47 protein-coding genes and 1 riboswitch (2 of these 48 running past the window's edge) are annotated in these 56,943 nt (G+C 65.2%); of the genes, 21 read left to right on the top strand and 26 right to left on the bottom strand.

What is annotated here, in order from left to right:
• Both E5E96_RS10395 and E5E96_RS10390 read right to left on the bottom strand, forming a co-directional pair.
• Window positions 1-1,261: the 5' portion of a GntP family permease gene (locus E5E96_RS10395; protein ID WP_017409005.1), read on the bottom strand. It extends 2 nt beyond the left edge of the window; only the first 1,261 of its 1,263 coding nucleotides appear in the window; it begins with the start codon at window positions 1,259-1,261; only part of the stop codon is in view: it crosses the left edge, with 1 base visible at window position 1.
• A gap of 119 nt (window positions 1,262-1,380) precedes the next feature.
• The gene (locus E5E96_RS10390) at window positions 1,381-2,496 is read right to left on the bottom strand and encodes a sugar diacid recognition domain-containing protein (protein WP_016349398.1); all 1,116 of its coding nucleotides are present in this window, start codon (window positions 2,494-2,496) and stop codon (window positions 1,381-1,383) included.
• Window positions 2,497-2,814: 318 nt separating this feature from the next.
• Here E5E96_RS10390 and E5E96_RS10385 point away from each other — a divergent pair, with 318 nt between their 5' ends.
• The 6 genes from E5E96_RS10385 (at window position 2,815) to E5E96_RS10360 (ending at window position 8,648) form a co-directional block, all read left to right on the top strand.
• Entirely contained in the window at window positions 2,815-3,189 is a 375-nt protein-coding gene (locus E5E96_RS10385; protein WP_171282099.1) for a YacL family protein, read from the top strand.
• Between the two features lie 63 nt (window positions 3,190-3,252).
• Complete coding sequence (locus tag E5E96_RS10380) at window positions 3,253-3,543, top strand: hypothetical protein (protein ID WP_011704604.1); 291 nt, start codon at window positions 3,253-3,255, stop codon at window positions 3,541-3,543.
• 163 nt (window positions 3,544-3,706) lie between these two features.
• Entirely contained in the window at window positions 3,707-4,537 is an 831-nt protein-coding gene (locus E5E96_RS10375) for a CPBP family intramembrane glutamic endopeptidase (protein ID WP_171282098.1), read from the top strand.
• 241 nt (window positions 4,538-4,778) lie between these two features.
• Window positions 4,779-6,338 (top strand): PAS domain-containing methyl-accepting chemotaxis protein, encoded by a 1,560-nt coding sequence (locus tag E5E96_RS10370; protein ID WP_171282097.1) that lies wholly within the window; start codon window positions 4,779-4,781, stop codon window positions 6,336-6,338.
• Window positions 6,339-6,546: 208 nt separating this feature from the next.
• Complete coding sequence (locus E5E96_RS10365; protein WP_171282096.1) at window positions 6,547-7,863, top strand: sphingomyelin phosphodiesterase; 1,317 nt, start codon at window positions 6,547-6,549, stop codon at window positions 7,861-7,863.
• Window positions 7,860-8,648 carry a hypothetical protein gene (locus tag E5E96_RS10360; protein ID WP_171282095.1) on the top strand — a complete coding sequence of 263 codons (789 nt, stop codon included), beginning with the start codon at window positions 7,860-7,862 and terminating at the stop codon, window positions 8,646-8,648. Before E5E96_RS10365 ends, E5E96_RS10360 begins: the two co-directional genes overlap by 4 nt.
• A gap of 73 nt (window positions 8,649-8,721) precedes the next feature.
• Here the strand turns inward: E5E96_RS10360 and E5E96_RS10355 are convergent, their stop codons facing one another.
• Window positions 8,722-10,215 carry an alkaline phosphatase D family protein gene (locus E5E96_RS10355; protein ID WP_171282094.1) on the bottom strand — a complete coding sequence of 498 codons (1,494 nt, stop codon included), beginning with the start codon at window positions 10,213-10,215 and terminating at the stop codon, window positions 8,722-8,724.
• A 196-nt stretch (window positions 10,216-10,411) separates the two neighbouring features.
• Window positions 10,412-11,632: a DEAD/DEAH box helicase gene (locus E5E96_RS10350; protein ID WP_171282093.1), complete on the bottom strand. Its 1,221-nt coding sequence runs from the start codon at window positions 11,630-11,632 to the stop codon at window positions 10,412-10,414.
• 169 nt (window positions 11,633-11,801) lie between these two features.
• On the opposite strand from E5E96_RS10350, the gene E5E96_RS10345 reads away from it, so the two are divergent.
• Window positions 11,802-12,620: a transporter substrate-binding domain-containing protein gene (locus E5E96_RS10345; RefSeq protein ID WP_171282092.1), complete on the top strand. Its 819-nt coding sequence runs from the start codon at window positions 11,802-11,804 to the stop codon at window positions 12,618-12,620.
• A gap of 67 nt (window positions 12,621-12,687) precedes the next feature.
• On the opposite strand, the gene tpx is transcribed toward E5E96_RS10345, so the two are convergent.
• Window positions 12,688-13,188, bottom strand: a complete 501-nt coding sequence (gene tpx / locus E5E96_RS10340; RefSeq protein ID WP_016349389.1) for a thiol peroxidase — start codon at window positions 13,186-13,188, stop codon at window positions 12,688-12,690.
• Window positions 13,189-13,405: 217 nt separating this feature from the next.
• Between tpx and E5E96_RS10335 the strand changes: the two genes are divergently transcribed.
• Window positions 13,406-15,820 (top strand): zinc/cadmium/mercury/lead-transporting ATPase, encoded by a 2,415-nt coding sequence (locus tag E5E96_RS10335; RefSeq protein ID WP_171282091.1) that lies wholly within the window; start codon window positions 13,406-13,408, stop codon window positions 15,818-15,820.
• 191 nt (window positions 15,821-16,011) lie between these two features.
• On the opposite strand, the gene pulA is transcribed toward E5E96_RS10335, so the two are convergent.
• Window positions 16,012-20,049, bottom strand: coding sequence for a pullulanase-type alpha-1,6-glucosidase (pulA, locus tag E5E96_RS10330; protein ID WP_171282090.1), 4,038 nt, complete (start codon window positions 20,047-20,049; stop codon window positions 16,012-16,014).
• A 281-nt stretch (window positions 20,050-20,330) separates the two neighbouring features.
• On the opposite strand from pulA, the gene E5E96_RS10325 reads away from it, so the two are divergent.
• On the top strand, window positions 20,331-20,741 hold the full coding sequence (locus E5E96_RS10325) for a hypothetical protein (RefSeq protein ID WP_171282089.1): 411 nt from the start codon (window positions 20,331-20,333) through the stop codon (window positions 20,739-20,741).
• Between the two features lie 63 nt (window positions 20,742-20,804).
• Here E5E96_RS10325 and dmeF read toward each other — a convergent pair whose 3' ends face one another.
• Window positions 20,805-21,743, bottom strand: a complete 939-nt coding sequence (gene dmeF / locus E5E96_RS10320; protein ID WP_171282088.1) for a CDF family Co(II)/Ni(II) efflux transporter DmeF — start codon at window positions 21,741-21,743, stop codon at window positions 20,805-20,807.
• A 71-nt stretch (window positions 21,744-21,814) separates the two neighbouring features.
• Between dmeF and E5E96_RS10315 the strand changes: the two genes are divergently transcribed.
• The 3 genes from E5E96_RS10315 (at window position 21,815) to E5E96_RS10305 (ending at window position 24,440) form a co-directional block, all read left to right on the top strand.
• Entirely contained in the window at window positions 21,815-22,090 is a 276-nt protein-coding gene (locus E5E96_RS10315; RefSeq protein WP_005308614.1) for a metal/formaldehyde-sensitive transcriptional repressor, read from the top strand.
• Window positions 22,091-22,259: 169 nt separating this feature from the next.
• Window positions 22,260-23,456, top strand: a complete 1,197-nt coding sequence (locus E5E96_RS10310; protein ID WP_166464121.1) for an amino acid aminotransferase — start codon at window positions 22,260-22,262, stop codon at window positions 23,454-23,456.
• A 60-nt stretch (window positions 23,457-23,516) separates the two neighbouring features.
• The gene (locus E5E96_RS10305) at window positions 23,517-24,440 is read left to right on the top strand and encodes a LysR family transcriptional regulator (RefSeq protein WP_171282087.1); all 924 of its coding nucleotides are present in this window, start codon (window positions 23,517-23,519) and stop codon (window positions 24,438-24,440) included.
• A gap of 54 nt (window positions 24,441-24,494) precedes the next feature.
• Here E5E96_RS10305 and E5E96_RS10300 read toward each other — a convergent pair whose 3' ends face one another.
• The 6 genes from E5E96_RS10300 to E5E96_RS10275 all read right to left on the bottom strand — a co-directional run bounded on the left by E5E96_RS10300 (window position 24,495) and on the right by E5E96_RS10275 (window position 29,231).
• Window positions 24,495-24,818: a DUF1820 family protein gene (locus tag E5E96_RS10300; RefSeq protein WP_011704589.1), complete on the bottom strand. Its 324-nt coding sequence runs from the start codon at window positions 24,816-24,818 to the stop codon at window positions 24,495-24,497.
• Window positions 24,819-25,010: 192 nt separating this feature from the next.
• A complete protein-coding gene (locus E5E96_RS10295; protein ID WP_171283222.1) occupies window positions 25,011-25,862 on the bottom strand; it encodes a YjjW family glycine radical enzyme activase in 852 nt (283 codons plus the stop codon).
• A 37-nt stretch (window positions 25,863-25,899) separates the two neighbouring features.
• Window positions 25,900-27,426: a YjjI family glycine radical enzyme gene (locus E5E96_RS10290; RefSeq protein ID WP_171282086.1), complete on the bottom strand. Its 1,527-nt coding sequence runs from the start codon at window positions 27,424-27,426 to the stop codon at window positions 25,900-25,902.
• A 116-nt stretch (window positions 27,427-27,542) separates the two neighbouring features.
• The gene (locus tag E5E96_RS10285) at window positions 27,543-27,884 is read right to left on the bottom strand and encodes an AzlD domain-containing protein (protein ID WP_010635181.1); all 342 of its coding nucleotides are present in this window, start codon (window positions 27,882-27,884) and stop codon (window positions 27,543-27,545) included.
• A gap of 2 nt (window positions 27,885-27,886) precedes the next feature.
• On the bottom strand, window positions 27,887-28,606 hold the full coding sequence (locus E5E96_RS10280; RefSeq protein ID WP_011704586.1) for an AzlC family ABC transporter permease: 720 nt from the start codon (window positions 28,604-28,606) through the stop codon (window positions 27,887-27,889).
• Between the two features lie 148 nt (window positions 28,607-28,754).
• The gene (locus E5E96_RS10275) at window positions 28,755-29,231 is read right to left on the bottom strand and encodes a murein L,D-transpeptidase family protein (protein WP_024944607.1); all 477 of its coding nucleotides are present in this window, start codon (window positions 29,229-29,231) and stop codon (window positions 28,755-28,757) included.
• Between the two features lie 260 nt (window positions 29,232-29,491).
• Between E5E96_RS10275 and E5E96_RS10270 the strand changes: the two genes are divergently transcribed.
• Window positions 29,492-32,653: a S41 family peptidase gene (locus tag E5E96_RS10270; protein ID WP_171282085.1), complete on the top strand. Its 3,162-nt coding sequence runs from the start codon at window positions 29,492-29,494 to the stop codon at window positions 32,651-32,653.
• A 106-nt stretch (window positions 32,654-32,759) separates the two neighbouring features.
• Here the strand turns inward: E5E96_RS10270 and E5E96_RS10265 are convergent, their stop codons facing one another.
• Both E5E96_RS10265 and E5E96_RS10260 read right to left on the bottom strand, forming a co-directional pair.
• On the bottom strand, window positions 32,760-34,103 hold the full coding sequence (locus tag E5E96_RS10265) for a zinc-dependent metalloprotease (RefSeq protein WP_171282084.1): 1,344 nt from the start codon (window positions 34,101-34,103) through the stop codon (window positions 32,760-32,762).
• A 20-nt stretch (window positions 34,104-34,123) separates the two neighbouring features.
• Window positions 34,124-34,783 carry a hypothetical protein gene (locus E5E96_RS10260; RefSeq protein WP_171282083.1) on the bottom strand — a complete coding sequence of 220 codons (660 nt, stop codon included), beginning with the start codon at window positions 34,781-34,783 and terminating at the stop codon, window positions 34,124-34,126.
• A gap of 331 nt (window positions 34,784-35,114) precedes the next feature.
• On the opposite strand from E5E96_RS10260, the gene E5E96_RS10255 reads away from it, so the two are divergent.
• Window positions 35,115-37,310 (top strand): glycoside hydrolase, encoded by a 2,196-nt coding sequence (locus tag E5E96_RS10255; RefSeq protein WP_171282082.1) that lies wholly within the window; start codon window positions 35,115-35,117, stop codon window positions 37,308-37,310.
• A 13-nt stretch (window positions 37,311-37,323) separates the two neighbouring features.
• Here the strand turns inward: E5E96_RS10255 and E5E96_RS10250 are convergent, their stop codons facing one another.
• Window positions 37,324-38,115 carry an ABC transporter substrate-binding protein gene (locus tag E5E96_RS10250; RefSeq protein WP_171282081.1) on the bottom strand — a complete coding sequence of 264 codons (792 nt, stop codon included), beginning with the start codon at window positions 38,113-38,115 and terminating at the stop codon, window positions 37,324-37,326.
• A gap of 76 nt (window positions 38,116-38,191) precedes the next feature.
• A complete protein-coding gene (locus E5E96_RS10245) occupies window positions 38,192-40,039 on the bottom strand; it encodes a M3 family metallopeptidase (RefSeq protein WP_171282080.1) in 1,848 nt (615 codons plus the stop codon).
• Between the two features lie 295 nt (window positions 40,040-40,334).
• On the opposite strand from E5E96_RS10245, the gene E5E96_RS10240 reads away from it, so the two are divergent.
• Together E5E96_RS10240 and gbpA are read left to right on the top strand one after the other, a co-directional pair.
• A complete protein-coding gene (locus E5E96_RS10240) occupies window positions 40,335-42,032 on the top strand; it encodes a methyl-accepting chemotaxis protein (RefSeq protein WP_171282079.1) in 1,698 nt (565 codons plus the stop codon).
• Between the two features lie 265 nt (window positions 42,033-42,297).
• Window positions 42,298-42,383, top strand: a riboswitch (cyclic di-GMP riboswitch).
• Between the two features lie 62 nt (window positions 42,384-42,445).
• The gene (gene gbpA, locus E5E96_RS10235; RefSeq protein WP_171282078.1) at window positions 42,446-43,870 is read left to right on the top strand and encodes an N-acetylglucosamine-binding protein GbpA; all 1,425 of its coding nucleotides are present in this window, start codon (window positions 42,446-42,448) and stop codon (window positions 43,868-43,870) included.
• 72 nt (window positions 43,871-43,942) lie between these two features.
• Here gbpA and cbl read toward each other — a convergent pair whose 3' ends face one another.
• The 6 genes from cbl to E5E96_RS10205 all read right to left on the bottom strand — a co-directional run bounded on the left by cbl (window position 43,943) and on the right by E5E96_RS10205 (window position 49,798).
• A complete protein-coding gene (cbl, locus tag E5E96_RS10230; protein WP_011704576.1) occupies window positions 43,943-44,890 on the bottom strand; it encodes an HTH-type transcriptional regulator Cbl in 948 nt (315 codons plus the stop codon).
• A gap of 172 nt (window positions 44,891-45,062) precedes the next feature.
• The gene (locus tag E5E96_RS10225; protein WP_171282077.1) at window positions 45,063-46,130 is read right to left on the bottom strand and encodes a sulfate/molybdate ABC transporter ATP-binding protein; all 1,068 of its coding nucleotides are present in this window, start codon (window positions 46,128-46,130) and stop codon (window positions 45,063-45,065) included.
• Window positions 46,131-46,152: 22 nt separating this feature from the next.
• Window positions 46,153-47,049: a sulfate ABC transporter permease subunit CysW gene (cysW, locus tag E5E96_RS10220; protein WP_024944616.1), complete on the bottom strand. Its 897-nt coding sequence runs from the start codon at window positions 47,047-47,049 to the stop codon at window positions 46,153-46,155.
• Window positions 47,046-47,885 carry a sulfate ABC transporter permease subunit CysT gene (gene cysT, locus E5E96_RS10215; protein ID WP_005308571.1) on the bottom strand — a complete coding sequence of 280 codons (840 nt, stop codon included), beginning with the start codon at window positions 47,883-47,885 and terminating at the stop codon, window positions 47,046-47,048. Before cysT ends, cysW begins: the two co-directional genes overlap by 4 nt.
• A 279-nt stretch (window positions 47,886-48,164) precedes the next feature.
• Window positions 48,165-48,740 (bottom strand): alpha/beta hydrolase, encoded by a 576-nt coding sequence (locus E5E96_RS10210; RefSeq protein WP_011704572.1) that lies wholly within the window; start codon window positions 48,738-48,740, stop codon window positions 48,165-48,167.
• Between the two features lie 56 nt (window positions 48,741-48,796).
• Complete coding sequence (locus E5E96_RS10205) at window positions 48,797-49,798, bottom strand: sulfate ABC transporter substrate-binding protein (RefSeq protein WP_029304545.1); 1,002 nt, start codon at window positions 49,796-49,798, stop codon at window positions 48,797-48,799.
• Window positions 49,799-50,007: 209 nt separating this feature from the next.
• Here E5E96_RS10205 and E5E96_RS10200 point away from each other — a divergent pair, with 209 nt between their 5' ends.
• From E5E96_RS10200 to E5E96_RS10180, 5 genes are all read left to right on the top strand, one after another.
• Entirely contained in the window at window positions 50,008-51,270 is a 1,263-nt protein-coding gene (locus tag E5E96_RS10200) for an MgtC/SapB family protein (RefSeq protein ID WP_016349368.1), read from the top strand.
• 80 nt (window positions 51,271-51,350) lie between these two features.
• A complete protein-coding gene (locus E5E96_RS10195) occupies window positions 51,351-51,941 on the top strand; it encodes a sugar O-acetyltransferase (RefSeq protein ID WP_016349367.1) in 591 nt (196 codons plus the stop codon).
• Window positions 51,938-52,279, top strand: a complete 342-nt coding sequence (locus E5E96_RS10190) for a DUF1294 domain-containing protein (protein WP_049047944.1) — start codon at window positions 51,938-51,940, stop codon at window positions 52,277-52,279. The genes E5E96_RS10195 and E5E96_RS10190 overlap by 4 nt, the downstream gene beginning before the upstream one ends.
• Window positions 52,280-52,387: 108 nt before the next feature.
• The gene (locus tag E5E96_RS10185) at window positions 52,388-52,600 is read left to right on the top strand and encodes a hypothetical protein (protein ID WP_016349365.1); all 213 of its coding nucleotides are present in this window, start codon (window positions 52,388-52,390) and stop codon (window positions 52,598-52,600) included.
• 200 nt (window positions 52,601-52,800) lie between these two features.
• Window positions 52,801-53,262, top strand: a complete 462-nt coding sequence (locus E5E96_RS10180) for a hypothetical protein (RefSeq protein WP_171282076.1) — start codon at window positions 52,801-52,803, stop codon at window positions 53,260-53,262.
• A 450-nt stretch (window positions 53,263-53,712) separates the two neighbouring features.
• Here E5E96_RS10180 and argH read toward each other — a convergent pair whose 3' ends face one another.
• The 3 genes from argH to E5E96_RS10165 form a co-directional block, all read right to left on the bottom strand.
• Window positions 53,713-55,098 carry an argininosuccinate lyase gene (gene argH / locus E5E96_RS10175; RefSeq protein WP_171282075.1) on the bottom strand — a complete coding sequence of 462 codons (1,386 nt, stop codon included), beginning with the start codon at window positions 55,096-55,098 and terminating at the stop codon, window positions 53,713-53,715.
• Between the two features lie 454 nt (window positions 55,099-55,552).
• Window positions 55,553-56,788: an argininosuccinate synthase gene (locus E5E96_RS10170; protein WP_016349361.1), complete on the bottom strand. Its 1,236-nt coding sequence runs from the start codon at window positions 56,786-56,788 to the stop codon at window positions 55,553-55,555.
• Window positions 56,789-56,842: 54 nt separating this feature from the next.
• Window positions 56,843-56,943, bottom strand: partial view of an ornithine carbamoyltransferase gene (locus E5E96_RS10165; RefSeq protein WP_171282074.1) — the 3' portion only. It continues 811 nt past the right edge of the window; 101 of the gene's 912 nt are visible here — the last part of the coding sequence; the start codon falls outside the window, past its right edge; the stop codon is at window positions 56,843-56,845.

Below are 56,943 nucleotides of genomic sequence, written 5' to 3'. Positions count from 1 at the left end.
AGGCGAGGCCAAACACGCCGAACATCAGGGTGGAGACGGCGGCAATGGTCAGACCGACCGCGGTTTCGTAGGGGATGAGCTTGAGCCGCTCACCCACGCCCATGTGGACGCTGCCGCCGGTGGCATGGAAGAAGGAGCCGTGGGGCATGTGGTCGAACACGGTGGCACCGGCGTGGATCATGGCGGCCCCCGCCAGGCTGCTGATGCCGAGCTCGAGCAGGGTGGAGCTGAACACGTTGGAGGCCACCACGGTACCGGCGGTGGTCGAGGCGGTCGCCAGCGACATCAAGGCACCCGAGATGGGAGCCAGCAGGTAGGAGGGCAGGCCGGAGGCGGTCAGGCCGCTGATCAACACATCCTTGAGACCGGAGTTGGCGATGATCCCCGCCAGGGTACCGGTACCCAGCAGCATGATGGCCACCGGCGCCATGCGGGCCAAGCCCGAGACGGCAAACTGGTTCACCTTGCTGAACTTGCCCATCATCAGGGCGCCGACCAGGCCACCGAGGGGCAGTGCAATGAGCGGGTCAACCACGATGCCGGCGATGGGGCGCAGGGCCAGCAGCAGGATGGCCACCAGCGGCGCACTGATGGCGGCGGCAAAGCCCGGCAGCTTGCTGCCATTGAAGCTCACCACCTCGTCGGCGGCGACCTTGCTGCCCTTGTTGTTGAGGCGCTTGGCCAGCCAGTAGGCCATCACCAGCCCGAACAGGCCCGGGATGATGCCGGCCGCCATCACCGAGGTGAGCGGCAGGTGGAAGGCATCGGCTGCCGCGATGGCGTTGGGGTTGGGAGACATGACGTTGCCCGCCTTGCCGCCACCGATCATCGCCAGCAGGATGGCCGCCTTGGAGAGGTCGGCACGGCGGGCGATGGCCAGCGCGATGGGGGCGACCGTAATGACGGCCACGTCCACGAACACGCCGACCGCAGTCAGGATCAGGGTGGCCAGTGCCAGTGCCAGCAGGGCGCGGGTCTCGCCCAGCTTCTTGACGATGGTCTCGGCGATGGTGGTGGCGGCGCCCGATTCGATCAGCACGCCGGCCAGCACGCCCGCCGCCAGGATCCGCATCACCGCCGTGGTGATCCCCTGGGCACCGCCGATCATCAGGGCGACGGTCTGGGTCAGATCGGCGCCGCCGATCAGGCCGCCGGCCAGGGCGCCGACGATCATGCCGTAAGCAGGCGGTACCTTCTTCAGGATCAGGAAGATGGCGATGGAGAGCGCGGCGAGAGCGCCAAGCGCGGATACAGGGATCATGACGGGCACCTTTCAAATGAGTGAGTGGTGGCCATTATGGTGATCCGAGATCGGAATGCTTTGGTCAAAAAACCAAATATTAGCTTTGTAAAACGCAACTTTCTGTATGAATGAACAAATCAACTATCGAGGTTGAGCCCGAGATAGAGCAGAAACTTGTCATCTAACTTGTTGAAATTCAACCCGGTTATCTGCTCAATCCGGGTCAACCGGTAGCGCAGGGTATTGGGGTGGATGAACAGGGCTTCGGCGCAGGGATGCAGATCACAATCCTGCAAGAAATATTGGCGCAGCGTCTTCTGCAGCGTTCCCTTTGTGTCCTCCTGCGCCAGCTTGTGCAGCGGGGCCCGCAGCTGATCCGCCTGCCAGGAGTCCGCCAGACTGCCGAGCAGCACCGGCAGCCGGTAATCCTCGAAGAAATAGACCTGCTTGCGCGGCGCCTGCCGCATGCCACGGCGCAAGGTGTCCCGCGCCGTCTGGTAGGAACGCGCCAGCCCGCCGGTGCCGGCGAAGTAATCACCCACCCCGATGCGCACCCGAAAGTGGGGAATGCGGGCCAGCAGCTGCTTGATGCGGCTGCGCTCCTGCGCCGACTGCCAGATGCCGTCGCTGAGCTGGGCCGGCTTGAGCACCACTATCTCGTCCAGACCGTTGATGGCTACCAGGTTGTCCCGCTCCGGGTTTTCCAGCAGGTGCACCAGTTCCCGCAGCCGGGCCGGGTCGGCCTCCTCCAGCGCCAGCACCGCCACCACCCGCGGCTGGGCCAGATCCAGCCCGAGGAAACGGGCCGCCTGCTGCAGCTGATCTTCCCGCCCTTCACCACGGATCAGCTGCAGCACCAGCTCCTCCTTGTGGCGCTTGTCCCACTGCAGCTGCTCGGTGAGCGCCGCCTGCTCCAGAATGAGCTCGGCCGTCATGCGCACCAGCTCGGCGTAAGCACGAACTTCGTCCGGATCGCCCGAGATGCCGATGACCCCGAGCAGCTCCCCCTGATAGGCGATGGGCAGGTTGATGCCGGGGCGCACTCCCTTGAGCTCGCGGGCGGTCGCGTCGCTGATCTCAACCACCCGGTTCTCGGTCAGCGCCAGCACGGCCCCTTCGTGACGCTGATGGAGCCGCTCCGGGTTGCCGGACGCGATGATCAGGCCGTGCTCGTCCATCACGTTGACCGAAAAAGAGAGGATCTTCATCGCCCGGCTGACAATCTGCCGTGCGAGGGTGTCATTGAGCTGCATAGGTACTCCGCTGAACGAAACGGGAATAGCCTGCGATGATGAGTCGCAGTGGCTCGTCCATCACGTTGGCCCAAGAAGAGAGGATCTTCATCGCCCGACTGACTATCTGGCGTGCGAGGGTATCGTTTAGCTGCATCACATCTCCAAAGCGGGGGCCGGACCGGCCACAAAGCGCCGGTATCGGGGCAAAGATGCCACATCTTCAAGACAAGCGAGGGGGGGCTCGCTAGAATAGGCCACTTTACGCTATATGCGCCCCGCCATGGAGCAGGATTTGCCCTGCCCATGACGACTCACCCTTTCGCTATGGACTGAACTATGGATTATGAATTTCGCCGCGATCCGTTCGGCGGTTATCGCGCCCGGTTCTCCATGGGCCATGAGGCCATCGGCCAGTGGCTGATCGACGAAGTGGGCAAGGACGAGGAGAAACTCGACGAGCTGTTCGTCATCATCGATCAGCTCTCCAGCCGGACTCGCGTCGAATACAGGCTGCTTGGCGGAGACTACTCGCTGCTGCTGACCCACGAGGAAGCCGAGGTGAAAGCCAACGTCCTCAATATCGAGCAGGATGAGGATCTCGACGATCTCGCCTACTACGATGATGAACAGCTGGCCATGTGCGGGCTGGAAGATTTTGCCCAGGTGCTCGGCTCCTGGCGCGCCTTTATCCGCAACGAGGATATGGGCTGATCGACCCCTCTGAAAAACGACATCGGGCAACCATGCCCCATTGCCTAACCAACAGGATTGACTATGTCTATTTACGATTTTGATGACGAGCTGCCGGAAGACGAGCAGGAACAACCGAAAAAAGCCGCCCCTGCCAAGAAGAAAGGCAAGCAGGTGCTGAACACCCAGGTCAACCTGAGCCCGCGCGATGCCAGCCGTCTGAACGGTATGCACGTCGAAGCCATCGCCACCCTGGACGACGTCAGCCTGCCGAAGAACGTCATCTTCAAGGCCGGCCTCATCGCCCTGGGCGAGCTGGAAGCCAGCAAGCGTGCCGACATCATTGCCCGGGTGATCGCCGAATCCGGCCGCTGAGACGCCTTGTCACCCTTGCCAAAACCGGAGCCCAGCTCCGGTTTTTTTATGGCCGCGTGCCCTGGCAGCTACTCGAACACGGGATCCGACCAGCTTATTAAGCCTTGTCTCATGGGATGTCCCATTGTTAAGGTGCGGGACTTTCATCGGCCTTGGAGACTCAATGTTACCTCTACCTGATTCACTCATCTGGGGAGCACTGGCGCTGGCCGTCTTGCTCTGTCTGGCCCGGCAACGGCTGCCCGGCTTCATCATGCTGGCCGTCGCCCTGCTGGCGGCTCTCGGCCTCGGCCACCTGAGCCCAGTCGCCCTGCTGGCCAGCGCGGCGGGCCTGTTGCTGGCCTGGCGCACCCCCTCCCTGCCCCAGCCCTGGCGCGCCGTCGCCCTGAGCGCCGTGCTGCTGTGGGCGGTGGCGCTGATGCTGCACCTCATCCCCGGTTTCACCAACCTGAAGGTGCTGGATCAGGTGCAGGCCGGCCCCGCCAGCGTGCCGTTCAACATGTACCTCAACCTGGACAAGCCGCTGGTCTTCTTCGGCCTGCTGCTGGCCTGGCCCGCCCTGCTGGGCCCGGGCGGCGCCATTCAGTGGCGCAGACTGGCACTGCTGCCGTTGCCGCTGGCGGCCCTGCTGATCGCTGCCTGGCAGCTGGGGGTCCTCAAGCCCGAGGTGGGCCTGCCCGGCTGGTGGTGGCTGTTTGCCCTCAACAACCTGCTGTTCACCTGCGTGGCGGAAGAGGCGCTGTTTCGCGGCTTCCTGCAGCAGGGGATCGCCGCACACAGCCGGCGCTGGCTTGGGGTGCTGGTGGCCAGCCTGCTGTTCGGCGCCGCCCACCTGGCCGGCGGCCCGCTGCTGGTGCTGTTCGCCGCACTGGCAGGCGCCTGCTATGGCCTGGCGTTCCTGCTGAGCGGGCGCCTTAGCGTCGCCATCGCGATCCACTTCCTGTTCAACTTCGCCCACCTGGCCCTCTTTACCTACCCGCTGGCCAGCCGCTGATCCCGGGCGCCCCCTGCGGGGCGCCTGCAACCTCCGCTCCCCCCCTTGGTGTACGCCAATCCTCCCTTTCCCATCCGCCTGCACAGATGCACCTTTCATTTGCACTATTTAGCTAAGCGAGAGTGGCGATTAATTGACCCAAGCCAAGATAGCGCGCTTGCTGCCCCCTAGAATGGGCCGGTAACAATCACAAAAAATAAAAATAAATCTATCAGTTACTTGGCTCAATCAGGATGCACTCATGACCACAACCCAACGGGAGGGGGAGATACGTTTCCCCGACCACCTGTCACTGATCTCGACGACCGACCCCGCCAGCCACATCACCTACGCCAACCAGCACTTCTGTGACGTGGCCGGTTATCACCCTGCCGAAATGGAGGGGGTACCCCACAATCTGGTACGCCACCCCGACATGCCCAAGGCCGCTTTTGCCGACATGTGGCAGCGACTGCGCCAGGGCAAAAGCTGGATGGGGCTGGTGAAGAACCGCGCCAAGAGCGGCAAGTTCTACTGGGTCAACGCCTATGTCACCCCCATCCTCAACGAACAGCGACAGATCATCGAGTACCAGTCGGTGCGCACCCGCCCGAGCGAACACGACATCGCCTGGGCGGAGCAGCTCTACGCCCGTATCCGGGCCGGCAAGGCGCTGCCCTGGCTGAGCCGGCTCGCCCTCGAACCCGGTCTGCTCACCCTGCTGCTGTCGGGCGGCGCCCTGCTCACCCTGCTGATGGCCATCATCAGCGGCAATCCGCTGTGGGGGGCGCCAGGCGCACTGGCCCTGCTGGCCCAGATGCTGCACAGCTGGCGCCTGCAGCAGCGGCTCAACCGGCTGGCTCATACGGCTGGCGAAGAGATGGGCACCCCGCTTTGCCAGGTGCTCTACACCAGGCGGCGGGACACCCTGGCGGCCCTGGAGCTGGCACTGCGCATGAAGCGGGCCGAGCTCAAGGCGGTGGTGGGGCGCAGCGCCGACACCAACCAGCAGATCCTGCAGGCTGCCGAAGATGACAGGGGCAATATCCAGACCATCGATATCCACCTGCAGCAGCAGCGGGCCCAGAGCGAGCAGCTGGCCGCCGCCATCACCGAGCTCAGCCACTCCATTCGCGATGTGGCGAGCAACGCCCATCAGGCCAGCGAACTGGTGGGCGAGGTGCAGCAGGTATCCGCCGAAGGATTGCGGGCGCTCGCCACCACCCAGTCCTCGGTCGATCAGCTACATCACGAGCTCGATGCCAACCACGCCGTGCTGGCCAGGCTGACCGGCGACAGCCAGAAGATCAGCGGGATCCTGGAGGTGATCAGCCAGATCGCCGATCAGACCAACCTGCTCTCCCTCAATGCCGCCATCGAGGCGGCGCGGGCCGGCGAGCAGGGACGCGGTTTTGCGGTGGTGGCCGACGAGATCCGGGCGCTGGCCCAGAAGACCCGCAGCTCCACCGGCGAGATCAACGAGATGATCCAGGCGCTGCAGCAGACGACCCGTCAGCTGGCCGACGGCATGAGTCAGGGCGCCCAGACCTCGGACCGCTGCCAGCAGCACGTGGGGACCACCGCCGAGGTGCTCAACCAGATCAACCGCATGCTGGCCCGGGTCACCCATACCAGCGACGAGATTGCCCAGGCCGTCAGCCAGCAGGCGGATGTCACCAGCACCCTGGACAAGGGCATCCACCAGATCCACCAGCTGGCCAGCCACACCGCCGACAACAGCCGCCAGGCCCTCGACGGCATCACCCTGCTGGTGGAGCGGCTGCATGCCCTCTCCCGCCTGATCAACCAGTTCCAGCACTGACCGCCTTGCAGGGGCGTGCCGCCCGGCACGCCCGCTTCACCCAGTTTGTCCTGACTTCCCCCGTCCCTTTGGCCGTTGCCAACTCCATGGGTTAACACCTCCCCATATGGGGCCTTTCATTTATTTGTAACAAAAATGTAAATGAAATGACCTCTGTGCCCGCCATAACAGTCACTTTCCAGCGTGCCTCCACCAAAAGGACTTCATGATGCACAAACCCCTCAGTTATGCCGCCCTGCTGCTGGCCAGCCAGTTTCCGCTGCAGGCGCTGGCCGACACCGATGTCTACCTCACCAACAACAGCCCGGATCCAGTCCAGCTGGAGATCCGCCAGAGCGGCTCCGGCCAGCTGCAGGCCGGCAGCCAGTGGCTTCAGCACAGAACCGAGCTGGGCCCCTGGGAGAGCGCCATGGTGCTCAGCTTCAACCGCTACGAGGGGGTGAAGGCGGGCAAGAGCTATCTGTTCGAAACCCGGGTCACCACCCCCGGCGGAGACATCTATCGCCTCAACCAGAAAATGGAGGGCACCTGGTGGAACAGTACCCTGCAACACGGTGGCGAGACGCCGGCAGACAACTCCGGCTGGCAGAGCGATCGCGCCATCCACCGCCTGAGCGGGCCGCAGGAGCTGGCCTTTGCCGCCAAGTTCACCGGCCGCTATGACGATCTGCACTACATGCTGACCCCGCCCAGGCAGGTGGAGCAGCCCGAAGCTGACGAAGCCAGGTTGAAAGTCGCCAGCTACAACGTCTGGGCGCTGCCGGTGATCGCCTCCAGCATCGGCGAGCGGCTGGCGCTGCTGCCCGAATACCTCAAGGGCTATGACGCCCTGCTGTTGCAGGAGGTGTTCGACGGGCGCCGCGAGGGCTTCCTGCAGGCACTGGCCAAGGAGTACCCGTACCAGACCAGGGTGCTCGACAAGCCGGGGGTCAACATCCACGACGGCGGCGTGGTGATCGTCAGCCGCTACCCAATCGTGCGCGAGGCCCAGCTGGTCTATCCCCAGTGCACCGGCACCGACTGCTTCGCCGACAAGGGGGTGATGTATGCGGAGGTGATCAAGGGGGGCAAGGCCTGGCACCTGTTTGCCACCCACACCGCCAGCTTCGACACCGACGAGGCGCGCCGGCTGCGCCAGATCCAGTTTGGCCAGATCCGCACCCTGGCCGCCAGCCTGAAGATCCCCGCCAGCGACACCGTCATCTACGGCGGCGACTTCAACGTCAACAAGCGCAAGTTTGCCGACGACTACGCCGGCATGCTGGCCAACCTCAACGCCGATGAGCCCCGTTATGGCGGCTACACCGAGGCCACCTTCGATCCCAGGATCAACCCCTATGCCGGCGGTCCGCTCTCCGGCGGTGCCAACGTGGAGTACCTCGACTATCTGGTGGTGAGCCGGGAATACGGCGCCGTGCGCCACAACCTCAACAGCGTCTGGATCCCGCGCAGCAGCGATGGCAGCCTCTGGCCCGCCAGCAACCTCTCCGATCACTTCCCGGTCAAGGGAGAGATCAGCCGATGAAGCGCCGCTACGGCTTGCTGGCACTGGCGATGCTGGCCTTGTTGCTGCTCAACCTAAGCTGGCAGGAGGCGCCAACGCGGCCAGCACACACCGGCCAGAGCGCTCAGCCAGCCGCCGCAGAGGCGCCACAGACACAGCCGCCACTGGCCCCAGCTACCGGCCCGGTTGCCGCCACCACCGTGCCAGCCGGCCCAGCACCTGCGCCTGCCAGCTGGCGCGACTTGCCGGACGAGATGAACCGGCAGCTCGCCAGCGAGGTAAGCGACAGCGAGCAGCCGCTGGCCGAGCGGCTGGCCAATCTGGAGGCGATAGAGGCCCAATGGCTGAGCGAGGGGGAGAGCCTGTTTCGACTGCAGGGGCGCTACGCCCTGGCACTCGAGCAGCTGGCGCAGGAGCACGAGCAGCTGCCGCTGGCCGAGCGACTGGCCGCCCTCACCCGCTTGCAGGATGAGTGGGCGGCGGATCATCCGGATCTGGCGGCGGAGCTGTTCAACCCGGCTGCCCGCTTGCAGCAGGCGCGACAGCTGTGGGGGGACGAGGAGCTGGCGACCCTGGCTCGCCACTTCCTGCCAACCGGGCAGGCCGAAGCGACCGTGCAGTTTGCCGCCAGCCGACAACAGCAGCTGGCGCAGCGCAGCCACTACCAGCAGCAACTGACCGAGCTGGAACAGCAGCTGGCGGCCAGCCGGGGCAACATGGACGAGGCAAGCTGGCAGCAGCACAGGGAAGCGGCACTCGGCCAGTTTCGGCGCGATTTCTTTGCCCAGACGCCGGAGCAGCCCTGAACAGACTACGGCTCGGGGGATCTGACCCCGACAAGAAAAAGGGCCCGTCAGGGCCCTTCGCATTTTCCCGCCATCAGGCAAGCGGGTAACTGGCCGCCAGTCCGTTCTCGCAGTGCCAGTTGGCCCACAGCTTGTTGTCGGTGCCCATCAGCAGGGTGGCGAAGTTGCGGGTACGCAGGTAGACGGGAGCGCCGAACGGCTTGATAAGCTCGGCGCGGATCAGCCGGTTCTCGTCGAGGTATTCGGCATCGTCGTTGGTCATGGCGAGGATCCCCATCCACTGGAACTGGGTGGGACAGGGGTGGACGATACCGGAGGAGACCAGCTGGTGCACGTTGAGCACCCCGTCCCGCTTGTCCTGGATCACCCCGAGGCAGCCCACGTGCACGTCGCCGGAGAGGATCAGGGTCTTGCCGCCGGCATCCTGCTGGCGCCGGATCCTGGCGTTGTCCAGCAGCCGCATGATGAGCCGGGCCCGCTCCCCCTGATGATCCTTGGCCCGCCAATGATCCTTGAGATCGTCGGTCAGCTCCTCCTCCCAGGGGGTGGCATCCAGCGCCGCCTCGGTGAAGGAGAAGTCGCGATAGACCACGGGCACCCCCGCCAGCACCAGCAGGTGGCCCGCGTCGCAGGCGGCCAGCGCATCGTTGATCTGATCCCACTGGGACGGGCTCATCACCTGGGCGCGGGTCCGATTGGCCCGGTTGTCCAGCGCCAGGATCTGGTAGCCCCGAAAACTCAGCCGCCAGGAGTGGTGGCCCAGCTTGACCGGGTCCAGCAGGGAGACGTTGGCAACGGATCGCAGCTGGAACAGCCGGAAATAGCGGGACGCGGCGGCATAGATGACCCGGTAGACGTCACAGCCCTGCAGATTGGCTGGCGACTCGGGATAGCTGCCCCAGCCATCGAAGATGTCGTGGTCATCCCACATCATGGCGCTCGGGATCCGGGCCAGCAGGCGCGCCACCTCGGGCCGCCCCCACTGTTTGCAGTAGAGATCGCAGTAGAAGCGATCGAGCTGCTCCTCCATGGTGCGAGTGGCCTTGCGTTTGACCTTCTCCGCCATGTCCAGCTCGTTCCAGGCCTTGAGGCTGGGCACCGTGGTCCAGAGGGAGTCGGCATAGACCTGATCGCCCCCCATCAGCAGCAGCGAGAAGGGGTGCGTGGCGTGCTCGGCGGCCAGCTTGTCCCACATCACATAGGGCTGCGGGGTGGAGGTGAGCAGCTTGAAGTCGGAAAAACCGTTGCAGGAGGCGTACCCGATGCGCACCCGCTCCGCCGACCCAGGCAGATGAAACTGCCAGCGATCCCCACCGGCCAAGTCCCGGGCGGGCTCCCCATCCAGCAGGATCTGGTACTCCACGCTCGAACCCGCCTCGGCCGGTGTCGCCGTCCAGCTGACCCGCCAGAAGCCGCCCCTGGGGGTATCCGCCTGCTTGCCGGCAACCAGCAGGCTGCCGTTGATCCTGACCCCGGCGCCCTTGCAGTCAGGCCCCGCCAAAAAACAGATGCTGTATTGTGTCTCCGCTTCGAGCCCCAGCAGGGGCCCCATCACCAGACTCGCCATTGCCTATCCCTCCGTGGTTGAACCCATGGAGCATAGTGAAACGGGCGTCCTTTGGTACTGCCCAAGCGGGCAGTCCATCTTGGGTCAGGCTTGCCCTAGCCCTTGCTCTTGAACTGTTTCGCGCTGCGCTTGGCCTAGGTGCGGCGTTGTGATCACCTTGTTTGTCGCGAAACGGAGCAAGGCGGCAGCAATGACCTCAGCCCTTGCTCTTGAACTGTTTAGCGCTGCGTTTGGCCTGGGTGCGGCGATTGGCCTGCTTGTCACGGGGTGCGCGCTTGCCCTCTCCGCTGGCTGGCTGATCGGTGACCGGGAAGCCGGCGAGCTCCGCCAGCGGCAGCTCTCGGCCGGTGAGGGTGCGGATCGTCGCCAGGGTGTCGGCCTCGCCATGGCAGGTGAGCGAGATGGCAAGCCCGCTGCGTCCGGCCCGGGCGGTGCGGCCGATGCGGTGCACGTAGACGGGGGCGCTGGCGGGCAGATCCAGGTTGATCACCAGCGGCAGCGCCTCCACGTGAATGCCGCGCGCCATCAGATCGGTGGCCACCAGCACTCGCACCTTGCCCGCCTTGAAGTCGCCGAGCGCCTGTTCACGCACCGCTTGCTCCTTCTCGCCGTGCAGGGCCGCCACCGCAATGCCCGCCTTGGCCAGCTTGCGGGCCACCCCGTCGGCGTCGTCCCGCGCGCTGATGAAGACCAGCACCTGCGGCCACTCGTGGGCCTTGAGCAGGCTGATGAGCGCCGGCACCTTGCTGCTCTTGTTGACCAGATAGAGGCGCTCCTCGATGTCGTCGGCCACGCTGTTGCGGGGATCCGCCTCCACCCGCACCGGCTCGGTCAGCAGACCGGTCGCCAGCGCATCCAGCTCGGCCGGCAGGGTGGCCGAGAACAGCAGGGTCTGACGCTCGACCGGCATGGCATTCAGCAGCCACTGGATGTCGGGCCAGAAGCCCATCTCCAGCAGCCGATCCGCCTCGTCCAGCACCAGATGGCGCAGCTGGCTCAGACCCAGCAGTTGCTGGGCCAGCAGATCCCGCAATCGCCCCGGGGTCGCCACCAACAGTTGCGGCCCCAGCGCCAGTTCGGCCTGTTGCAGCTCCTGCGCCACCCCGCCGCACAAGGTCACCAGCCGCAGACCCAGCCCGGCGGCCGACCCCTGCAACGCCTCGCTCACCTGCACCGCCAGCTCGCGGGTCGGCACCAGCACCAGCCCCTGCACCCGATCGCAGGCCGGATCGAGCCGTTGCAGCAGCGGCAGGCCGAACGCCAGGGTCTTGCCGCTGCCGGTGCGGGCCAGCGCCAGCAGATCCCGACCCACCAGCGCGGCGGGAATGGCCAGTTGCTGTACCCGGGTCGGGCACTTGAGGTCGGCGGGCAGGGTCGCCAGCAGGGCGGGGGCGAGGGCAAGTTCATCAAAAGTCATGGGGCTACGCAGCTATCGACAGAATAGGGAGGTGGGGGCGAAGTCTAGTGAGCGGCAGACCATAAGTAAAATCCCATCCATCGCGGTCACGGGCCCACTCACGGCCCGCCATGCGCAAAGCGGGCCTGACTACACTACAGGGAACCTCCCCCGGGGACGTGACCAGACCATGACCAGACATCCCTCTCTGCTGCTGTTGTTGCTGCTTTGCCTGACGGGGCTGACCAGCCTAAGCCTCTCTCGCGCCGACACGGCTGCCGCTCCCGCCGCCAAACCGGTACGCATCCTCAACGCCCACCTCGGCGAGCTGCCGGGGCTCATCAACGCCGACAAGACCGGCCCCTTCGTCGATCTGGTGCGCGCCATCGATGATCTCTACCCCGAGGTGAGCATCCGGATCACCATCTACCCCCTCGCCCGGGCCATGGCCGGGGTGATCGCCGGCACCGCCGACTTCAGTCTGCCCGCCATCCGCAATCTGCAGGATGCCGACCTGCTGCCCTATCGCTTCAGCACCCGCAGCTTCGGCCAGGTCACCCACGTGCTCTACAGCAATACCGACCACCTCATCACCCCCGACATGGTCTACGGCATAGTGCCCACCAAGCGGGACCTGCTGATCGAGGCGACCCCCGGCTTTCTGCCCATTCCGCTGCAACGGTCGATGAGCATAGAGCAGTCCCTGCGCAAGCTGTCCCGCGGGCGCATCGACGCCTTCATCTGGGCTCAGGAAGAGGCCGACCTGATGCTGCGCCAGCTCAAGCTGACCAACATTCACCGGGAACACCTGGGGGATTTCGAGGATGTCTTCATCATCGCCAAGGGGCCTGCCGGGGATGAAACGGATCGTTTCCTCGGCGAGGCGATCGACCGGCTCGCCGCCTCCGGCAAGCTGGCAGAGATCTACTCAAGGCTGCACCGCCCCTATGTCGAGTGGCAACCCCACCCCGACCCCCTGCCGGCCGCTGATGGCAACAAGACGCCCTGACGGCGACCACCCATAAAAAAATCCCGCCGGGGCCATGCCCCGGCGGGATTGTTGTCAGTCTGCCTGCTTACAGTACGGCCAGGGCGGCAGCGTAGTTCGGCTCATCGGCGACTTCGGCCACCAGCTCGCTGTGCAGCACCTTGTTCTCTTCATCCAGCACCACGATGGCGCGGGCAGCCAGACCCACCAGCGGGCCGGAGGAGAAGGCCACGCCGTAGTCCTGCAGGAAGGCGGCACCACGCAGGGTGGAGAGGGTCACGACCTTGTCCAGCCCTTCGGCGCCGCAGAAGCGGGACTGGGCGAACGGCAGGTCGGCGGAGATGCACAGCACCACGGCGTTGTTCAGCGCGCTGGCCTGCTCGTTGAACTTGCGCACGGAAGTGGCGCAGGTCGGGGTATCGACGCTCGGGAAGATGTTCAGGATCTTGCGCTGACCGGCGAAGCTCGCCAGGGTCAGATCGGAGAGATCCTTGGCCACCAGGGAGAACGGCTTGGCCTGCTCGCCGGCAACCGGGAAGTGACCGGCGACGGAGACGGGGTTGCCTTGCAGGGTAACGGAATTGCTCATGTTATGTCCTTGATTATCGAGGGAGGATCAGGCCCTCCAGTATAGGCCCGCCGGGCGGGGACAAACACCCGCCAACCACAGGGATATCGCCTCTGCCGGCAGCCTGTTGCGAGGAGCGGGAGAAAGGGGCTTGACCTTGGACTTAACACCAAGGTTTACACTCGGCTCAGTTATCGAAGATCTCGCACCGGCGGGATCCATCCAAGAGGGACTCATCATGAGCAAATCCTGCTGCAGCCATCAACACGCCGCCGCCCCCATCAAGGCCGTCAGCAAGAGCGCGGCGCCCCAGGCCGAGCACCAGCACGACAGCCACTGCTGCGACCAGGCCGCACCGGTCAGCTGCTGCGCGAGTCAGGCCCCCCATGATCATCAGGATCATGCCGCCAGCGACGCTCCCGAAGGGGAAGAGCCCCCCAGAGGGGGTTGTTGCGCCACTCCGCCGCCCGCCCATAATCATGCCCATGACGGGGAGCACGACCACCATGAGCATGCCGTCGCGGCAGAACCTCCGCTGGACGCCCCCGAGCAGAACAGCCGCCGCCACAGCTGGCAGGTGCTGGGGATGGACTGCCCCAGCTGCGCCCGCAAGATAGAGACCGCCGTCAGCCGGGTGAGCGGCGTGCAACAGGCCCGCGTGCTGTTTGCCACCGAGAAGCTGGTGGTGGATCTGGCCCCCGGCCTCTCCCCCGATCCCGTTACCGCCGCCGTGCTGGCCGCCGGCTTCCAGCTCAAGGGCGAGCGCAGCGGCAAGCAGGAGCCTGGCCGCGAACGCGGCCCGCTGCAGACCCTGCTCGCCAAGTATTGGCAGCCGCTGTCGCTGGCCGGCCTGATGCTGGTGGCGGCCCTGCTGCCGAGCCAGGTCGGTCAGCCGCTGTTTACCCTGGCCACCCTGTGGGGGCTGTGGCCCATCTCCCGCAAGGCGTGGGCGCTGACCAAGAGCGGCTCCCCCTTCGCCATCGAGACCCTGATGACGGTCGCCGCCGTGGGGGCCCTGTTCCTCGGCGAAACCGCCGAAGCGGCCATGGTGCTGCTGCTGTTCATGCTGGGCGAACATCTGGAGGCCTACGCCGCCGGCCGCGCCCGCGCCGGGGTCACCGCCCTGATGGCACTGGTGCCCGACAAGGCGCTGCGCATCCGTACCACTGCCGAGGGCGAGGTGCGGGAAGAGGTGGCGGCAGACCAGCTGCGCCCCGGTGACATCATCGAAATCGCCCCGGGTGCCCGCCTGGCCGCCGATGCCCGCCTGCTCGACGCCCTCGGCGCCTTTGACGAGAGCGCCCTGACCGGCGAATCGATCCCGGTGGAGCGCCGCCAGGGTGACAAGGTCCCCGCCGGCAGCCTGGCGGCGGATCGGGTGCTGCGCCTCGAGGTAGTGTCCGAGCCCGGCAACAACGCCATCGACCGCATCCTGCATCTCATCGAGGAAGCCGAGACCCAGCGCGCCCCCATCGAGCGCTTCATCGACCGCTTCAGCCGCTGGTATACCCCGGCCATGATGCTGGTTGCCCTGCTGGTGGTGCTGGTACCGCCGCTCGCCTTCGGCCAGAGCTGGGACGAGTGGGTCTATCGCGGGCTGGCGCTGCTGCTGATCGGTTGCCCCTGCGCCCTGGTCATCTCCACCCCGGCGGCGGTCACCTCGGCGCTGGCGGCAGCCACCCGGCAGGGAGCCCTCATCAAGGGGGGCGCCGCGCTGGAGCGCCTCGCCCACATCGATACCGTGGCGTTTGACAAGACCGGCACCCTGACCCTGGGCAAGCCGCAGCTGACCGAACTGGTGAGCCTCAATGGCCAGCCGGAGGCCGAACTGCTGGCACTGGCGGCAGCCATCGAGCAGGGCTCCCACCACCCGCTTGCTCGCGCCGTGGTGACGGCGGCCAGCGAACGGGGCCTCAGCCTCGCCGCGGCCCAGGAGCTGCGTGCCCTGCCCGGCATGGGCGTGGAAGGTCGCATCGACGGTACCCTCTGGCAGCTGCTGGCGCCGAGCCGGGTCGCCACCCTGGATGCCGCGATGCAGGCCCGGGTCGCCACCCTGGAGCAGCAAGGCAAGACAGTGGTGGTGCTCGGTCAGCCTGACGCCGCCCCGGCCGCCCTGCTGGCCCTGCGCGACCAGATCCGGCCAGAAGCGGCGGCGGCGCTGCAAGAGCTCAACCAGCTCGGCCTGCAGAGCATCATGCTGACCGGCGACAACCCCCGCGCCGCCGAGGCAATCGCCGGTGAGCTCGGCATGGGCTGGCGCGCCGGCCTGCTGCCGGAAGGCAAGGTCGATGAAATCGCCAAGCTCGGCCTCAGCCAGAAAGTCGCGATGATTGGCGATGGCATCAACGACGCGCCGGCCATGAAGCGGGCCAGCATCGGCATCGCCATGGGAGGCGGCACCGACGTGGCGCTGGAGACCGCCGATGCGGCGCTGACCCACAACCAGCTCGGCGGGGTCGCCGCCATGATCCGGCTCTCCCGCGCGGCACTGGCCAACATCCACCAGAACATAGCGCTGGCGCTGGGGCTCAAGGCCATCTTCCTGGTCACCAGCCTGCTCGGCATCACCGGCCTGTGGATTGCGGTGCTGGCCGACACCGGCGCCACCGCCCTGGTCACCGCCAACGCCCTGCGCCTGCTGCGCAAGCGCTAAGCCGGCCATTGACGGCACAACCAACAGCCGCCCCCAGTGGGCGGCTTTTTATTGCCTCGCCCACAGCAAAGAAAAAGCGCGGCTGCCGGTCGGCAGTCGCGCTTTGCTTACTCTCTCGGAGTTATCCCACCCTTGGCGAGGTGGAATTCAACCCTGGGGTGCCGAGCCAGCCCCGGGCTCGATGGGAATGACTACCTGGCGCTGCACTCCTGGATCACAGCGGTACCGGCCTTGGTGCCGGCCGGGTCAACCTTCACCAGCACGCTCCACAGGCCCTGCGGCAAGGTGATGCTGTTGTTGGCGCTGCCCGGCTGGGAGAAGCCGATGGCATAACCCGTCTCCGCCGTCACCGCGCCGCCACCGTTGAGCAGGTACTCCTTGCTCCAGTCCTCGTTGGCCACCTTGAACTCGGTGCTGCCGGTGTAGTTGAAGGCCGCCTGATAGATGGCCAGATCGCCGTCCATCCCCTTGTAGCTCAACTGGTACTGGGGCTGAGCGGCCCAGCCGGAGAGCTCGCCCTTGACGAACAGGTTGTAGCCGAGCGGATTGCCCGCCACCGTGTCCAGCACCTTGCAGCTCTGCACCGGCTCGGTGAAGCTGACGCTCAGGGTGGGCTTGTCCTTGTTCATGGCGGTAAACACGAACTTGTAGCTACCCGCCTTGGCCAGATCGAGCCCGATGTTGCCGGTATCGCCGCCCTTGCAAAGGGTCAACGGAGTGCCGACCACCAGCTTGTCGCCCGCATTGCAGCTGCCGTAGTTGAGGGGACCCCAGCTGGCATCCGCGATCTTGACGTTGGTGGTGCCCAGCTTGTCGCTGCTCACCTCGGTGGTGAACTCGTACATGAAGTTGCTGCTGAAGGTCATCTGGTTGGTGTTGCCCCACTCATTGAGGAACCCCTTCAGATAGACGGCGGTGTCACCAAACGGCGGTACCGTGCTCAGATCAGTCTTCTTGCCGACCGGCAGGCCACTGCCCTGGGCACCGCTCTGCGGTTTGACGAACACCGCCGCCGACCAGGCACCCAGGGTCAGGGTACCGCCATTGACGGCCGCATCGCGGGCGATGCTCTCGCCGCCGTGGTGGGCCGGGCTCAGCTGCAGGCTGGTCAGGTCGATGGGCTGATCGTTGCCGTCACGGAAGTCGCTGATGCTCTGGGAAGCATTGGTGGCGTTGATCATCACCACCAGACCGTCGATGGCCGGATCCAGATCCGCCCCCGCATTGACGCCGTCATCCACCGTCATCACGATGAGGCCTGCCTCCTGATCCGGGCCGGTATTGCGGAAGTCGACCCGCTTGATCACCTCGGCACCGCTGCCCAGACGCAGCAGACGGGAGGATTGACGCAGCTCGGCCAGCTCCTGATAGAAGCCCATCATGGTCGCCATGTCGGCACCGCTCGGCTTGACGTGCTTGCCGAGTACTTTCTCGATCAGCGGATAGTTGTCGCCATCCTTGTCCTTGCGCGGCAGCCCCTTGTCGAAGTTGTTGTCGGCCAGGGTGTAGTCGACCCGGTTGTACCAGTCACCCGAGTCGTAGCTGTCCCGCTCCATGGACTTGGAGCGCAGCAGCTCGACACCGGCGTGGGTGAAGGGAATGCCCTGCCCCAGCATGGCGGTGGCGAGCGATACACCCTGCATCCGCACCAGATCGGCCCCTTGCGGCGCCTTGTAGATCAGGTTGTCGAACAGGGTCTGGTTGTCGTGCTTGTCGACGTAGTTCTGGATTTCGGTCGGATCCTGGGCATAGCCAGCCGGTTGACCGTTGTAGTCGATGTCGGAGCCCTTCTTCGGCATGCCGTCCTTGTCGGTCAGGATGAAGTCCTTGAGGTTGCCGGCCATGCCGAGGCGCACCAGGTCGGCCTGATGCAGGGCGGTAGCGCGATCGACGCCGTCCATCTCGTTGGCATCCACCAGAGCGCCGTTGCCAAAGCCCTGGGTCTTGCGAATGGTGTCGCCGCCGTCGAACGGACTGCCGCCGCGCACCGCATCCCGCAGCCGGTCGGAGAAGGAGCCGATGCCGGTGCCGGCCAGGTGTTTCTGGGTCGCCTGCACGAAGCGCTTGTCATCCTGCACCTCGCCGAAGTTCCAGCCCTCACCGTAGAAGTACATCTCGGGGTTGACCTGCTTCACCGCGGCCAGCGCCTGCACCATCTGATCTTTCGGATGGTGGCCCATCAGGTCGAAGCGGAAGGCGTCGATCTTGTAGTCGCGCGCCCAGGTGACCAGGGAGTCATCCATCAGCTTGGCGAACATGGCGTGTTCCGGCGCCGTGTTGGAGCAGCAGGTGGAGTTCTCCACCGAGCCGGTCTCCGGATTGAGGCGCTGATAGTACCAGGGCACTATCTTGTCGAGCACCGACTTGGGCCCCAGGCCCGCCTCGTTGGTGTGGTTGTAGACCACATCCATCACCACGTTCATGCCGATGTTCTGCTTGATGGCCTTGACCATTTCGCGGAACTCCAGGATGCGCTGGCTGCCCTCGGCGTTGGTGGCGTAGGAGCCTTCCGGGGTGGTGTAGTGGTAGGGGTCATAACCCCAGTTGAAGGAGTCGACACCGCGCAGATAGCCGTAGAGCTCCTGCACCTGCGGATTCTCCTTGCTGTCGCTCCCTTGCAGATCGCCGAGCACGGCCTCGATGGTCTGGCCGCTGCTGCAGTAGCCGGCGAACTTGGAGTTCTGCACCTCGGGGTTGACCTGGCACAACTTGCCAAAGTCGTCGCTGATGTTGGCGACCTTGGTCGGATCCTCGTTGACGGTGGCGATGTCGAACACCGGCAGCAGGTGCAGGTGGCTGACGCCGCTCTTGGCCAGCGCCTGCAGGTGCTTGACCGGCGCCGTGTCGGTATCGGTCAGGCCAAGGAACTTGCCGCGGTGCTCGGCCGGGGTGGAGTCGTCGTTGCCGGTCAGATCGCGGACATGGGCCTCATAGATGGTGATGTCGGCCGGGTTCTGCTGGCTGTGGGGCGCCTTGAGGCTGTCCCACCCTTCTGGCTTGAGGGCCGGATCGTTGAGATCCACCACCTGGCTGAACTCGGAGTTCATCGCCAGGCTCAGGGAGTAGGGGTCGGTCACCTGATAGGATTCCAGCTTGCGGCTGACCGGGTGATAGACCTGGATGTCGTAGCGGTAGAACTTGCCCACCAGCTCGCTGCCACCCTGCACGCTCCAGCTGCCGCTGGCCTCGTCCAGGGTCATGGTGCGCTCGCCGAGCGGCTTGTGCTGGCCGTCGAACAGCGCCAGCTTGACCGACTTGGCGGTCGGCGCCCACAGCCGGAAGGTGACATTGCCCCCCTCGACCACGGCGCCATAGGCCAGCTTGGCGGCGGCGTCGGCATAGAGGGCATCGAGGGCACCGGCGCTCTGCACCAGGGTCGCCCCCTGCAGAATGCCGTCGGCATCGGTGCCGATGGCCACCAGCTCACCCTTGAGCAGCGGCTTGAGGTCCTTGCCAGCCGGCAGGGCGAAGGCGGCGGCATCCTTCAGATGCGGATACTTGGCCTGCTGCTCGGCGGTCAGGCTGGTCGGAGCAAGGGTGATGTAGGGGAAGTCGAACACCCCTTCGGCATTGGCCTTGATGGTGCCGGACTCGGTGTAATAGAGGCGCACATGGGGCTTGTCCTTGCCCCCTTGCCAGATCAGGGTGTTGCCGTCGATCAGGTGGGCACTGGCGCCCGCCACGCCGAAGGCGGCGGTGAAGGCCTCGGCGCGGCTGCCGAAGATCTCGTTCTTGCCGGCGACAATGGCCACGGTCCGGTCCGGGTGATCGCTGAAGACCACCTTCATGTCGCTGCCGGTCAGGTTGGCCAGATCGCCGTTGCGGGCGATGAAGTTGATGCAGCCTTCCAGCTTGCTGAGGGGCACCACCCAGCTCGGACCGAAGCCGTCGGCCGCGGCCGGGGTGTTGACCTTGTCGTCCCAGCCTGCGTTGAGGCCGCTCTCGGCGGTGGCGCTGCAGGCGTCGTTGTTCCACAGGTGCAGGCTGTAGTTGGCGAAGGGGCCAGTGACCCCGCGGGCCGCACTGGTCTGAGTATCCACCAGGGCGATCACCGCCTGATCGGGCCCGGCCACCAGTTGCTCGGCAGGGGGTTGCACATTGGGCAGACGGGCGACGGGGCCGTCCGTGGGTTCAGGGGTGGAGGGGGAGGAGCTGTTGTCATTGCAGCCGGACAAAAGCGCGAGCAGTGAGGCTGTTACCAGCGCCACTTTGGTCTTTTTCATATCCATTTTTTTATAATTCCCGCTGTAGTTAGTCTCGATATCCGAGTACCCGGTCATTGCCGAGCGGTGCCATATTAATCAGCAGAAATCGTTTCAAATGTGAGCAGGGGGGCAAAAAAGTTAACCGCTTTCAACAAGATAACGTTTTCATAACGAAAATCGGATCGGGCTCACAGACCTGCCGCCCGATTCGGCACATACCTGCGGGCAGAGCCATGATGTCTGGAAAAATTGATTTCCGATCAAATGGATAAGTGGATACGGCAAGAGAGAGGGAGCCACGACAGATGAAGCGGATTGAGGAGCAGGCCAGGCGGCTGGACCAGGAGTATCAAGAGATTGCCCAGCTGTTTGACCAATTTTGTCAGCAGGCGGGGACGCTCGCCGAGCAGTACCACTTCTTCAACTGGCCGGATTATGAGGATACCCCGCCCCTCGCCCGAGCCTTCACCCTGCTGGGGGAGCCACGGGAGCTGCGGCTGCGCTGCCAGCCGGGGGAGCGCGGCAGTTTGAGCGGGCTGATCCAGGTGTGCGGCGAGGAGGGCACAATCCACGCCAGCCTCGGCGTTCGGGCCGACGGCCACCTGCTGCTGGAATCTGGCCGGCTGCTGGACAACCCGCCCGAGCTGCTGCTCAAGCTGCTGCTCGGCGCCATCTGGCAGCACAAACCGGAGGATGTGCAGGGCCAGCCGCACTGAGCCAGAAAAACAGGAAGGGGCCTTGGCCCCTTCCTGCTGTTGCGAGCGGTCAACCGGCCAGGATCAGGCGGCGCTCACCTCGATGGTGACGTGCACCAGCTCCTCGTGGATGGCGAGCCGGGCGCGGATCTCGCTGGCGGAGACCGGCGCCGCCATCAGCAGGGAGAGCACGCAGGCATACTGCTGCTGGCCCACCCGCCAGACGTGCAGATCGCGCACTTCGGCGTCCGGCAGCTCGGCGATCACCTCGCGGATCTCCGCCACCAGCGGTGCATCCATCTCGGCATCCAGCAGCACCCGGCCAGAGTCGCGCAGCAGACCCCAGGCCCACACCGCCACCAGCCCGGCCCCCACTATGCCCATCAGCGGATCCAGCCAGTCGGCCCCCCACAGCATGCCCCCCACCAGCGCCAGAATGGCCAGCACCGAGGTGGCCGCATCCGCCAGCACGTGGATGTAGGCGGCGCGCAGGTTGAGATCCTGATGACCGTGATGATCGTGTGAGTGATCGTGATGATCATGATGATGGTCGTGCCCATGGTGATGGCCGTGATCATCCTTGAGCAACCAGGCGCAGGCCAGGTTCACCAGCAGGCCGACGATGGCGATGGCGATGGCCTGCTGGTAGTGGATCGGGCTGGGATCCAGCAGCCGGAACACCGACTCGAACAGCATCATGCCGGCCACCCCCACCAGCAAGAGGGCGCTGGTAAAGCCCCCCAATACCTCGATCTTCCAGGTGCCGAAGCTGAATCTGTGGTCGCGGGCGAAGTGGCGGGCGGCGCGGTAGGCCAGCACCGACAGGCCGAGCGCCAGCGCGTGGGAGCTCATGTGCCAGCCGTCGGCCAGCAGCGCCATGGAGTTGTAGAACCAGCCGCCGCCGATCTCCGCCACCATCATGATGACGGTCAGCAGCACGGCCCAGCGGGTCTTCTGTTCGGCCAGCGGATTCCCTTCGTGGACGACGGGTTGGTGGCAGTGGGATGAGGCAAGGGATGACATGGATTTCTCCTGAGGACGACAATGCGATATACTATACCCCAGTATAGTTTTATTGATCGAGAGGATCCTGCATGTCACACACCATTCACGGCAAGAAGAAGCTGCTGGCGCGGGTGCGCCGCATCAAGGGGCAGGCAGGGGCACTGGAGAGCGCGCTGGAGCAGGAGAGCGACTGCGCCGCCATCTTGCAGCAGATCGCCGCCATTCGCGGCGCCGTCAACGGCCTGATGCTGGAGGTGCTGGAGGGCCACATGCGCGAGCATCTCGGCGCCGAAGAGGCGACCCCGGCCGAGCGGCTGGAGGATCTGGATCAGGTGGTGCGGGTATTGCGATCCTATCTGAAGTAAGACTGACCGATGGGGCCATGCGTAGACCCGCCTCATCCCGTTTACGGCGAGGCGGCGTCGGCCCGCCAACCCGCGCCCCTTTCAGACTTGAGCCCTCGCCGGCTTTACGCCATGATGACCGCCGATCATTGATCGCCATACCCTGGATTCCATTTCGCAAGGACCCCCCATGTTTGAACACGTCGATGCCTATGCTGGCGACCCCATCCTGACCCTGGTCGAGACCTTCCACAAAGACACCCGCGAGCAGAAGGTGAACCTGGGGATCGGCCTCTATTACGACGAGCAGGGCCGCATTCCGCTGCTGACCTCGGTACAGCAGGCCGAAGCCCAGCGCGCCGCCGCCCCGGCCCCGCGCCCCTACCAGCCGATGGAAGGCGCCGCCAACTACCGCACCGCGGTGCAGCACCTGCTGTTTGGTGCCGACCACGAAGCGGTCAAGGCGGGTCGCATCGCCACCATTCAGACCATCGGCGGCTCGGGCGCACTGAAGATCGGCGCCGATCTGCTCAAGCGCTACTTCCCGACCTCCGAGGTGTGGGTCAGCAATCCCACCTGGGACAACCACAAGGCGATGTTCGAGGGCGCCGGCATCAAGGTGCACGACTACCCCTACTACGATGCAGCCACCGGCGGCGTGCAGTTTGACGCCATGATCGACTGCCTGAGCAGCCTGCCGGCAAAGAGCATCGTGCTGCTGCACCCCTGCTGCCACAACCCGACCGGGGTGGATCTCTCTCGCGCCCAGTGGGACCAGGTGATCGCGCTGGTAGTCGAGAAGAATCTCATTCCTTTCATGGACATCGCCTATCAGGGCTTCGGCGACGGGCTGGAAGAGGATGCCTACGCCATTCGCGCCATGGTGGCCGCCGGCGTCAGCTTCTTCGTCAGCAACTCCTTCTCCAAGAACCTCTCCTTCTACGGCGAGCGCTGTGGCGGCCTGTCGGTCATCTGCCAGGATGCCGAAGAGGCGAGCCGGGTGCTGGGCCAGATGAAGGCCACCGTGCGCCGCAACTACTCCAGCCCCCCCACCCACGGTGGCCAGATCACTGCGGCCGTGATGAACGATGCCAGCCTGCATGCCATGTGGGTCGGTGAGGTGACCGAGATGCGCACCCGCATCAAGGCGATGCGCGAGAAGCTGTTCGAGGTGCTGAGCGCCAAGGTGCCGGGCCGTGACTTCAGCTACTTCATCAACCAGCGCGGCATGTTCAGCTACACCGGCTTCACCCCGGAGCAGGTGGACCGTCTGCGCGAGGAGTTCGCCGTCTACCTGGTGCGCTCCGGTCGCATGTGCGTGGCGGGCCTCAACAGCCGCAACGTCGACTACGTGGCCGACGCCATGGCCGCCGTGCTCAAGGGCTGATCCCCGCAAGCCCCGCTCAGGCGGGGCTTTTTGTTTGTCCCGTTTGCTCGTGGAACCGTTATGGATCTCATTGCCCTCTCCCGCCTCGGCGGTCGCCATCTGGTTACCCTGCACCTGCTGCTCGACAGCCAGAGCGTCACCCGCACCGCCGAGCGGCTCTGCACCACCCCCTCCACCGTCAGCAAGACCCTCAACCAGTTGCGGGACCTGCTCGGCGATCAGCTGCTCTACCGCCAGGGCAACCAGCTGTTGCTGACCCCGTTTGCCGAGCGGCTCGGCCCTACCCTGCACCGGCTGCTGAGCGAGCTGAACGGCCTCACCGGCCAGGGCGGGTTCGATCCCGCCAGCTGGCAGGGGCAGCTGAAATTCGCCCTGCGCGAGAGCGGCATGGTCTGGCCCATGGGGCCCATTCTGGCGCAGCTGATGCGCGAGGTGCCGGGCCTGGAGCCTGACATTCGCAACAAGGATGAGCAGGGGCTGGCGGCCCTGGCGGCGGGCAAGCTGGACTTCGTGATCCTGCCCCACGATCAGAGCCAGCCCCTGCCCCGCCAGCAAGGGCTGGTGTGGGAAACTCTGCGCGAGGACAAGCTGGTCTGCCTGCTGCGCGCGGATCACCCGGCGCTGGCGCGATCCTGGGATCTCGATGCCTACCTGAGCTGGCGCCATATCGCCATTCGCGATCAGGAGCTGGCCAATCCCTTCTTCGAACAGAGCCTGGCCCAGTTGCAGGTGCGCCGGCAGATTGCCGCCATCCTGCCGGATTTTGGCAGTGCGGCAGCCCTGCTGCGCCAGAGCGATCTGATCCTCACCGCCATCGGTGGCTGGGCGGAGCAGGCGGCCCCCCACGCTCTGGTGAGCAGGCCGGTCCCTTTCGACTACGGCGCCGTCACCCACAGCCTGGTGTGGTACGGCCCGGCCGGGGAAGAGCCGGCCCGGCGCTGGTTTCGCCAGCGCATCCTGCAACTGGCCCGCGAGCTGGGATAAGGACGACCATGCCCGGCACCATGCCCGGCACACGCCGGCCGGACATGGCGGGTATCAGGGTTTCTTGGTGTAGATGGGGCTGGGGAAGGGAGAGACGTTGTTGCCCAGTTCGGTGATGCGGGCAGCCCCCTGCTTGCGCACCTGATCAACCCGCAGCACGTGGTGCATGGGGATCATGGTGCGATTGACGTCGGCAAATTCACTCTTCAACTTCTCGTGGCTGGGGTCGACGATGAGCGCCGTGTGGTTGTCCCACACGAAGTTGGCGATCTCGATGAAGCCGAACAGCTGACCCTGGCTCACTTCCCTGACATAGACTTCGTAACGCTCGTTGTGACAAATGAACTGCACTCGATATAAGGCGTTGGATTCACTCATGTTCGTCTGTTGATGGTGGGCGATTGACCCATTCTAGCCGCCACCTCGCAGAGCTCAAATAGACAGCAATCACAGTTACGTCATCTCAAGACTCAGGCAGCAAAAAAGCCACGCCGAACCGCTCGGTTCGCCGTCCAATCTTGCCTTGTAGTATCAAATCCCTTTGCGATCAGCTGATTAGCATCCGGCTACTCAGAGCAGTGGCGGCAGGCTGACCGGGCCAAACCCGGCCACCGCCAGCGCAGCGGCCAGCTGCTCCAGCTCCTCTCGCGTCGCCTCTGGCCAGCCCTGCGCCGCCCCGCGCACGCCGTGATGGCGAAAGCCGTTGAGGCGGATGGGCACGGGCCCGAGGGCGCGCAAGAAGGCGGCGAGTCCGCCCTCCAGCGTGCCGTCGGCGGCGAGATAATCGCTCTGCCCCGGCACCTGCAGCAGGCGCACCTCCGCCAGTTTGCCCGCCTGCGCCAGCAATTGCAGCGACGCCAGCACCCGCTCGCGGCCATAGCCGGTCAACGTGTGATGCACAGAGTCGCCCCACCCCTTGAGATCGATCATGGCGCCGTCCAGCACCGGCAGCAGCCGCTGCCAGCCAACCTCGGCAAGCGAACCGTTGCTGTCGAGCAGGCAGCCGAGATGGGCCAGATCCGGCGCCTCCTTGATGGCGGTGAACAGCGCGATCACGAACGGCAGCTGGGTGGTGGCCTCACCGCCGGAGACGGTAATCCCGGTCAGCAGCGGGCCGTAGCGGCGCAACAGAGCCAGCACCTCGGCCACCGTCATGGTGGCGGTCTTGGGGCTGGCGCTGCGGGGGCAGGCATCGAGACAGGCATCGCAATCGGTACAGCGTGCCGCCTGCCAGCTCACCCGCCCCCCGTGCAGGGTCAGCGCCCCGCTCGGACAACCGGGCACGCAGTCACCGCAGTCATCGCAGAGGCCGATGGTGTGCGGGTTATGACAGCCGGGACAGGCGAAGTTGCAGCCCTGCAGAAACAGCACCAGCCGGTTGCCGGGGCCGTCCACGCAGGAGAAGGGCAGCCAGCGGCTCACCGTCGCGGTGCGCGCCGCCCCTGCCCGCCTGCCGCACTCAGTAGTCACACAGGGTTGCCTCGCGCCCCACCACCCGCGGCGCCCGCTGGCGGATCCCGGTCAGCTCGCTCGCCTCGGCGCCGAGGCAGGTGGTCTGCAGCCGCGAGCCCTCGGTCGCGAAGCGGGCCACGTCGCTCTTGCGGATCATGTAGCCGGTCACCCGCACCAGATCGCTGTCCGCCACGTTGGCGGTGAACTCGCGCATGCCGATGGCAAGCGCCCCCTTGCAGAGCTGCAGCAACGCCTGCGGGTTCTGGCGGATGGTGGGATCCAGGGTCAGGATCTCGCTGATCCCGGAGTGATAGAAGCCGTGGTGGGGCGCCAGCGCCAGCACGTGGCTGGCGGGATCCGGCTCCTCGCCATAGGGGATGCGCACCCCGGGGGTGACCCCGCGATCCACGCTGAGCCCACCCTGGGAGTGGAGCAGGGCGCGGCCGCCCCAGGCGTGCACTTGCGGCGTTTCGCTCACGTGGCGGGCGAGCTGGGCCGAGATGCGGTAGCCCAGCTGGTTCGCCTCTTCGTCACGGCCGTAGCGCTCCGGCAGATTCTCCTTGTCCATCAGGAGGTTGACCGCCTCGGCCATGCCGTAGATGCCGAACATGGGCACGAAGCGACCCTCTTCCAGCAGCCCCTCCTGCACCAGGAAGCTGTCGAAGAAGCCGGACTCCTGGTGCAGGAAGGCGGCACGCGCCTCGATCAGGCGGGAGGCGAGGCGGCAGTAGTGGGGCAGCAAGCAGCCCAGGAAGTCGTCGATGCCGTGGGCCTGCTCGGCCACCCGCTTGAGGGAGACCCGCACCAGGGTGTTGGCGCCGCCCGCCTGGGGCAGGGCGTTGTAACAGCTGACGATGCCGAAGCCGCGCTCATCGAAGGTGTTGCGATGGAGCGGGTAGTTGGCGATGTGGGGCTTGCTGCAGGCCGCGATGTTCTTCACCCCCTGCAGCAGCAGGCTGTCCGGGGTCTGCGCCGGATCGTGGAACAGAGTAAGGTTGGGGGCCACCTGCTTGAGTTCACCGTCGATGCGCAGGATCAGGCGGCAGAGCCGATTGTCATCCGGGCCTATGTTGACGTGCATGAAGGCATCCGGCAGCACCCGGTCCAGGTAGATCCAGAACCCCTTCAGCTTGCGATAGAGGGCCTCGTCATCCAGCTCACCGACGAAGGGCAGCAGCAGGTGGTCGAGCCGGCCCAGCCAGACCGGCATGCCGGTGACGGAGGGCACATGGTGGTAGAGGATGCGCAAGGCATCGAGCGCCTCGTCGAAATCCTGCGGCGGTGCCAGCTCCAGCCAGGCCGAGCCCTGGCGCAGAAACTTCTCGTAATCCGGCAGCACATAGCGCGGCTTGTAGGGGGCGTGCCCCTCGAACATGTCGCAGACAAAGCCCTTGGCCATCGCCTCGCTCACCTCGGCGGGCAGCTCGGGATAGGGCAGCGCATTCTCGGCGGCCAGCGCCAGGGCATGGCTCTTCTGGGCCGGTGACAGCAGGGGATCGCGCACGATGCGCTGGCAGGTTTCGGTGAAGGACATGGCTCGCTCCTCGACGGATGGGAGCTAAATCCTCACACTTGAGAGGTGTTTTTTGAAGTGACATTCATAACATGGCGGATATCCAATGAAGACATCCGCCATGCAAGATCACGGGCCTAGCCCAGCCAGGGCAGCAACTGGGCCACGCCCCCCTGCCAGCGCAGCAGGAAGAAGCCCCCCATGCCGACCACCACCACCAGCAGGGTCGGCAGCCGCAGCAGGGTCAGCGCCGTCACCAGCAGGGTGGCGACCAGGTAGTCCGGATCCCAACTCAGCCCAGTGCCAGGCTGATAGCTGAAGACGATGGGCAGCCAGATGGCGGTCAGCACCGACTGGGCCGAGAAGCTGAGGAAAGCCCCCATTTCGGCACCCGGCTGATAGCGGGTCAGCCGCGAGAAGAAGGCGAAACGGTTGAAGAAGGTGATCAGGGCCAGCAGGCCTATCATCAGCCAGCTCATGATTACCTCCTCATCCGGTGCAGCACATAACCCACCAGCATGCCGGAGAGCGCCGAGATGATGATGTAGACCTCCGCCAGCAGCGGCTTGGTGAGCAGCGCCATGGCACCGCTCACCAGGGTGGCCGCCACCATGGGCAGGTTCTTCATGGCGGGAATGGTCATGGCGATGAAGGTGGCGGCGATGGCGAAGTCCAGCCCCATCTGATCCAGTCCGTCGATGTACTGGCCGGCGGCGATGCCGAGCAGGGTCGCCGCATTCCAGAACAGATAGAAGACGAAGCCGGCGATCAGCGCGTAGGCCGGATCGAAACGGCCGCTGCGCTCCCGGTCTTTGAGCGCCACCGCGAACATCTCGTCGGTCAGGAAGAAGGCCAGACTGGCGCGCCAGCGCAGGGAGAGCGGCAGCACGTCGCGGCGAAAGGTGAAGCCGTAGAGCAGGTGCTGGGAGGTGATGACGAAGGTGGAGCCCATGATGGGCAGCAACGGCGTCCCCGCCCCGAACAGGGTGGTGGCCGAGAGCTGGGCGGCACCGGCATAGACCAGCAGCGACATCAGCTGGGCCTGCAGCGGGCTCAGCCCCACCTGCAGCGCCAAGGCGCCGCACAGGATCCCCCAGGGGATCACCGAGACGGAGAGCGGCAGAATATCGATGGAGGCGCGCCACCAGAGCGCGCGGGTACTCTCGGCCCCGACGGGCCGGGAGCAGGTTGCTGATGGCATGGGATCATCCTTGTTGCGTCCACGGCGAGCCGGAAAAACTAGCACAGCACGGGGACGGATACCAAGAGGCTGCGGGTTAAAGAGAGGGGCGACAGAACAGATAGAGCCAAAAAGAGAACGCCACCCGAAGGTGGCGCGCTGCAGAGAGTCAGGGCTGAATGACGATGGGAGTGCCGGGTTCGATGGCGTTCCACACTTCGTCCAGATCCTTGTTGAGCATGGCGATGCAGCCATTGGTCCAGTTGGACGGCTGCAGGCGGGTGTTGCCTATGCTGTTGCGCTGACCGTGGATCATGATCATGCCGCCCGGTCGCACACCCATCTCGTTGGCCGCCTTGATGTCGTCCAGATTCGGGTAGTTGATGTGGATGGCCTTGTAATAGTTGGAGTTGGTCTTCTTGTAGTCGAGGATGTAACGGCCTTCCGGCGTGCGCTGATCCCCTTCCCGCTGCTTGTGCCCCTTGGGAGCCGGACCCAGAGCGATCCAGTAGCGTTTGACCTCCTTGCCATCCTTCATCAGGGTCAGGCTATAACTCGATTTCTTCACCACCACCATATCGGCGGACAGGGTGGCAAAACTCAATGCGGGCCACAGCCCCAGCAAACACAGTAATACGGCTCTCATTCCATCCCTCGGCAAGCCTCTGGTAAGGGCTTTTCTGTTACCAAATCATCTGAACTGCACCGCCTCGAGTGGCGGGCGAGCGCCATCATATTGGATCGCCATCAATACTCAATATATCCAGAGAAACATATCCCGCGCCATCTTTTATAGATTGTTACAATTAACTGCCAAAACAACGGGATAACCCCCCTATCTCGGGATAGTCCCCAGCGGGACATTGGGGGAAGATAAGGCGCTTTTCACCTCTCAGGAACCTCACGATGCGATACCGACTCTCCCTGCTGCTCCTGCTGCTCTGCTCCTCCCTGCAGGCGGCCGAGCCGCTCTGGCTGCGCGAGCCCGCCCTCTCCCCCGACGGCAAGCAGCTTGCCTTCACCTGGCAGGGCCGCGTCTACCTGAGCGCGGGGGATGGCGGCCCCGCCGTGCCCCTCACCGACGGCAACTACCTGAGCCAGCGCCCGCTCTGGTCGCCGGATGGCAAGCTCATAGCCTTTGCCGCCAATATCTACGGCAACGAGGACGTGTTCGTGGTGCCGAGCCACGGCGGCGAGATGGTGCGGCTGACCCGCGATTCGCGCCCCGATCTCCCCCAGGCCTTCAGCGCCGACGGCAAGCAGCTGTTGCTGAGCAGCCAGCGCCTGACCGACCCCGGCGCCGATCACTTCGTGGCGGAAGGCTATCAGGCCAGCAACCTTTACTGGACGCCGGTTGCCGGCGGCCCGCTGACCCCGGCCCAGTCCCTGCCCGCCACCCTGGCCCGCCCCCACGGCAACCAGCTGGCCTACCAGATGCCGGGCATGGATCAGCCGTTTCGCAAGCACCAGCACTCGTTCGCAGTCTCCCGTCTGTGGTTGTTCGACGGCAAGCAGCATCGCCAGCTGACCGAAGACAGGGTGGCCGCCAGCGACCCGGTCTGGGACCAGCAGGGCAATCAGCTCTACTACCTGAGCGAGCGCAGCGGCGATTTCAACGTCTGGCAACGGGATCTGGCCAGCGGCCAGGATCGCCAGCTCACCCACTTCAAGGGCCACCCGGTGCGCGGCCTATCAGCCTCCCGCCAGGGGGATCTGGTCTGGTCCTGGCAGGGGGAGCTCTACCGCCTCGATGCCGGCAGCGACACCCCGCGCAAGCTCATCATCCAGCCGCTGTTCGCCAAGGTACCGGCCGAGCAGAGCTGGCAACCCGGCCCCGTCGACGAGGCCATCGCCCGCCAGGACGGGGAAGAGGTGATCCTGGTCAGCCAGGGGGATCTCTACGCGGTCGACACCCGGCGCGAGCGGGTACGCCAGCTCACCCGCCACCCCAGCGAGCAGTCGGCGCCGCGCTATCTGGATAAAGAGCAGGAGCTCATCTACCTCTCCGAGCAGGAGGGGCCGGCGGCGCTGTATCGCCTCAAGAAGGGGCAGCCGGACAAGCTGTTCAGCGACCCCGGCACCCTGACCGAGGAGAAACTGCTGGCCATCCCGGGCGCCGCCATCAGCGTGCCGACCCTCTCCCCCGACGGCAAACAGCTCGCCTTCGTGGTGGATGGCCAGGCCGTCCATCTGCTGGATCTGGCCAGCGGCAAGCAGCGCCAGCTGGTGGCCGCCGAGTTCAACCCCTCCCGCCACGCGGTGGAGCTGGCCTTTGCCCCCGATTCGCGCCACCTGGCGCTGACCATCCAGCCCGACTCCGCCCAGCAGGAGATCGCCGTCATCGATACCCAGGATGCCAAGGCCAAACCGGTCAACGTCAGCCTCAACGGCTATCGGGATGGCGAGCCTGCCTGGAGTCAGGACGGCGGCATCCTCTACTGGCAGTCCACCAAGTACGGGGTGCTGGGTGCCGATGGCGAGCCCCTCGGCGGCAGCCTGCTCGGCCTCTACAGCAGCCGCGCCGCCAAGAGCGACTTCATCGCCGAACAGGCGCCGCCCAAGGCCGGTTACAGCTTCGAGGCCGACCGGCTGGCACACCGGGAGGCGCTCCAGCTGCAGCCAGAGGGCCCCATCCTCGCCAGTCGCATCGTCGACGATCATCTGATCTATCTGGTGGAGGTGATGGACGCCAACGGCGAGAGCGAGATCAAGGGCTACGCCCAGGACCTGCGCAAGGGGGAAACCAAGCTGCTGTTTGCCGAGCAGCCGGGGCCGGCGCTGGCCAGCCTCAACCAGGATGCCAGCCTCGCCACCCTGGTGCGGGAGGGGGAAATCGCCCTCATCGATACCCGCTCCGGCGAGGCCAGCAGCCACCCCTTCAATCTGCTGATCACCGCCAGCTGGCAGGATCGGATGAGCGCCGCCTTCGACCAGATCACCCGCCTCACCCGGGACGAGTTCTACCGGGCCGACATGAACGGAGTGGACTGGGACGGCTATGTGGCCGCCTATCGCCGCCTGCTGCCCGGCATCAGCAACGATCGTGACTTCGGCAACCTGCTGGCGGAGCTGGCCGGCGAGCTCAATGTCTCCCACACCTGGGGCAGCGGTCCGGCCCCCTCCCTGCGCATGCCGGACGAGACCGCCAGCCTCGGCGGTTACTGGCGCGAGCGACAGGGGGCGGTCGAGCTCGACGCCCTGCTGGCCGGCGGCCCGCTGGAGCAAGAGACGGATCTCGCGCCGGGAGCCCGCCTGCTGGCCGTCAACGGCACCGAGCTGCACAGCCTCAACGAGCTGGATGCCCTGCTCAACCACCAGGCCGGCCAGCGGCTGGCGCTCACTGTGCTGCCCAAGGGAGCCAAGGAGCCCAGCCAGCTGGAAGTCACCGCCATCGACCTGCAGCAGGAGTATCAGTTGCAGCTCGACGGCTGGATCGCCAAGCGCCGCAGCCAGGTGGAGCAGTTGAGTCAGGGGCGGGTCGGCTATGTCTATCTGCCAGAGATGAGCAGCGCCGTCTATGAGGAGGTGGTAGCCGATGCCCTCGGCCGTCAGCGCAACCGCGAGGCGCTGATCGTCGACGTGCGCTTCAACAAGGGGGGCTACCTGGCCAACACCCTGGTGGAGTTCCTGACCGGCAGCGGCAGCGCCCAGGGCATGGCCCGCAGCTGGCCACGCCTGGGCAAGGGGGAGACGGACGCCGCCACCCGCCAATGGACCAAGCCCTCGGTGGTGCTGGTCAATGCGGGCAGCTACTCGGAAGGCTCGGCCTTTCCCCAGTACTACCGCACCCTCAAGGTGGGCCCCATCGTCGGTGAGCCGGTGCCGGGCACCGGCACCATGGTGTACGCCCACACCTCCAGGCTGATCCCGGGCCTTGCCTACGGCATCCCGACCCTGGGACTGCGCAACCCCGACGGCACCCTGTACGAGAACCAGGAGCTGATCCCCGACGTGCAGGTGGCGCTGACCCCGGCCGACATGCTGGCGGGACGCGATCCCCAGCTGGCAGCCGCGGTGCAGGCCGCCCTCGCCCAGTTGACCACGAATGCGAAACCCGCAGCCAAATAGGCTGACTGACGCCAGCCAGCAAAAAAAGAGCCGGCCGGGCTTGCCCGGTCGGCTCCTCTGACAGACATCAAGGGCGCGCCGCCTGTTGCGGGGCGCCCTTGTTGCATCAGGCCGGCTGCGTCTCGACCGGCTGGCGGGCCAGCGCCAGCTGATACCTGTGCTCGGCCAGCTCCAGCTCGCGGCGCGCCTCGTCCACCTTGCCGTCGGCGCTCTTCACCGCCGCCACCAGCTGGTTGTAGCGATCCCAGCTGCCGTTGTACTCGTTCACCTCGGCTTGGTAGCGCTGGCTGATCTCGTTGGACTGGCGAATGATGGCGTTGTTCTCATCGTGCAGCTGATCGATGCGGGCGCTCAGGTTCGCCTGGATGGCGCGGATCCGGCGATACTCTTCCGGGCCGTAGCTGCCGTTGTAGCTGTTGTGCTCGCGCACCAGCCGGTTGATCTCCTGCACCGTCTGCCGGTTGCGCTGGTTCAGCTGGCTCAGCTCGCGCTGGTAGCGATCAAAGTTGCCCTTGAGCGTCTGCTGGCGATCCTGCAGGGCAGTTCTGGCTGCCACCTGCTGGCTGTAGTGCTCCTGAGCCGCCGCCAAGTCCTGGCGCCGGGTCTCGAGGGAGCGCTCCAGCTCGCCCAGATCCGGCAACTCTTCCGTCACCATGGTGGGGTAGAAGGCGGCGATCTGTGGCGTCGTCACCTTCAGCGCCCGCACCGCATCGGCTCCGTTGGCCTGATCCCGGTAATCCACGCCGCACGGCTGCCCCTTGCAGATCAGGTCCGGGCTGGAGAACTTGTACTCGTGGCTGTAGACCCCGAAGCTGGAGGGATAAGCCATCACGGTGGCGAAGGAACCCCGCACCCCGTGCCCCAGCGCATAGTGATAAGTGCCCCCCGTGCCATCCTGCAGGCGGGAGTGGTTGAGCCCCATGTTGTGACCCAGCTCGTGCGCCAGCACCACGTCGCCACAGCCGGTGGCCGTGACATGGCTGAACATGCTGCCGGCATCCTGGGAGACATCCCCGTCGGCATACGCCTTGCGGCCATCGGTATAGGTCGCGGAACCGCCAACCCAGGCCAGCCCGCAGCTGCCATGGTCACCGGTCTGGGGGCGCATCAGCACCACCATGTCGGCGCCATAGCGGGTGCGCAGGGTCGGTACCTGCTTGAAGGCCGGATCCTGCTGGTAGGTCACCGCATTGAGCGCGGATTTGTCGGTGCCGCCATCCGGGTAATTGACCTGCTGGTCGTGCACGGCCCGCACCGTCAGATCCAGGCCGCTGGCAGCATAGATCTGGTTGGTGACGTTGATCATGTGCTGGATCCGGGTCTGGGCGTCCCCCTGATAGCGGGCCGCCAGCCCCGGACTGTGCAGCACCATCAGGTCGATGGTTTCCGCCAGCACCGGGGTCGCCCCGAGCAATCCCGCAATCATGATCCCCAAGGTGGTTTTCTGCATGTGATCTTCCTTTCCTGTTGTTATTGGTGAGTCGGGATCAGGGCGTCATCGCCGCCATGACCCAGATCCAGCGGCGGGTTCTTGTAAACCCAGCCCTTGCCTCCCAGGGTCTCGACGGAGTAACTGCCTTGCGGCGTGCCGATGAACCCGAAAGTCGCTTGCTTGCCGACGGTGAAATTGACCGGATAGCTGTCACCGTCGACCCGAATTTCCCCCTGCCAGTTGCGCTCCCCGCCCCGCTGCAGTTCAACCTTGGTCACCCTGGCCTGCAGGGTGCTGCCGTCCGGCAGCGGCAGGGCCACGCTGTCGCCCACCTGGGCCCGCTCCAGGTCGCTGCCCTGCAGGGCGATCGGCTGGGGTTGCTCGACCGCATCGCCGGGCTCCGCCAGCGGAAAGTCGGCATCCACCTCGGCCGCCTGCCAGGGGGTCTCCAGCTGCTGGCTGCCATCTTCCCGCAGCCGATCCGGCTTGGCGGGGGCCGCGACCGGCGCCGGCTTGAGCACGGGGGCAGGCATGGCGGCGAGCGGCGTGAGCTCCGCCAGCGGGCCGCTATCCGCCACGCCCTCCTCACCCCCTGCCGCCTGACCGGGCGCCACCGCTTGCGGCCACAGGTACCAGCCGATCACCCCGACCAAGAGGGCGCACAACCCCAGCCAAGGCTTCCATTTCGCTCTCTTCATACTGATACTCCAGTCAAAAACAATCCTTATAAAACAATGAATTGCGTTCAAAGTGAGCAGGCATGCTAGAAACCGTCGAGCAGGCTGGCACCCCCCTATATGGGGCGTCGAAAAAATGGGCGCGGGAGGTTCACACCCGCAGGATGAGTCGCGCAAGTCAGTGCTGGCGGGGCTGAGAGAGGGTTCGAATGATGCTTTTTTGCCGCATGAAAATGACTCCAAAAAGGGCTGGAATGAGGCCATTCACCCCATATGGGTTAAGCAGATTTGGCTGTACCGGGGGGCGGGCGTCGGCGTACCCTGATGGCATCAATCAGGTCAAGGATGTTGCATGAACGGTTTGCCGATACGGGCGCCAGCACTGGGCTGGCTGTTGATTTCACTGCTGGCGGCGCCGCTGGCCGCCGCCCCCCTGACGCTGCAGGGCGAGACCCAGCGTTACCGCATCGATCCCGATACCCTGGCCATCTCGGTCAACCAGATCCCGGTCAGCGCGGGCCAGCCCGCTCGCCAGGTCGATCAGTTGCAACAAGGGGAGCAGCAGGCCAGCTGGCACTGGCCCGCCCAGGACGCCAGGGTGGAGGTCAAGCTGGATGGCGACGACCTCTTGCTGACGCTGGTCAGCGACAGTCCCCGTCAGCTGGCCTGGTTCAGCCTGCCGAAAAACCAGACCCACCTCTCCCTGGCCTTCGGCGAGGGCAGCCGCTTCTCGGTGCGCGACAGCGACTGGCTCGGCTATGTCGGCGACGAGCTGGCCGAGCTCAACACCCACTACGACCTCAAGCTGCCGCTCTGGAGCCAGGATGCCGGCAAGCAGACCTACAGCTGGATCCTACAGACCCCCTACGACAACCGGCTTCGCTTCAGCCGCCAGGGAGGCCGGCTGCAACTGAGCGCCAGCCATGAATTCAGCAGCTTCAACCAGCAGGCGCCTATGGTGGTGCGGCTGAGCGTGGGGGATGACTGGCTGGCCGGCGCCCGCCGCTACCGGGCGTGGCTGCAGAGCGAGGGGGCCTGGCAGTCTCTGGCCGACAAGGTCGCCCGCATTCCCGCCGGGCGGCGGCTGATCGGCGCCAGCCATGTCTACCTGTGGGGCGATGATCTGCTCGATCGGCAAGATGTGACCGATTGGCCCGCGCTGCAGGCCAAGCTCCGGCAAAAGCCGGAGTGGCTGCAAGGCTTCAACAGTGAAGAGCAGGAGGCGCTGGCCGCCAAGGCGCCAGAGCCTTGGCAGCAGGCGCTGATCATGGCGGGTCTCAACCGGCTGATTGCCGACCAGCTGCCGCTGCCTGCCCAGCAGGGCCCGCAGGCCCAGAGCAAGGTGCTGGCCCTGCGCCAGCAGTGGGTCAGGAGCCAGTTCGGCGAGCAACTGGTGGCGCAGGAGCGCTGGGGCCAGGGGCTGTCGCTGCCGGTGATCGAGGCGCTGCAGCAGGCGGGACTGCGCAAGCTGTGGCTCGGCACCCCGCAGTGGACGGCAGCCCTGCAGCAGGGCTATGCCCTCACCGCCACCCAGCGCCAGGGCTATCTGGTGGGCAGCTATGACTCCTACGATACCGCCATCGCGCCCGGCACCAACGACAGCTGGCTCACCGCCCAGCTGCCGCCGGAGATCGGCAAGCGCTGCGCCATCGTCGAGGCCAGCGGCAAGCCCAAGCCCGGCTTTGGTGGCGAGGGGGTCTATCTCAACCCCGGCTGCACCCTGCCGTTTGCCAAGAGCCGCATGAGCGAGCTGGCCAAGGCCAGCGGCATCAACAGCCTGTTCCTCGACGTGGACGGCACCGCCATGGCCTCCAACGATTACAACCCGGCCCACCAGCAGGGCAGCCAGGCGATGATCGCCGACCGCAACGCCCGTATGAGCTGGGTGGGAGAGCGGCTCGGGCTGGTGCTCGGCTCGGAGGATGGCAACGCCCTCACCAGCAAGCCGCTGCTGTTTGCCCACGGCATCCAGAGCTGGGGGTTTGGCTGGACCGATGCCGCCATGCGCAAGCAGGCCAAGTCCCCCTACTACCTCGGCAAGTGGTGGCCGGACGAGGCGCCGCAGGTCTTCTTTCAGCCCGCCCGGCTCAAGCCGCGCTACCTGAAGACGGTGTTCAACCCGGCGGATCGGCTGCCCCTCTATCAGGCGGTGTTCCACGACTCCGTGCTCAACAGCCACCACTGGCTGCTGGACAACCTGAAATTCCCGGGCATCAAGGAGGAGCGCGCCCTGCTCGGCCTGCTCTACAACACGCCGCCGCTGGTCAACCTGAGTCGCAGCACGCTGGCGAGCCGCCTGCCGGAGCTGGTGAGGCTCGACAGCCAGTTCGGCCCGCTGCACGAGGCGCTGTGGGACAAGGCGCTGGTGGGCTTTCGCTGGCGTGACGGGGTAGGCCGGGTGCAGGAGACCCGCTTCTCGGACGGCAGCCGGCTGGTGGCCAACTTCGGCCACAGCTCCATCATGATCGACGGCCACAAGCTGCCGGGCAGGCAACTGCTGGTGGCGCTCAAGGACAAACCGGTCAGCGTGCTGAAGATCCAGGGCTGAGCCGGGGCCGCCATCAGGAGGGGGTCGCCCCGCTGGCCGGGACGGGTGGCACTGCATGGAGGTTGAGCCAGCGCCGGCGCAGCACCTCCAGCGAGCCATCCTGGCGCATCTGGTCGAGGGCCCGCTGCAGGGCCTGCACCTTAGCCGGCTCCGTCGCCAGGTTGAGGGCGAAGTAGTACTGCTCGCCGTCGTCATAGACGAACAGCGGGGTAAGCGCCGCCAAGCCGTGGCCCAGCTGGTGCATGTGAAAGGCGGCCCCCAGATCCAGCGCCGTCACCAGATCCACCCGGCCGCGCAGCAGCATGCGAAACTTGTCCTCCTCGCTGTTGACGCTGACCGGCGCCAGCCCCTGGCGGATCAGCTGCTGGGCCGAGGCCGAATTGCGCACCACGGCGATCCGGTAGTGGCTCGCCTCCTGCAGGCTGCGGGGCTGGATGTCGGTGCGCGAGCTCAGTCGCCACACCCTGATGGTGCGCGGCCCGACCGGCCCCACCCACTGGAACTGCTGCTCCCGCTCCGGGGTGCGCGCCACCGAGAAGAGGATGCTGCCCGCCTGATAGCGGGCATTCTGATAGGCCCGCGCCCAGGGCTGCAGCTGGATGTCACCGCGCAGCGCCAGGCCGCTGCGCGTCAGCAGGGCATGCAGCAGATCCACCGAGAAACCGCTCACCGGCTGACCGGCCAGCTGATAGTTGTAAGGGGGCATCTGCTCGGTCAGCGCCTGCAGTGCCCGGGCCGGCTGCGCCAGCCCTCCCGTCAGCAGCAGCGTGGCCAGAAGCCACCGCCACCGCGCTGTTGTTCCCACCCTCGACTCCTTCCCATGAAAACAGACCCCTGCCGCGGCAGGGGTCTGACATAACGCATGTTCACCGGCTTGCGCCTCAGTGGCTGGTCACCGGCTCCTGGTAGTGGTCGCGGATCCAGCGCTCGAAGTCGGCCAGCATGGCCGCTTCGGAGCCGCTATTGTCGGCGATAAGCTGGTCGCCGTGAACCACCCGGATGCGGGCATTGAGCGGCTCACCCTCGCCGACCGGCGGACGCTGGCGGGCTGCCGCCATGCAGGCCTCTGCCTGCTGCCACGCCTCGGCCACGCTCTGGTTGCAGGCCCGGGCCAGCGGCCCTGCGCTGAAGCCCTTGCCGGTCAGGCTTTGCAGCGTCTCGTCATGGGTCATGCCGTTGCCCGGTCCCCAGTAGTGGGCGGCCAGATCCGGCCCGATACGCGGGTTGTCGGTGAGGTAGCCGTCGCGTTTCAAGAAGTAGGCGCGGGTCTGCTCCACCGCCATCAGCGCCAGCAGATAGCCGTGATAGGCGCAGGCCGACTCCTGGTTGAGCAGGTGCGGGATCGCCAGCAGCGGGCGCGGGCTCTCCACCCCCAGGATCTGGCGTTCCCAGCGGCGGGCCAGCGCCAGCACGGCGGCCGGGGTGCGCTCGGCCTCGTCCATGGCGTAGAGATCCCGCTCGAAGTAGGCCACCAGCGCGATCTGGCGCTCATTGAAGGCGCGAAACGGCTGGCGCGCCTCGATCATCGCCTTGATCAGCGCATCGGGGATCGGCTCCCCCGCTGCGTTTCTGGCGTAGCGCTTGAGCCAGTCCGCGTCGTCCAGCAGGCTGTCACAGAACATCGACTGGGTCTCGGCGTAGGCCATGGAGGTGGGCGGGAACTCCTGGGAGAAGCAGGGGGCGTTGCCGGTGACATTGGCAAAGTGCGCCGCGTGGCCCCCCTCGTGGAACAGGGTGTTGAGCCCGCTCCAGCCGCTGCCCACCTGGGCCGGGTTGGCCAGGCTGGTGAAGTTGACCACCGCCGGCACCCACTCCCCCTCCTGCCAGAAGCTCGGCACCGGGCCGTGGCAGAAGCCGTTCTCGTATTTCCCCTCCCGGGTCAGCAGATCCAGGGTGAGGGTGGCGCCGCGGTACTGGATGCCGAGCCGGCGAAAGCTCTCGACCCAGTCCTGCAGCGCCCGCGAGAAGGGCACGTAAGGGTCGAGCTGGCGGGTCACGTCGCCACTCACGCTGTAGCGCAGGTTGTGGGGCAGCAGGGCCGCCTCCCCCTTGGCCGCTTTCAGCTCTGCCAGGCTCTGGTGCAGCCGCTGCTCGGTGCCGGCGATGAAGTCGTCGAGAATGGCGAACAGTTGCGCCGGGCTCATCTGCTCGTTCTTGTGCACCTTGTAGTCGAAGTAGTCGCGATAACCCATGGCGCGGGCGAAGCGGTTGCGCAGCGCGACGATGGCCAGATAGCCATTGTCGACCACCCACTGCTCCAGGGTGTGGAACATGGCGAGCGCGCTTTGGCGCACCGCCTCGTCGCTGCTGGCGGCCAGCGCCGTGCTGGCGGCGGGCAGGCTGCCGGCCACCTGCCGGCCCTGCTCATCCAGCAAGGTCAGCTTCAGCTCCCGGCGGTGGGCAAACAGCGCCGCCTCGGCAGCCACCAGCTCGTCCATCAGGGCGGCGGCCTGAGGATCCTCGATGACGTTGCACTCGAAGAAGGCGATCCAGCCCCCCAGACCGCGCTTGAGCTCGGTCTCCTCGGCCTGGGCCTGCATCTGCCGCAGTATCGGCAGGCGCGCCGGATCGGCGCAGAACGCCTTGTAGGCCTGCTCGGCGGCGGTGAAGCCGGCCTGATCGTCGCTGGTGCCCATGTAGGTGGACCAGAACAGATCCTCCTTGCGCTTGTGTACCTGCAGGTAGTCGGCGTTGAGCTGGTTGAGATAATTCCTGGCAATGGAACTCATAACTTCCCTCTTGTTATGGGGCGGCCGCGAGGGCGCCCACTCCTTTTTGGTGAAATGCCAACTCATTCACATTTTCTGCAAATTGAGCAGACAAATAGTGCGCCGGGATGCGCGCCATCACGCTATCAAAAGCGAGGGTTTCTGTCTGCTGGCTATACTGATTGTCAAATTGCTCAATTGGCGTTTTATGGCCCCAAGCCATTGAAAGTTAATTAAATGTTAATAACAAAATAATCAGGGCCAGCCAACGGACTGGCCACCACCAGACCCGCACGGGAAAGTTAAGGAAGAGACTATGTTCAAGCTCGGTGATATTGCCGTGAGCCGCAAACTGATGCTGTTGCTCTCACTGGCGCTGATCGGTTTCATCGCACTGCTGCTCATCTCGGTCAGTGCCCTGCATCGCAACCTGATGAGTGAACGGGAAGCCAGGCTGCAGGCCGTACTGGATCTCGCCATGAGCCGGATCCAGACGCTGGCGACCACCCTGCCTGTCCCCCAGGCCCAGGCCGAAGCCAAGGCCATGCTCAACAGCATGCGCTTTGACGGCGACAACTACCTGTTCGTGCTGGACGAGAACCGCCGGATGGTGGTGCACCCCGTCAGGCCCGAGCTGGTCGGCCAGCAGATGGGCGAGAGCGGCACCGCTACCGCCGGCGTCCACTGGCAGCAGATGGTGGATCTCGGCAAGGGGGGCCACAGCGGCCGGCTGGAATACAAGTGGATCTCCCCCTCCGGCGAGGCTGCCCAGAAGATGTCGCTGGTGGCCGGTTATCAGCCCTGGGGCTGGATCCTCGGCTCCGGCGTACTGCTGCAGGACATCCAGGCCACCATCTGGTCCCAGTATCAGCTGATGGGGGGCGCTACCTTGCTGGTGACCCTGCTGATGGGGCTGCTGGGCTTTGCCATCAGCCGCTCCATCGTCAATCCGCTGGCCGAGATTAACCGGGCCATGCAACAGGTGGCCGCCGGCGATCTGGTGGTGAGCATCCCGGTACACGGCAAGGATGAGCTGGGGGCCGTCGCCAGCTGCACCAACCAGGGACTCGATGCCATTCGCCGCGCCCTGCTGGAGGCGAGCCAGGGGGCCCGCAACGTGGCGGATGCCGCCCTGCGCATCGCCGCCTCCGCCGAGCAGACCAACCAGGCGGTCAACAGCCAGCGGGATCAGCTGGCCCAGCTCGCCACCGCCATGAACGAGATGAGCGCCACCATCTCCGACGTGGCGGGCCACGCCGAGAACACCGCCCGCGATACTCAGGACGCCACCAGCGAAGCCGGTCTCGGCAACCGTGACGTGCACGCCAGCGTGCACGGCATCCAGGCGCTGGCCACCGAGGTGGAGCAGGCCACCCTGCAGGTCAACCAGCTTAAAGAGGGGGTGATGCAGATAAGCGAGGTGACGGCGGTCATCAGCGCCATCTCGGAGCAGACCAACCTGCTGGCCCTCAACGCCGCCATCGAGGCGGCCCGCGCCGGCGAGCAGGGCCGCGGGTTTGCCGTGGTGGCCGACGAGGTACGCCAGCTGGCCAGCCGTACCCGCCAGTCCACCGAGGAGATCCAGAGCACCATAGCCCAGTTGCAACAGCGGGCGGTGACCGCCGCCAGCGCCATGGACGCCAGCCGCAAGCTGGCGGAGAGCAGTGTCAGCCAGTCGGAGAAGGCGGGCCAGGATCTCTCCCTCATCGTCAACCATATCCAGCACGTCAGCGACATGGCGACCCAGATAGCGACCGCCGCGGAGCAGCAGAGCATGGTGGCGGAGGACATGAACCGCAACGTCAGCGGCATCAACGACTCGGCGCTGGAGATGTCACAGTCCGCTTCCCAGCTGGCCCAGGAGAGCGAACTGCTGGCCGGACTTTCGCGCAGCCTGGACGAGCGGCTGGCGGTATTCAAGCTCGGCAGCGCCATCGACCAGCAGCTGGAGCAGCGGCTCGCCCCTCTGCACCGGCAGGTGAGCCCGGCTGAACGCCCCCGCGTTCGCCACTGATCCGTCCTGCCCTGTCGCAGCGCACGCCCCCGTCAGCCCGGCTGACGGGGGCGTGCTTCATTGATGAAAAATGTGGATTTTTTGCATCTTGTCGACCTGTTCGACGACATTGATACGGCGACGTTCAGTTAACCACCATTTAAAAACAAACAGTTAAGTGTTTGCTCTACTCCGATGAGGTCAAGCTGTAAAGATTTACACTTAATTATTTAATCAAAAATAGCCATGATGGGTTGTCGCCAAACGCGACACCATGACCCTTTATGTAGTCATTTGGCAAACTGGTTGAAAGGCCAGGACGCAAAGCCTCCGGTCTAAAGACATGTCGTCCAGGATAGCGGGGTTGCCACATCGTGCTTCGGGGAACTCCCCCTGCCAACTTGACTGCCCACATCTGTCGAACAGAGGAATGTATGGCAGCAAAAATCCAACTCAATCACGTCGCTGCGACGCTCGCCCTGCTGGTCAGTGGCAGCGTGCTCGCCCACGGCTACATCAGCCAGCCGGAATCACGCAACTACCTGTGCAAGACCGGCGGCAACAGCCAGTGTGGCGCGGTGCAATGGGAGCCCCAGAGCGTGGAAGGCCCCTCCGGCTTCCCGCAGGCCGGCCCGCCCGATGGCCAGATCGCCTCGGCCGGCAGTGCCAGCTGGCGCGAGCTGAACGCCCAGACCAGCGACCGCTGGACCCGCCGCGAGGTGCAGGCCGGCCCCTTCGCCATCAGCTGGACCTTCACCGCCAACCACGTCACCCGCAACTGGCGCTACTACCTTACCAAGCAGGACTGGAACCCGAACCAGCCGCTGACCCGCGCCGCCTTCGAGCTCACACCCTTCTGCGTGGTGGACGGCAACATGACCCAGCCGCCCAAGCAGGTCACCCACCAGTGCAACCTGCCCCAGCGCACCGGCTATCAGGTGATCCTGGGGGTGTGGGAAGTGGGGGACACCAGCAACAGCTTCTATAACGTGATCGACGCCAACTTCAAGGGCGGCACCCAGCCGCCGCTGGCCTGGAGCCAGGGCGGCACCATCTATCCTTCCACCGAGCTGGCGGTCGGCGACAAGGCCAGAACCCTGGTGTTCGACGCCAACGGCGTGCGCCCCGATCTGCAGACCGAGCTGACCATCGCCAGCCCGGAGCAGGGCCAGAAGAACAACTGGACCCATGCCTTGGCGAGCAAGATCAATGCAGAGCAGAGCCAGATCCGCGCCGGCCAGCAGAGCGGCGAAGGCCAGTTCAACCCCGTCTACGGCCAGAACCCGGTCTACTTCAAGGCGGGCAGCGCCCTGGAGCGGGTCGAGATCCAGCTCGAGCAACAGCAGCCGCCGGTGAGCAATGGTGTCAGCGTGAGCGGCCTGGAGAGCAACTACCTGCTCGACGAGGGCAAGCTTACCCTCAACTTTACCGTGGCCGCCGAGGGCGATCTGACCGTCACCAACACCCTGTATGATCACGGTGGGGCCGCCAAGGGGCAGACCAGCGCCGACATCAAGGACAGCACTCACAGCTTCACCATGCCGCTGACCGGGCTCAGCGCCGGTCACCACCAGCTGGTGATCGAGGGCAAACCCAAGGCCGGTGGCGATGCGGTGCAGCAGACTCTGGATCTGATGCTCAAGGATCCGGCCGCCGGCGGTGACTACCAGTTCACCTTCCCGGACGGGCTCAAGTCCTACACCGACGGCACCAAGGTGCTGCAGCCCAAGAACGGCAAGGTCTACCAGTGCAAGCCCTTCCCCTATCGCGGCTGGTGCAGCCAGTGGTCGGCCAGTGCCACCCAGTATGAGCCCGGGGTCGGCACCAATTGGCAGGATGCCTGGATCCCGGTGAACTGAGCCGCAGGCACAGCATGACACCATCAACAAAACGGGGAGCCACTGGCTCCCCGTTTTTTCTGGTGCACCACCTCAGATCTGGAAATCGATGGCCGCCTCGCTGCCCATGGCGCGGGCCTGAATGTCCGCCAGCGCCAGCTCCGGGTTGCAGAGCTGGATAAACTGCCAGGCGAAGTTGTGCTGGAACTGCCCCTGCTTGAGACCGATCCAGGCGGTGTGGGGCGCGAACAGCCGGCTGCCGTCCAGCTGCACCAGTCCCTTGTCGCGCTGGGTGTCAAACGCCATGTCCGCCAGTATGCCCACCCCCATCTCCAGCTCGACATAGGTCTTGATGACGTCGGAGTCCTGCGCGGTCAACAGGATCTGCGGAGCGATGCCCGCCTCGGCAAACGCCTCGTCCACCCGCGCCCGCCCGGTCAGGCCGGCCTGGTAGGTGATGATGGGCCAGTGTGCAAGCGCCGCCAGGGTCAGCTCCCGCTCGGCGGTGAGCGGATGCTGCTCCGGCACGACGATATTGTGGTGCCAGCGGTAGTAGGGAAAGGCCACCACCCCTTCGCTCTTGTCGAGCTGCTCGCTGCTGATGCCGATGTCCACCTCGCCGGTCTGCACCAGCCGCACTATCTCCTCCGGGCTGCCCTGGCGCAGCTCCAGCTGTACCAGCGGGAACTGCTCGCGAAACGCCTTCACCACTCGTGGCAGGGCATAGCGGGCCTGGGTATGGGTGGTCGCCACCAGCAGCCGGCCCGACTCGCGGTTGGCGAAGGTGCTGGCCAGCTTGCGGATGTTGTTGGCGTCGTTGAGGATGCGCTCGGCGATCACCAGCAGCTCCTTGCCCGGCTCGGTCATGCCGAGCAGCCGCTTGCCGTAGCGGATGAACAGCTCGATCCCCAGCTCCTCTTCCAGCTCGCGGATATGACGGCTGACCCCGGATTGGGAGGTAAACAGGGCATTGGCCACCTCGGTCAGGTTGTAATCCCGCCGTGCCGCCTCCCGGATAATTCGCAACTGCTGAAAATTCACGTCATCGCCTCCTGCGCTGACCGGCAGGTCGGGGTTCTCCCCGCCGCCTTGTTGTTATCTTGTCTGGCCGCCCGAGCCTGAACTCTGACCGCCATACTGACCCTGTTGTATCCCAGGCGGGCAGATCCCGCCATGGTCACGCTGCCTGCGCGGCCCGCCAGGGGCCTGCCACTTAAATCTGGTAATCCGGGTAGAGCTGAGCCTGTTTGGCCACCAGCCGCACCCCCTGGCCCGGACTGAAGGCGCGGGCCGCCTCCTTGCTCAGCTCGGCTTCGAAGTGTGCACCGTTTGTATCCCCATTGCCACGCAGTTCCACCCGGATGCGTGGCCCCATGGGCAGCAGGCGGGTGATGGTGGCGCTGATGCCGCCCGGCGCATCCGCCGGCAGTATCTCCAGCTCGTGGGGCCGCACATAGGCGACGGCCGCGCTGCCCTCCGCCAGCTGGGAGCTGATGGGCCCGCCCAGCAGCTGCTCGCCGATACCGAGCCCCTGCCCGGCCACCCGGCCGCGAAACAGGTTCACGCTGCCGAGGAAGCTGTGCACGAAGGAGCTGGCGGGCTGGTCGTAGACCTCGGCCGGGGTGCCGATCTGCTCGACCTTGCCGGCATTCATCAGCACCACCCGGTCCGCCACCTCCAGCGCCTCCTCCTGATCGTGGGTGACGAACAGGCTGGTGACGTGCAGCTCGTCGTGCAACTCCCGCAACCAGCGGCGCAGCTCCTTGCGCACCTGGGCGTCGAGGGCGCCGAAGGGCTCGTCCAACAGCAGCACCTTGGGCTGCACCGCCAGCGCGCGGGCCAGCGCGACCCGCTGGCGCTGACCGCCGGAGAGCTGGGTGGGGTAGCGCGCGGCCACGTGGCTGAGCTGCACCAGATCCAGCAGCTCCTTGACCCTGGCGCGGATCGCCCCCTCGGCCGGTCGCTCGCTGCGCGGCTTGACCCTAAGGCCAAACGCCACGTTCTCGAACACCGTCATGTGACGAAACAGGGCGTAGTGCTGGAACACGAAGCCGACGTTGCGCTCGCGCACGTGCAGATCCGAGGCATCCTCGCCGCGGATGATCACGCTGCCGCTGTCGGCCTGCTCCAGCCCGGCAATGATCCGCAGCAACGTGGTCTTGCCGCAGCCGGAGGGGCCGAGCAGCGCCACCAGCTCACCGTCGTGAAAGTCGAGGTTGATGTCGGCCAGCGCCGCGTACTGGTTGAAATGCTTGTTGAGTCCTTGTACCTGAATGCTCATGGCAGCCTCTTGAATTCGGTGATCAGTGAGAGTGAGTGGGCTGGGCACGCAGCCGGGCCAGCAGGGTTTCCCCCAGCAGGGTGAAGATCCCGAACAGGGCCAACAGGCTGGCCACCGCGAAGGCGGCGCCGGTCTGGTACTCGTTGTAGAGGATCTCGATGTGCAGCGGCAGGGTATTGGTCTGGCCACGAATGTGGCCGGAGACCACCGACACGGCACCGAACTCCCCGACCGCCCGGGCGGTACAGAGCAGCAGGCCGTACATCAGACTCCAGCGAATGCCGGGCAGGGTGACCCGCCAGAACATCTGCAGGCCGCTCGCCCCCAGCATGATGGCCGCCTCTTCCTCTTCCGGGCCGCGCGCCTCCATCTGGGGCAGCAGCTCGCGCACCACGAAGGGCACGGTGATGAAGGTGGTGGCCAGGATGATGCCGGGGGTGGCGAAGATCACCTTGATGTCGTGCTCGCTCAACCATTCGCCGAACCAGCCACGGCTGCCGAACATCAGCACGAACATCAGGCCCGCGATCACCGGCGACACGGAGAACGGCAGATCGATGATGGTGATGAGCAGCTGCCGGCCCGGGAAGCGGAAGCGGGCGATGGCCCAGGCCGCCGCTATCCCGAACAGCAGGTTGAGGGGCACCGAGCAGAGGGTCACCAGGGCGGTGAGGCCGAGGGCGCTGAGGGCGTCCGGCTCGCTGATGGCGTGCCAGAAGAAGGCCAAGCCAGGGCTCAGCGCCTGGATGAAGACGGTGGCCAGCGGCAGCAGCAGCAGGGCGGCAAACCAGCCGAGGCCGACCGTGATCAGCAGCCACTTGACCCAGACCGGCTCGCGGATGACGGGTGGCTGGCGCACCGAGGTGGTCGGCGCCGCCTCGCCCGTGGCCAGCGCCAGGCTTGCGTTGGATGCGTTCATATCCGGCTCCCTCCGATACGGGCCCAGCTCCAGGCCTGCAACTTGTTGATAAGCAGTAACAAAATGAAAGAGATCAGCAGCATGACCACGGCGATGGCGGAGGCGCCGGCATAGTCGTACTCCTCCAGGTGGCTCATGATCATCAGCGGCGCAATCTCCGACACCATCGGCAGGTTGCCGGCGATGAAGATGACGGAGCCGTACTCCCCCACCGCCCGTGCAAAGGCCAGGGCAAAGCCGGTCAGCAGGGCCGGCACCAGGGTCGGCCACAGCACCCGGATGAAGGTCTGCCAGCGATCGGCACCCAGGCTGGCGGCGGCCTCCTCCTGCTCGGTCTCGGCTTCCCGCAGCACCGGCTGCAGGGTGCGCACCACGAACGGCAGCCCGATGAAGGTGAGCGCGATCACCACCCCGATGGGGTTGTAGGCGAGCTCGATGCCAAACGGGGCGACCCACTGCCCGATCCAGCCGTTGGGGGCGAAGATGGCGCACAGGGCGATGCCGGAGACGGCGGTGGGCATGGCGAACGGCAGGTCGATCAGGGCATCCACCAGTCGACGGCCGGGGAAGGTGTAGCGCACCAGCACCCAGGCCAGGATCAGGCCGAACAGGGCGTTGAGCAACGCCGCCACCAGGGCGGCCCCGAAGCTCAGACGAAAGGAGGCGAGCACCCGCGGCGAACCTATCACCTGCCAGAACTCGGCCAGGGTCAGATTGTTCACCGCGAACAGCACCAGCGCCGAGAGCGGCAGCAGCACCAGCACGCCCAGATAGAGCAGGCTGAAGCCGAGGGTCGGGCCGAAGCCCGGCAGCACGGAGTAAGAACCAAATCGCATAACGCATCCGTTTGTTATGAAAAACATTAGATACAGCGATTCTGCGCATTCCTGTTTGGGGCAACAAACACCAATAACGCCTTTGCTAAGCACTTTTTTGTCTAACAGCGGCGGACAAGGCTTTTAGAGCCATAAAATGAAAAAAAGGTCTTTTATATAAATAAAAGACCTAAAAATGGAGCGTCGTGCAATGTACCAAGCTATCCAAATCAGACTGTCGTGGTGTCGGGTGCCTGCCCTCCTTCTCTGTTCCAAACCTCTGTGATCAACGCTCGTCACTCAGCGAAAACTCAAGGCCGCCCGCCGCTCCCACACCGCCGGCGTCGGCTCCACCACCATCTCAGCCCGCCGATAGAGGGTGCCGAGCAGGTTGAGCCCCTGGTTCCACTCGCCGTGGCCGGACTGGGCATTGATGTGGCCCACCTCGCCGGCATCGAACAGCGGCACCTGCCACTGACGACTCCAGTACTCGGCCCGCTCAAAACTCATCCAGGGGTCATTGCGGCTGGCCACCAGCTGGGCCGACACCTTGAGCGAACCAGCCAGCAGCTCGTCTGGCAAGCCGAAGCGGGCCGGATCCGCCGGGGCCACGATGAACAGCGAGGCCACCTTGTCGGGCTGCTGGCGCGCCGCCGTGATGGCCGCCAGCGCGCCGAAGGAGTGAGCCACCAGATGGGCCCGGCCACGCCGGCTGCGCAGCTTGCTCGCCAGCTTGGCGCTCCAGACCGTGAGGTCAGGGCGATCCCACGGCAACCCCACCATCCGCTGCCAGTGGGGGAAGTATTGGTGCCAGCGGCTCTGCCAGTGATCCGGCCCACTGTTGTGCAGACCGGGAACCAGGAGGATCTTGTTCATCTTGGTGCTCCTATCAGCTGGCACAGGGGCCAGTTAAGTTGGCGATGGCCGGCCGCTTAGCGACCCGGCTGGTAGATCTGGTCAAACAGGGCGCCCTGGGCGAAGTGCTTCTTCTGCGCCTTGTCCCAATCCCCTTCCAGATCCTTGACGGTGAACAGCGCCAGTTGCGGGAACTGGGCTGCAGTCTCCTTCAGGATCGCCGGGTTGCTGGGGCGGTAGTGATATTTGGCGATGATGCGCTGCCCCTCGTCGGAGTAGAGGTAGTCGAGGTAAGCCTTGGCCACCGCCTCGGTGCCGTGCTTCTTGGCCACCTTGTCCACCACCGCCACCGGCGGCTCGGCCAGGATGGAGACCGACGGCACCACCAGCTCGAACTTGTCGCTATTGCCGGGCTGACCCAGCACCAACAGGGCTTCGTTCTCCCAGGCCAGCAGCACGTCGCCGAGGCCGCGCTCGATGAAGCTGGTGGTGGCACCGCGGGCGCCGGAGTCCAGCACCTTCACGTTCTTGTAGAGATCACCGACGAACTGCTTGGCCCCCTCCTCGCTGCCGCTCTTCTTCAGGGCATAGCCCCAGGCAGCCAGGTAGTTCCAGCGCGCCCCGCCGGAGGTCTTGGGGTTGGGGGTGACGATGGCCACGTCCTTGCGCACCAGATCATCCCAGTCCTTGATCTGCTTGGGATTGTCCTTGCGCACCAGGAACACGATGGTGGAGGTGTAGGGCGCCGCATTGTTGGCCAGCCGGCTCTGCCAGTCAGCGGCAATCAGCCCCTGCTTGGCCACGGCATCGACGTCGTAGGCCAGCGCCAGCGACACCACGTCCGCCTCCAGCCCATCCACCACGGCGCGCGCCTGCTTGCCGGAGCCGCCATGGGACTGGCTGACCACCACGTCGTCACCGGTCTTCGCCTTCCACTCCTTGGCGAAGGCGCCGTTGTACTCCTGGAACAGTTCGCGGGTCGGATCGTAGGAGACGTTGAGCAAACGGATCTCGGCGGCATTGGCCTGACCGAGGGCCAGCAGGGAGAGCAGGGTCAGGGCGGTCATTCGCAGTTTCATGGGGATACTCCATATCTCGTTGGGTTGAATGCAGCATGCCGTGGGCTTGTTATGCCGAGAACCAAGAAATAACGCTTTGCTTATCTCATTTGCTCATATCAGGAGGCCACAGGCGCCATTCGCGCACTCTGTGAGCCAGGCCGCGCTGGCCCGGTGCCGGCTGTGCCATCATGGAAACAAGGCAGGCAGATGACGAAAAGGAAGTCGTTATGTGGATCAATGCAGAACCCGTCAATGGCGCCCTGGTCTCGCTGGCCATCGGCCTCATCATCGGACTGGAGCGGGGCTGGCAGGTGCGCCAGCTGGGCGACAACCAGCGCATCGCCGGGATGCGGACCTACGGCCTCATCGGCCTGCTCGGCGGGGTCTGCGCCCTGCTGCTGCCCACCCTGGGCCCCTGGCTGCCGCTGCTCGGTCTGCTGGCGGTGGTGACGGGTTGCGGCCTCTCGGTCTGGCTGGCCCAGCGCTGGCAGGGGGAGTTCGGCCTCACCAGCTCGGTGGCCATGCTGCTCACCTATCTGCTGGGGCTGATGTCGGTGCTGCTGAGCCCGAGCGAGGCGGTGGCCTGCGCCGTGCTGGCAGCCTTGCTGATGGGGCTCAAGGGCAAGATCCAGCAGGGGATGCTGTTTCTGAGCGAGACCGAATTTCACGCCACCCTGCGCTTTTTGCTCATCTCGCTGGTGCTGTTGCCGGTGCTGCCCAACGAGGAGATGGGACCCCTCGATGCCTTCAACCCCTTCAAGATCTGGCTGATGGTGGTGGTGATCGCCGGCATCTCGTTTTGCGGCCACTTCGCGGTGCGCCTGCTCGGCACCCGCGCCGGACTGGTGCTCACCAGCATACTGGCAGGGCTCGCCTCCTCCACCGCCCTCACCTTGCAGTTCGCCCGCCTCAACAAGGAGCAGGGCGGGCTGGAGCGGCTGCTGGCCACCGGCATCCTGCTGGCGGGGGCCACCATGTGGCTGCGGCTGCTGGTGCTGGTACTGCTCATTCACAGCGAGCTGGCGATGCGTCTGGCGGCGCCCCTGCTGCTGCTGGCGGCCACCGTCTACGGCTTTGCCTTCTGGTTCTGGCGCCAGCGCGAAGAGCTGACCGACGGCCCGGTGCAGCCCCAGACCAGCAACCCGCTCGATCTGGCCACCGCCATCAAGTTCGGCCTGCTGCTGGCGCTGATCGGCTTCATGGCCACCCTGCTGCAGAGCAAGGTGGGCAACTCCGGGGTCTACCTGCTGTCGCTGGTCTCCGGCATCACCGACGTGGACGCCATCACCTTGTCGCTCTCCCAGCTCTCCCACAAGGAGCTGGCGCTGGAGGTGGCGGCCCGCGGCATCCTGCTGGCGGGGCTGGTCAACTCGCTGGTGAAGGGGCTGCTGGCCCTGGGGATCGGCGGCCGCCGGCTGGGGCTGCGGGTACTGCTGCCCTACTTCGTCTCGGCCCTGCTGATCCTGCCGCTGATCTGGCCCGGCGCCTGAGCTTGCAGCAAGTGACAGCCTGACGCCGCCAAAGTGCTCGCGTATACTGGCTCCTCTTGGCACATGAGAGGAGCTGTAGCATGGCAAGCGATTGGGACAAGGTACTGGCGGGCGGCGCCCTGGACAGCCAGAGCGAGGAGATAGCGAACGACCGGATCCGCGGTCAGGCGCTGCTGGCACAACTCAACGCCTCCCCGGCCGGTGACGAAGCCCTGCGCCAGCGCCTGTGCGGCGAGCTGTTCGGCCACTGCCCCGACTCCTGCTGGATCAGCACGCCCTTCACCTGCGAATTCGGCCGCAACATCCACATCGGCGAGAAGACCTTCTTCAACTTCAACATCACCATTCTCGACGTGGGCGAGGTGCACATCGGCAGCCATGTGCTGCTGGCCCCCAACGTGCAGATCTACACCGCCACCCACACCATGGACTATCTGGAGCGACGCAACTGGACCGCCTACAACAAGCCGGTGCGGATCGGCGATGACTGCTGGATTGGCGGCGGCGCCATCATCTGCCCCGGCGTCACCATAGGGCCGCGCTCCATCATAGGTGCCGGCGCCGTGGTCACCCGCGACATTCCGGCCGACTCGGTGGCGGTGGGCAACCCGGCGCGCGTGATCCGCAGCCTGAGCCCGGATGCCCCCCGTGGCTGGGAGCTGGCCCTGTGATCTGGCTCGCCCTGCTTCCCCTGCTGTGGACGGCCTGGCTCGGCCTGGTTGACGCCAACTGGTGGCCGTTTGCCATCGTCACCACCATGAGCCTGCTGACGGTGCTGGCCTACGCCCACGACAAGCGCCAGGCCATTCGCGGCGGCTGGCGCATCCCCGAATCCCGGCTCCACCTGCTGGAGCTGTTCGGTGGCTGGCCAGGCGCCCTGGTGGCCCGCCACTGGTTGCGCCACAAGACCCAGAAGGGCAGCTACCGCCGGGTGTTCTGGTTCATCGTGCTGCTGCACCTGACCCTGTGGGGGCTCTGGCTCGGCCGTCCGCTCTGGCAGACGATCTGACGCGGGTCGCAGTGCTCGATTGTCGGCCATTGCAGCCGGCAATCGGGTATGAGACAACAGAAGGCAAGCAGGCTGTTTTCTCGTTTGTTCATCGGCAAGGAGTCACTCATGACCATGTGGACCGGTATCGTGCTGATCGTCTTCATCAGCGCACTGTTCGGCTTTCTCAGCAAGCGGGCCCGCTACCAGCTGGGAGATATTCGCATCACCGACCGCCTCGGCAAACAGGACGTGCTCATCAACCAGCTGCAGGAGCGCATCGCCAATCTGGAGGCCATCGTCATCGAGGAGGAGAAGCGCCGCCCGTTCAAGGAACTCTGATCCGGCAAGCCGGGCGGCAAACCGGCCAGCCCCCGGGCTGCAAGGGTTTGCCGCCGCCCCCTCCCACGCTCCCCCGCCTCCTGCCAGGCAAAAACTAAATTCACAGCAGGATCAGTCCCCTGCCATTTTCAGGCTGAATTTTCGCCAAACTGGCCCATTCCCTGCTGCGTCATGACATCAGTCGTACGGAGAGTGACATCATGATCGCCATCAGCACCCTGCTTCCCCTCGCCTCCCTTGCCCTCAAGCTCGGCAGCAAGCTGCTCGGCGATGGCACGCCACAGGCCAAGGCCGAGACTCCCGTCCAGGAAGAGCGGCTCGCCCCCACGGTGCAGAGCCTGTTCCAGCGGCTGGGGGTCAAGGATGCCAACAGCGAGCAGAACCGCCCCGCCATCAACCACTTCATGGGGGCGCTGATGCAGACCCTGGGTCAGGAGTTCTCGGGCCAGTCGCTGCCCCAGGCCATCGACGCCGCCCGCACCCAGCTGGCCGACGGCACCCAGAGCACCCGCCTCGACGCGCTGCAGAGCGAGCTCGACACCCTCAAGGGCTCCCTTGGCAACAGCGACCTCAACCTCGATCAACTGCTCTATGCCTTCAAGCAAACCCTGCCCAACGGCAAGGGGGAAGGCATCGGCAAGCTGCTCAATGCCAGCGCGTGAAATGGTACGTAATGCTTCAGAAATGTGGGTTGCCGTGGGTGACGAGCCAGTCAATCAATTATCTGGTAGCGTATTCGTATGGATGTGATGTTCAGTGTGATTGCGGCTATTTCCCATGAAATAGCCCACCCGTTTCATATCCATAGCAGAGAGGAATGCAGATCTTTCTATTCGCGGAGAATCAAATATATATTCAATAAAATCAATGAATTGCCATAAGTGTGGCAATCCATTCTATGGATATTCTGTGAAGCCATTCAGAGTCACAATAGCGTACCAAAGCAATTGTCCATTCTGTGGAACAGCAGTATCGGTATGCGGATATAACAATGGTGCCTCTATTGATTCGGTGTTACCCACTAATTCGGTAGAGCTAAAAGCGGTGTAAATCAATAAAGAAAGGGAGCAACGATAGCTCCCTTCTCCTAATTGTTTCCTTTCTTACCTTAATCAACCGATCCGCTTGGCCAGCCACTGTTCTGCGGCGGTAAGGGCCGCTTCTACCTGCTCGCGGGCAACGCCGCCTTTGGCAACCCGCTTGGCCAGGGTCGCTTCCAGTTCCAGATTGGGGTAGACGTCGAACTCGATCACCGGGCTGAAGCGCTGGAACTCGCCGATGGTCAGCTCCTCCAGCGGCTTCTTCACCTGGATCGCGTAGACCACGGTCTCGCCGACGATATGGTGCGCCTCGCGGAACGGAATCCCCTTGGCCACCAGATAGTCCGCCAGCTCGGTGGCGTTGGCGTAGCCGCCCTGGGCCGCCGCCATGGTGCGCTCGCCATTGACCTTCAGATCGATCAGCACCAGCGCCGCCATGTCGAGGCAGTCGTGCCAGGTGTCGAGGGCATCGAACAGCCCCTCTTTGTCTTCCTGCATGTCCTTGTTGTAGGCCAGCGGCAGCGCCTTCAGGCTCATCAGCATGCCCATCTGGGCGCCGACCACCCGGCCGGTCTTGCCGCGAATAAGCTCCAGCGCATCCGGGTTCTTCTTCTGCGGCATCAGCGACGAGCCTGAGGTGACCGCATCGGACAGCTCGACAAAGCCCGCCTCACCGGTGTTGTAGAAGATGAGATCTTCGGCAAAGCGCGACAGGTGGGTCATGGAGAGGGACGCTACGTGCATCAGCTCCACCACGTGATCCCGATCCGAGACCGAATCCAGGCTGTTGCGGGTGGCGCCGGCAAAGCCCATCTCGAGCGCCAAGGCTTCGCGGTCGATGGCATAGGCAGTGCCCGCCAGCGCGCCGCAGCCGAGCGGGCTGGTGTCGAGGCGCTTGAGGGCATCCTGCAGCCGGGAATAATCCCGCTCCAGCATCTCCACATAGGCCAGCGCCCAGTGGGCGTAGGTGACCGGCTGGGCCCGCTGCAGGTGGGTGTAACCCGGCAGCACGGCAGCCTGATTGGCACGGGCAGAGGCCACCAGCCCCTGTTGCAGGGCGGTGATGGAGCCGAGCAGCAGCTCGCCCTGCGCCTTGCACCAGAGTTTCAGGTCGGTGGCGACCTGATCGTTGCGCGAGCGGCCGGTGTGCAGCTTCTTGCCGAGATCGCCGACGGCGGCGATAAGCGCACTCTCAACCCAGGAGTGAATGTCTTCCGCATCCGAGATCAGGATCTGCTGAGGATCCTGCTGCACCGAGGCGAGCAGCACTTCCATCGCCTGCTGCAACTTGCCCTGCTCATCGGCGGTCAATACACCCACTTTCACCAGCGCGCGGGCCCAAGCCATGGAGCCCTGAATATCCTGCTCCGCCAGCCGGTAATCGAACCGCAGCGAATCGTTGAACTGCTTGAACCGGCTATCTGCTCCCTGACTGAAGCGTCCACCCCAAAGTGCCATACTGCTCTCCTTGAATGCGTTGTCGGCGGCGCCCTTGCGCCTGCCGTACTGGCGCAGCCCCTTGGTCTGCGCGCAAAAATCTTGCCCTGTATTTTTCTGCATAACAGTGCGGTGGTGAGCGACGCTGTTGCCGTTGAACATGTCACATCCAGCAACTACGAACCGCTCCCCTCTCCCTCCGGGAGAGGGCTAGGGTGAGGGTAATTCCCCCTCATCCCCGACCCTTCTCCCCTTGTTTTTCCAGCAGGCGGGAGAAGGGAGAAAATCCGTCAGCATCATATTCACACAGCCCCTGTTATCGCACAGAAGCGGCCGGGGCGCTGCCGCTCTTGTCACACCGCCGATGATGGCTCAGGGGCCATGCCCTCTGCCTATAGAAGAGGGGGCCATGCCCTCTGCCTATAGAAGAGGGGGCCATGCCCCCTCAACGGAATCAACGGGTTATCGCGCTTGCTTAGCCGTGGGTGTGGTCACCGCCGATGGCCTGATGCTGCTCCTTCATGGCGCGGATCCGGCTGGCCAGGGTGTAGAGACGGATAAAGCCTTCGGCATGGCTCTGGTCGTACACTTCGTCGGCGCCGAAGGTGGCGAAGTCTTCGGAGTAGAGGCTGTTCGGCGACTTCTTCTGCACCGCGGTGACCTGACCCTTGTACATCTTCAGCACCACTTCACCGTCGAGATCCTCGGCAATGGCGTTGGCAGAGGCGACGATGGCCTTGCACAGCGGGGTGAACCAGCGACCGTCATAGACCAAGTGGGAGAACTCGGCACCCAGCTTTTCCCGCCAGGCGCGGGTCGGGCGATCCAAGACCAGCTCTTCCACGGCGCGCAGTGCGGCGACCATCACGGTACCACCCGGGGTCTCGTAGCAGCCACGGGACTTCATGCCCACCATCCGGTTTTCGGTGATGTCGATGCGGCCCACGCCGTGCTTGCCGGCACGCTCGTTCAGGGTCATCAGGATCTGGTGCGGGCTGAGCGGCTGGTCGTCAACGGCCACCACTTCACCCTGGGCCACGGTCAGCTTGACGTACTCCGGCTGATCCGGTGCCTGCTCGGCGGGCACGGTCCACTGCCAGACCGCTTCGGACGGCTCGTTCCAGGTGCTCTCCAGCTCGCCACCCTCGGTGGAGATATGCCAGGCGTTGGCATCACGGCTGTAGATCTTCTTCAGGGTCGCCTTGCAGGGGATGTTGCGGGTCTCCAGGTAGGCCAGCAGATCTTCCCGGGAGCGCATGTCCCACAGACGCCAGGGGGCAATCACTTTCAGCTGGGGCGCCAGCGCGGCGACCGCACCTTCGAAACGCACCTGATCGTTGCCCTTGCCGGTGCAACCGTGGGAGATGGCATCGGCCCCTTCCGCCAGCGCGGCCTCGACCATCGCCTTGGCGATCACCGGACGGGCCATGGAGGTACCCAGCAGGTAGGTGCCCTCATAGACGGCGCCGGTCTTCAGGGTCGGGTAGACGTACTCTTTGACGAACTCTTCCCGCAGATCCTTGACGATGCACTTGGTGGCGCCGGAGGCGATGGCTTTTTGCTCGATCCCTTCCAGATCGTCACGCTCCTGACCGACGTCGGCGACGAAGGCGATGATCTCCGCATCATAGTTTTCCTTCAGCCAGGGAATGATGGCCGAGGTATCCAGTCCGCCCGAGTAAGCCAGTACGATCTTGTTGATTCCGCTCATTTACTTCTCTCCATGATGATTCGATAAAAGGGTGTTATTTGGGGTCGGTTGCCGTTATTTGTGCCCAAGCAGGGTCAGCAGCACGGCGTTCTGGATATGCATCCGGTTTTCTGCCTCGTCCATGATGAGGGAGCCAGGCCCGTCCATGACCTGAG

The organism is Aeromonas sp. 1805, from assembly GCF_013085525.1.
GTDB classification, from domain to species: domain Bacteria; phylum Pseudomonadota; class Gammaproteobacteria; order Enterobacterales; family Aeromonadaceae; genus Aeromonas; species Aeromonas hydrophila.
Note: the sequence above shows the minus strand (reverse complement) of the source record. Positions and strands in the feature narration are given on the sequence as shown.

What these genes read in the sequence shown, in the direction of transcription:
- E5E96_RS10210 (WP_011704572.1), bottom strand. Translation starts at nt 48,740, where the DNA reads ATGAACAAGATCCTCCTGGTTCCCGGTCTGCACAACAGTGGGCCGGAT.
- E5E96_RS10325 (WP_171282089.1), top strand. Translation starts at nt 20,331, where the DNA reads ATGAAGCGGATTGAGGAGCAGGCCAGGCGGCTGGACCAGGAGTATCAA.
- E5E96_RS10240 (WP_171282079.1), top strand. Translation starts at nt 40,335, where the DNA reads ATGTTCAAGCTCGGTGATATTGCCGTGAGCCGCAAACTGATGCTGTTG.
- E5E96_RS10195 (WP_016349367.1), top strand. Translation starts at nt 51,351, where the DNA reads ATGGCAAGCGATTGGGACAAGGTACTGGCGGGCGGCGCCCTGGACAGC.
- E5E96_RS10290 (WP_171282086.1), bottom strand. Translation starts at nt 27,426, where the DNA reads ATGTCCTTCACCGAAACCTGCCAGCGCATCGTGCGCGATCCCCTGCTG.
- E5E96_RS10310 (WP_166464121.1), top strand. Translation starts at nt 22,260, where the DNA reads ATGTTTGAACACGTCGATGCCTATGCTGGCGACCCCATCCTGACCCTG.
- E5E96_RS10255 (WP_171282082.1), top strand. Translation starts at nt 35,115, where the DNA reads ATGAACGGTTTGCCGATACGGGCGCCAGCACTGGGCTGGCTGTTGATT.
- E5E96_RS10280 (WP_011704586.1), bottom strand. Translation starts at nt 28,606, where the DNA reads ATGCCATCAGCAACCTGCTCCCGGCCCGTCGGGGCCGAGAGTACCCGC.
- E5E96_RS10300 (WP_011704589.1), bottom strand. Translation starts at nt 24,818, where the DNA reads ATGAGTGAATCCAACGCCTTATATCGAGTGCAGTTCATTTGTCACAAC.
- gbpA (WP_171282078.1), top strand. Translation starts at nt 42,446, where the DNA reads ATGGCAGCAAAAATCCAACTCAATCACGTCGCTGCGACGCTCGCCCTG.
- E5E96_RS10270 (WP_171282085.1), top strand. Translation starts at nt 29,492, where the DNA reads ATGCGATACCGACTCTCCCTGCTGCTCCTGCTGCTCTGCTCCTCCCTG.
- E5E96_RS10180 (WP_171282076.1), top strand. Translation starts at nt 52,801, where the DNA reads ATGATCGCCATCAGCACCCTGCTTCCCCTCGCCTCCCTTGCCCTCAAG.
- E5E96_RS10275 (WP_024944607.1), bottom strand. Translation starts at nt 29,231, where the DNA reads ATGAGAGCCGTATTACTGTGTTTGCTGGGGCTGTGGCCCGCATTGAGT.
- E5E96_RS10200 (WP_016349368.1), top strand. Translation starts at nt 50,008, where the DNA reads ATGTGGATCAATGCAGAACCCGTCAATGGCGCCCTGGTCTCGCTGGCC.
- E5E96_RS10365 (WP_171282096.1), top strand. Translation starts at nt 6,547, where the DNA reads ATGCACAAACCCCTCAGTTATGCCGCCCTGCTGCTGGCCAGCCAGTTT.
- E5E96_RS10335 (WP_171282091.1), top strand. Translation starts at nt 13,406, where the DNA reads ATGAGCAAATCCTGCTGCAGCCATCAACACGCCGCCGCCCCCATCAAG.
- E5E96_RS10185 (WP_016349365.1), top strand. Translation starts at nt 52,388, where the DNA reads ATGACCATGTGGACCGGTATCGTGCTGATCGTCTTCATCAGCGCACTG.
- argH (WP_171282075.1), bottom strand. Translation starts at nt 55,098, where the DNA reads ATGGCACTTTGGGGTGGACGCTTCAGTCAGGGAGCAGATAGCCGGTTC.
- E5E96_RS10355 (WP_171282094.1), bottom strand. Translation starts at nt 10,215, where the DNA reads ATGGCGAGTCTGGTGATGGGGCCCCTGCTGGGGCTCGAAGCGGAGACA.
- cysT (WP_005308571.1), bottom strand. Translation starts at nt 47,885, where the DNA reads ATGCGATTTGGTTCTTACTCCGTGCTGCCGGGCTTCGGCCCGACCCTC.
- E5E96_RS10380 (WP_011704604.1), top strand. Translation starts at nt 3,253, where the DNA reads ATGTCTATTTACGATTTTGATGACGAGCTGCCGGAAGACGAGCAGGAA.
- E5E96_RS10285 (WP_010635181.1), bottom strand. Translation starts at nt 27,884, where the DNA reads ATGAGCTGGCTGATGATAGGCCTGCTGGCCCTGATCACCTTCTTCAAC.
- E5E96_RS10170 (WP_016349361.1), bottom strand. Translation starts at nt 56,788, where the DNA reads ATGAGCGGAATCAACAAGATCGTACTGGCTTACTCGGGCGGACTGGAT.
- E5E96_RS10370 (WP_171282097.1), top strand. Translation starts at nt 4,779, where the DNA reads ATGACCACAACCCAACGGGAGGGGGAGATACGTTTCCCCGACCACCTG.
- E5E96_RS10385 (WP_171282099.1), top strand. Translation starts at nt 2,815, where the DNA reads ATGGATTATGAATTTCGCCGCGATCCGTTCGGCGGTTATCGCGCCCGG.
- E5E96_RS10260 (WP_171282083.1), bottom strand. Translation starts at nt 34,783, where the DNA reads ATGAAGAGAGCGAAATGGAAGCCTTGGCTGGGGTTGTGCGCCCTCTTG.
- E5E96_RS10305 (WP_171282087.1), top strand. Translation starts at nt 23,517, where the DNA reads ATGGATCTCATTGCCCTCTCCCGCCTCGGCGGTCGCCATCTGGTTACC.
- E5E96_RS10350 (WP_171282093.1), bottom strand. Translation starts at nt 11,632, where the DNA reads ATGACTTTTGATGAACTTGCCCTCGCCCCCGCCCTGCTGGCGACCCTG.
- E5E96_RS10360 (WP_171282095.1), top strand. Translation starts at nt 7,860, where the DNA reads ATGAAGCGCCGCTACGGCTTGCTGGCACTGGCGATGCTGGCCTTGTTG.
- cysW (WP_024944616.1), bottom strand. Translation starts at nt 47,049, where the DNA reads ATGAACGCATCCAACGCAAGCCTGGCGCTGGCCACGGGCGAGGCGGCG.
- E5E96_RS10390 (WP_016349398.1), bottom strand. Translation starts at nt 2,496, where the DNA reads ATGCAGCTCAATGACACCCTCGCACGGCAGATTGTCAGCCGGGCGATG.
- E5E96_RS10315 (WP_005308614.1), top strand. Translation starts at nt 21,815, where the DNA reads ATGTCACACACCATTCACGGCAAGAAGAAGCTGCTGGCGCGGGTGCGC.
- E5E96_RS10225 (WP_171282077.1), bottom strand. Translation starts at nt 46,130, where the DNA reads ATGAGCATTCAGGTACAAGGACTCAACAAGCATTTCAACCAGTACGCG.
- pulA (WP_171282090.1), bottom strand. Translation starts at nt 20,049, where the DNA reads ATGGATATGAAAAAGACCAAAGTGGCGCTGGTAACAGCCTCACTGCTC.
- E5E96_RS10205 (WP_029304545.1), bottom strand. Translation starts at nt 49,798, where the DNA reads ATGAAACTGCGAATGACCGCCCTGACCCTGCTCTCCCTGCTGGCCCTC.
- tpx (WP_016349389.1), bottom strand. Translation starts at nt 13,188, where the DNA reads ATGAGCAATTCCGTTACCCTGCAAGGCAACCCCGTCTCCGTCGCCGGT.
- E5E96_RS10375 (WP_171282098.1), top strand. Translation starts at nt 3,707, where the DNA reads ATGTTACCTCTACCTGATTCACTCATCTGGGGAGCACTGGCGCTGGCC.
- E5E96_RS10265 (WP_171282084.1), bottom strand. Translation starts at nt 34,103, where the DNA reads ATGCAGAAAACCACCTTGGGGATCATGATTGCGGGATTGCTCGGGGCG.
- E5E96_RS10245 (WP_171282080.1), bottom strand. Translation starts at nt 40,039, where the DNA reads ATGAGTTCCATTGCCAGGAATTATCTCAACCAGCTCAACGCCGACTAC.
- E5E96_RS10345 (WP_171282092.1), top strand. Translation starts at nt 11,802, where the DNA reads ATGACCAGACATCCCTCTCTGCTGCTGTTGTTGCTGCTTTGCCTGACG.
- dmeF (WP_171282088.1), bottom strand. Translation starts at nt 21,743, where the DNA reads ATGTCATCCCTTGCCTCATCCCACTGCCACCAACCCGTCGTCCACGAA.